The sequence below is a fragment of the Prauserella sp. PE36 genome (assembly GCF_003311655.1).
Classification (GTDB): Bacteria; Actinomycetota; Actinomycetes; order Mycobacteriales; family Pseudonocardiaceae; genus Prauserella_A; species Prauserella_A endophytica.
This window is the reverse complement of record NZ_QEQT01000037.1, coordinates 113174-169003: the sequence shown is the minus strand read 5'-3', so window position 1 is coordinate 169003 and position 55830 is coordinate 113174. Positions and strand designations below refer to the sequence as shown.

Here is a 55830-nt window from a genome sequence, read left to right as displayed (position 1 = left end):
GCGGGCGCCGCGCTGGTGTACGCCGTCTACCACCCGGCCATCCGCGCGTTCGAGGCAGCGGCGAGGACCCCTCGGGGCGAGGCGGAGGCGACGTTCTCGATCTTCGCGACCGCCCCGGCCCCCTACTTCTCCGGCTGGTTCGGGCCGCTGCTCGACCAGGTGGTCGGCACCGGCGTGCTGCTGGTGGTGGTGCTCGCCCTGATCGACGCGCGCAACAAGGCGGTGTCGCCGAAGATGGGCCCGCTACTGATCGGGTTCACGGTGGCCGCCATCGGCCTCTCCTTCGGCGCGAACGCGGGTTACGCGATCAATCCGGCCCGCGACTTCGGGCCGAGGCTGTTCACGTTCCTCGCGGGCTGGGGCGACACGGCGATGAACGGCTACCTGTGGGTGCCGATCGTCGGGCCGCTGATCGGTGCCGTGCTCGGCGCGCTGCTGTACGACTTCTTCATCGGCGACGTGCTCCACGCCCGGCAGGTCGCCGAGGAGCGGTTCGTCAGCTGAGCCCTCAGCCCGCCGCGGCCGTGGCGGCCCGGGAGAAGCGCATGCCCTCGTCGTCGAGGGGGCCGTGCCGCAGCAGCAGGACGTCTCTCGGGTAGTTCTGGTACAGCCGCCACGGCGCGGCGGGCCCCTGCTTCGGCATGGAGTCCACCCCACGCAGCACGTACCCGGCCTTGAGGTCGATCAGCGGCTCCAGCGGCGCACCGGCTCCGGGCGCCGTCGGCGTGCACTGCTGGTAGCCGTGCTCCCGCATGTGGTTGACCAGCCGGCACACGTACCCGGCGACGAGGTCGGCCTTGAGCGTCCAGGACGCGTTGGTGTAGCCGATCGTGAGCGCGAAGTTCGGCACCCCGCTGAGCATCATCCCCTTGTACGCCACGGTGTCCGCGAGCTCGACCGGCGCGCCGTCCACCGTGAGCGCGATGCCGCCGACGGGCAGCAGGTTGAGCCCGGTGGCGGTGACGATCACGTCGGCGGGCAGTTCCTCACCGGATCCGAGCCGGACGCCGTGCTCGGTGAAGGTCTCGATCGTGTCGGTGACCACCGAGGCGCTGCCCTCGCGCAGCACTTTGAACAGGTCACCGTTCGGCACGAAGCACATGCGCTGGTCCCACGGCTCGTAGCGGGGCCGGAAGTGCCGGTCGATGTCGTAGCCCTCCGGCAGGCTGCGCTTCAGCGCACCGAACACGATTCGCTTCACCAGCCCGGGCCGCCTGCGGCTGAGCTGGAACAGCGCCGCCATCACGAGGGTGTTCTTCCAGCGCACCACCGGATACGTCAGCCGGGGCGGGAGCACGCGCCGCAGGAGTTCGGCCAGCGGGTCGCGCTCAGGCATGGCGAGCACGTAGCTCGGCGAGCGCTGGAGCATGGTCACGTGCGCGGCCTCGCCCGCCATGGCGGGCACGAGCGTCACCGCCGTGGCGCCGCTGCCGATCACCACCACGCGCTTGCCCGCGTAGTCGAGGTCCTCGGGCCAGTGCTGGGGGTGCACGACCGGGCCGGCGAAGGCGTCCCGGCCGGGGAAGTCCGGTGTGTACCCCTCGTCGTAGCGGTAGTAACCGGAGCAGGTGAACAGGAACCCGCACGTCAGCCGCACGGTCTCGCCGGTGCCGGTGCGCTCGGCCTCGACCGTCCACCGTGCCCGGTCGCTGTCCCAGGCGGCGCTGACGACGCGATGTCCGAACCGGATGTGCTCGCCGATGCGATGCTCCGCCGCGGTCTCGCGGATGTAGGCGCGGATCGAAGGGCCGTCGGCGATGGCCTTGGCCTGCGTCCACGGCCGGAAGCGGTAGCCGAGCGTGAACATGTCCGAATCGGACCGGATGCCGGGATAGCGGAAGAGATCCCACGTGCCGCCGATGGCGTCCCTGGCCTCCAGCACGGCGAACGTCGTTCCAGGGCACTTCTGCTTCACCTGGCAGGCGGCCCCCACCCCGGAGAGCCCGGCACCGACGATGAGCACGTCGACGTGTTCGACCGGCATGGCCTTCCCCCCGTCCTTGGCGGCGTGACAACACCTTGCGACGACGCTACCAGCCGCAGGCGGCCGGATGCGCCCTCACGCGAAGCCGGCACCCGCCTGGCCGAGCACCTCGCCGGCCACCTCGGCGGCCGACGAACCCTCGGGCCGGTCCAGCCAGGACTCCATCGCCACACGCAGCGAGGCCAGGTAGCAGGCGGCCATGAGCCGGGCCCGCGTGCCGGGGCGTTCGCCGGGCGGCATTCGGCTCAGGAGCTCGGCGACGAGGTCGCGTTCGAACGAGGCGAACACGGCGATCTGCTGGGCCAGCAGCGAGTCGTGCGAGCGGATGAACCGGGCCCTCGCCACCCACTCCGGGCCGAAGCCGCCGGGCTCGGCGAGACGCTCGCGCGTGGCGGCGGTGAGCGCCGTCCACGGCGGCTCGGATCTCGGCCGGGCCCGCACCGCGCGGAGCAGCGCGGCCACCCGTTCGCGGTCGCCGTAGAGCAGCGCGTCCTCCTTGGAGGCGAAGTAGTTGGAGAAGGTGCGGCGCGAGACGGTGGCGGCGTCGGCGATCGCCTCGACGGTGAGCTTGTCGAGGCCCTCCTCCATCGCCAGCCGCACGGCGGCCTCGTGCAGCGCCCGCCGGGTGGCCACCTTCTTCCGTTCCCGTAGTCCCAGCTCAGCCGTCTCCATCGGGCGATCGTAACCCCTTGACAAATTCGTTTGTCAAGAGGTTCCCTTGGGCTGTGCAGGACATCGAGGTGATCGCCGACCCGGCCGCCGCCGTGGTGGCACTGGATCCCGTGCGCGCCCGGCTGCTCGCCGAGCTGCACGAGCCTGCCTCCGCCGCGACCCTCGCGACACGCGTGGGGCTGACGCGCCAGAAGGTCAACTACCACCTCCGCCAGCTGGAGACACACGGCCTGGTGGAGGTGGCCGGCACGCGGACGTGGGGCGGGCTCACCGAACGGCTGCTGGTGGCCACGGCCGCGGGCTACATCGTGGCGCCCGAGCCGCTCGGCAGGCGCGACCCGGCGCGGGAGGACAACCGGCTCTCGGCCGCCTACCTCATCTCGCTCGCCGCCCGGGTCGTCCGGGACGTGGGCACGCTGGCCCGCCGGGCCTCGGGGCAGAACAAACGGCTGCCGGTGTACGGGCTGGACACCGAGATCCGGTTCGCGACCCCCGCCGACCGCGCGGCCTTCGCCGACGAGCTCACCACGGCCATCACCCGGCTCGCCCAGAAATACCACGACGAGCAGGCGCCCGACGGCCGGTGGCAGCGGCTCATGCTCGCCCTGCATCCACGGCCCGTCGCCGCACCCGAGGAACCGGCATGACCGCCGACGAGCGCGACGCACACGTCAGCGAGTCCGAAGTGGAGATCGCCGCCGACCCGGCAGAGGTGTGGCGGGCGATCGCCACGGAGTCGGGCGTCGCGGCCTGGTTCTTCCCCGCCGACATCGAACCCGGCGAGGGCGGGACGGTACGGCTGCACCGGGGACCGTTCGCGCCCGATGCCTCAGCCGTGGTCACCGCGTGGGAGCCGCCGCACCGGCTCGCCTACGAGGAGCGCGGCCAGGCCCCCTCGCCCACGATCGCCACCGAGTTCCTCGTCGAGGCACGCGAGCGGGGCACGTGCGTGGTGCGCGTCGTCAGTGGCATCCACGCCGACGGCGAAGGATGGGACCACCTCGCCGAGGAGGCCGGTGCCGGCTGGCTGATGTCTCTGCGGCTGCTGCGCGCCTACGTCACCCACTTCGCGGGCCTGCCCTCCGCTCGCCTCGACCTCAGCGTGCCGGCCGGCGCGCCGAGCACGGCACGCGTGGAGGTCACCACGGAGCTCAAGGACTCGCTCGGCCTCACCGGCCTCGCCGAGGGCGACGAGTTCCGCACCCCCGAGGGCGCCCCGGCACTCACGGGCACGGTCGAGCACCTCGGCCCCTACTTCCTGCTGCTGCGCGGCACGGCACCGGCCCCGGCGCTGTTCGCGATCTCCAGCTTCCCCATGGACGGCGTGCGGCTCTCGGTGAACGTCACCGGCCGGGTCTACGGCCCCGGCGCCGACTCCGTCGCCCGGCGTGAACTGCCCCGCTGGCGGGACTGGCTCACGTTCCGCTGACCGTCGCAACCGGCAAAGGAGTGCACCATGCTGCTGAGGAGCAAGAACGCGATCATCTACGGCGGCGCCGGAGCGGTCGGCGGTGCCGTCGCCACGGCCTTCGCCCGCGAAGGCGCCACCGTCCACCTGGCCGGGCGCACCCGCAAGACGCTCGACGAGGTCGCCGAACGCATCCGCGCGAGCGGCGGCCGGGCCGAGACCGCCGTGCTCGACGCGCTGGACGAGGACGCGGTCGACGCACACGCTGACGCCGTCGCCGCGACGGCGGGCAGCATCGACGTGTCGCTCAACGTCATCGGGTACGAGGACGTGCACGGCACGCCGCTGGTGGAGATGTCACTGGAGGACTTCGACCGCCCCATCCGGAATGCCACCCGCTCGACGTTCCTCACCACCAGGGCCGCGGCGCGGCACATGATCCGGCAGCGCTCCGGCGTGATCCTCACCTTCGGCGGCGACGGGGGCCGTGAGCCCATCCGCGACTACTACATCGGCGGCTTCCAGGTCGCGCTCGGCTCGCTCGACATCCTGCGCCGCCAGCTGGCCGCGGAGCTCGGCGAGTACGGCATCCGCGTGCTGACCCTGCACACCGGCGGCATCACCGAGACGCTGCCGGAGGACTTCGAGGGCCGCGACGCGATCGTCGACATGATCGTGGGCAAGACGATGCTGAAGCGGGCCGCCACGTTCGCCGAGGTCGGCAACGTGGCCGCGTTCGCCGCCTCCGACCTCGCCTCGTCGATGACGTCGGCGTCGCTCAACATCACGTGCGGAGCCGTGTCCGACTGAGGTTTCCCTGCGCCCGCACGGGGTAGCCGTCGCGCATGCCGACGAGGGACGCGATCAGCGATCCATGGGGCGCGCGCACTCCGTACGGCCAGGGGGAACCGTGGCCCACGCGGGTGGACGCCGCGCTCGCGGACGGTGTCGTCCCTGAGTCGGTCGACCGTTGGGTGCGCTCGGCATCCCTGCTGCACTCCAACGGCGACGCGCTGGACATCGCGGTCAAGGACGGCCGGATCGCCGGCGTGCGCGGCCGGGAGGACGACCGCGTCAACCGGGGCAGGCTCGACCCGAAGGACCTCTACGCGTGGCAGGCGAACCACGCGGCCGACCGGCTCACGAGGCCGCTGGTGCGCGACGGCGACCGGCTCGTCGAGTCCGATTGGGACACCGCGATGGGCAGGATCGTCGAGCGCAGCAAGGAGTTGCTCGCCGCAAGCGGTCCCGGTTCGATCGGCTTCTACACGACGGGGCAGCTGTTCCTCGAGGAGTACTACACCCTCACCGCCATCGCCAGGGGCGGCATCGGCACCAACCACCTCGACGGCAACACGCGGCTGTGCACCGCGACGGCCGCTGAGGCGCTCAAGGAGTCCTTCGGCTGCGACGGCCAGCCGGGCTCCTACACCGACGTCGACCACGCGGACGTCCTCGCCCTGTACGGGCACAACGTCGCCGAGACGCAAGGGGTGCTGTGGCAGCGGATGCTCGACCGCATGGCGGGCGCCGACCCGCCCGCGATCCTGTGCGTCGACCCCCGGCGCACGCCGGTCGCCCGCGAGGCGACCCTGCACCTGGCTCCGCTGCCGGGCACCAACGTCGCCCTCATGAACGGGCTGCTGCACGAGCTCGTCGAACACGACTGGGTCGACCACGACTACGTGCGCGAGCACACCGTCGGCTACGCCGAGCTGGCCGAACGGGTGCGAGAGTACCCTCCGGAGCGGGTGGCCCGGATCTGCGGCGTCTCCGAGCGCGACCTCCGGGAGGCCGCGGCGCTGCTCGGCGGCGCCGAACGGCTGCTGTCCACCGTGCTGCAGGGTTTCTACCAGTCACACCAGGCCAGCGCCGCCGCCGTCCAGGTGAACAACGTGCACCTCGTGCGCGGCATGCTGGGCAGGCCCGGTGCGGGCGTGCTGCAGATGAACGGGCAGCCGACGGCCCAGAACACCCGGGAGTGCGGCGCGAACGGCGACCTCACCGGCTTCCGCAACTGGGCCAACGACGCGCACGTCCGCGACCTGGCCCGCATCTGGAACGTGCCGGAGGAGCGGATCCCGCACGACGGCCCGCCGACCCACCTGATGCAGCTGCTGCGCTACGCCGAGCAGGGCTCTGTCCGGCTGCTGTGGATCAGCGGCACCAACCCGGCGGTCTCGCTGCCCGAGCTGCGGCGCGTGCGGGAGATCCTGCGGCAGCGGCGGCTCTTCGTGGTGGTGCAGGACATCTTCCGCACCGAGACGGCCGAGTTCGCCGACGTCGTGCTGCCCGCGGCGACGTGGGGCGAGAAGACGGGCACGTTCACCAACGCCGACCGCACCGTGCACCTGTCCGAGCAGGCCGTGGACCCGCCCGGCGACGCGGTCGCCGACCTCGGCATCTTCCTCGACTACGCCCGCCGCATGGACTTCCGCGACAACGACGGCGCACCGTTCCCGCCGTGGCACGACGCCGAGTCCGCGTTCGCGGCGTGGCAGCGTGCGAGTGAGGGACGGCCGTGCGACTACTCCGCGCTCAGCTACGACAGGCTTCGCAAGCTCGGCGGCGTCCAATGGCCGTGCGACGAGGAGCACCCCGACGGCACGGAGCGGCTCTACGCGGACGGCCGGTTCTTCGCCGCCCCCGACTACTGCGAGGACTACGGCAAGGACCTCGTCACGGGCGCGCCGCTGGAGCGGACCGACTACGCGGCGCTCAACCCTGACGGCAAGGCGATGATCAAGGCCGCCGAGTACCTGCCGGCCCACGAGACACCGGACGCCGAGTTCCCGTTCTACCTCATCACCGGCCGCACACTCGTGCACTTCCACACCAGGACCAAGACCGGCCGCACCCCCGAGCTGCGGGACGCCGAACCCGAGGTGTGGGTGGAGATCTCGCCCGCCGACGCCGCCGCGCACGGCATCGCCGACGGCACGCCGACCGTGGTCAGCTCGCGCCGGGGCCGGATCCGCGCGCGGGCGCGCGTCGGCGGCGTCCGCGACGGCGTGCTGTTCGTGCCGTTCCACTACGGCTACTGGGACACCTCCGATGGCGAGCACGACCGGGCCGCCAACGAGCTCACCGTCACCGAATGGGACCCGGCCTCCAAGCAACCGCTGTTCAAGTCCGGCTCGGCGGCCGTGCGGCCGGATCCGGCGAGGGAGTGACCATGACGCTGCGGCCGGTGCTCCGGCAGCTGTTACCGGTCCGAGCTCGCGCTCGCCACCGCACTGCGGGTGCTCGCCGACCGGCACGCCGCCGAGCACCAGGCAGTGTCTGACAATCCTCTGCCGTGCGAGCGGGGATCAGCGTGGTGCCTCGCCACGCGGGGAAGGCCCTCGCAGGCGGACCGTACTCGGGCCTTCCGCCAACGCATGCCCCGGGCGCGGGTGCCCCGCACGAACCGACCGCCGCGCTGGCCCCGCGCAGCCGGCAACGGGATTGTCAGACGCGGCCTGGGCGCACCACGTCGCGCGCGACCTCGCGCGCGCTGGTCCGAGGAACCGTCACCGAACTGGCCGCCGCCGGACGGCGGCGCGACCCGCACCTACTCGATGCTCAAGGTGCTCTCCCCGCAGATCCTCACCAGCTGACGACGCCATGGACACCGGACCGGCCGGTTGGTTTGGTGAAGGGCATGAAGATTCGCATCGGCATCGGCCTCGGGCAGCAGACCGGACCGGCGGAGTTCGCGGCCGCCATCGACGACCTCGAACGGCGTGGCATCGACTCGGTGTGGCTGTCCGAGGTGGTGTCGTCCCACCAGGTCGACCCGTTCATCGGCATGGCCCACGCGCTCGCCAGGACCGAGCGGCTCAAGGTCGGCACCGGGGTGGCCGTGCTGCCCGGCAGGCATCCGGTTCGGGTCGCCAAGCAACTGGCCTCGCTGGCCGGGCTGGCCCCGGCCAGGGTGCTGCCGGTGTTCGGGCTGCGCCCCGCGAGAGCACACGAGGCGGCGGCGTTCCCCGTGCCGGAGGGGCGCAGGGCCGCCGTGTTCGACGAGACGCTGCGGGTGGTGCGACTGCTGCTGACCGAGGACGAGGTGACCTTCCACGGCGAGTTCTTCCGCCTCGACGGGCTCGGCATCGGCGCCCGGCCGGCGAAGCCCCTCGACCTGTGGCTCGGCGGTGCGGCGCCCGCAGCGCTGCGGCGGGTCGGCAGGCTCGCCGACGGCTGGCTCGCCAGCTTCCTCACGCCGGAGGACACCCGGCGAGGGCGCGAGGCCATCGAGACCGCGGCCGCGGAGGCGGGACGGGAGATCGAAGCCGACCACTACGGGATCACGCTCGCGGTCGCGACCGACGGCGTACCGGACTCCCTGCTGACGGCCGCGACGCGGCGCCGCCCGGACGCCGACCCGGCCGACCTGGTCGCCACCGGCTGGCCCCACGCACGCGGCCTCGTCGAGCGGTACCTCGACGCCGGGCTCACGAAGTTCGTCATCCGCCCCGGCTCCCCCGGCACCGACCTGGCGCGGTTCGTCGACGAGTTCACCACCGAGCTGCTGCCCCTGCAGAACTGACGCGTAACCGCTGCGAAATCCCTCCGCGCTGGGTGATCCACTATGGACGCCCAGCGCGATCATTCGTCACTGGAATGACCACTTGCGGTTCTTTTTTTGCCACGTAGGATCCGAATTACGTCAAGCAGTCGGCGGCCCCCTCCCCATCGATGCTGCTGCGGTGAGACGTCACATGGAACTCGAACAGCATGGAGCGTCGGCGCGCGGGCTGCGCCACTACGTCCAACTCGTCCGTGAAGCCATGGGGCTCAGCGGCGACTCCTCGTGTGTCCAGCTGGAGCCACCGGTCAACGCCTATCTCGCGCTCGAAGGCAGACTCAGCTCGTTCCCCGCGCTCGACGTGGCGCTCACCTGGGACGAGGAGAACGGCTGGGCGCTCGCCGTCGAGGCGCGATGCTGTGACGACCTTCTCGTTCTGTCCTATCTCGACTCCGGCGTGCTGCCCCCGCCACGCACCGTCGCGCGCTTCGCGGCCGGCATGCTCGAGGGCACGCTGAACCGGCACCCCGAGCCGCCCCGGTTCCGGTCCGCGGGCAGCGCAGACGACCTGCCGCGGCGGCTGGCCGCCTACGCCTAGGGACGAGCTGGTCACCGATGGACCTGCACCACCTCGACGACGAGCACCGCCCCACCTACACCACCGGCCAGGCCGCGGACATCCTCGGTGTGGAGCAGCCCTTTCTGCGCAGCCTCGACAACGCGGGCGTGCTGTCGCCCGAGCGTTCCCGGGGTGGCCACCGCCGTTACTCCCGGCACCAGCTCGGCCAGGCGGGCAGGCTCCGCGAGCTGTTCGACGAGGGCCACAACCTCGCGGCGGCGCACCGGATCCTGGACCTGGAGCGCGAGCTGGCCCGCGCTTACCGGGAGATCGGCGAGCTCCGAGGGCAGCTGTCACGCGCGCGTGACGGCCGCAGCTCAGCGGGTGCGGCCGAGCACCCTGGCGAGCAGACCCGTGACGACGAGCCAGAACACCGCCGCCAAACCGTAGTTGACGAGCACGGCGAGCCTCGGCTCGTCGATCGGGAACAGGCCGGGGAAGAACAGCGCCAGCGGTTCGGCGAGTGACCTGACGAAGGTGGCGAAGCCGTTGGCGGCGTTCGCTTCCAGCACCACGAGCAGGATGTGCAGAACCTCGATGAGCGCGAACACCGAACCGATGCCGGTGATTATCCGTCCCGCCGTGGTACCGCGAGGGTGAATCCCTGTCCTGGCCATGGTGGCGAATTCCCCGCCGCGGGGTGGGACAACCGGCTCCGGCGCGAGGTTCGTCGCTTCGCCGCGTGCGCCTGCGCCGTCCGGTCGTGCCGGCGTTGCACCCTTCAGCCGCGACGGGCGCGGGCGCGCCGCTTGCCCTCGTGCATCGCGGCGACCCTGGCGACCGGGATCGCCCTGCCCTCCTCGATCAGCTCCGCGCCGAGCCGCTGCGGTGGCGGCATCCGTTCGGTCCACGGGTCGCCGTCGCCGAGCAGCCCCGGCACCGTGTGCACGGTGAAATCCCGTGGCGTCACGTCGTCCAGTTCGGCCCAGTCGACCGGGAACGACACGGTGGCGCCGGGACGCAGCCTGGGGCTGTAGGCGGCGACCACCGTCGCACCCCCGGCGCGGGTCGAGTCGAGGAACACCTTGCCGCCCCGGTCCTCCCGGATGTAGGCGGTGGTCGCGAGCACGGGGTCGAGCCGCTCCGCCCGCGCGGCGAGCGCGCGGGTCGCGGCGGCGACGTCCTCGATGGCCTCCTCCGCCGTCACGGGCACGAACACGTGCACGCCCTTGGCGCCGCTGGTCTTCACGACGCCGGAGAGCCCGGCGTCGGTGAGTGCCTGCCGCACGAGGTGCGCGGCGCGGACGGCGAGGCCGAAGCCGCCCGTGTCCGCGTCGCCGGGCGGGTCGATGTCGAGCACGAGGTGCGTGGCGTGGTCCCAGCGCCGCGCCGTCACGAGCGTGGGGTGATACTCCACGGCCCGCTGGTTGGCGAACCACAGCAGCGTGCGGCGATCGTCGCACAGCGCGTAGGACACCTCCCGCTGTGACGACTCAGCCCACAGCGGCACCGTGCGCACCCACTCGGGGGTGTACTTCGGCACGTTCTTCTGCATGAACGGGCGCTGGCCGCGCAGCACGCGCATCACCGAGAGCGGACGGTCCCGCAGCCCGGGCAGGATCCGGTCGCGTACCGCGTCGAGGTAGTCGACGAGGTCGCGCTTGCTGGCCTCGGCGCTGTCGAACAGCGGCTGGTCGAGGTTGGTCAGCGCGACCCCGGCCCGCTCCTCGCCCTGCGCCATCGGTCCTCCCCGCGCCTCAGCCGAGCCGCCGGTCGACGAAGCACCAGCGCCAGCTCTCCCCCGGCTCGAAGCTGCGCATCACCGGGTGGCCCGTCGTCTCGAAATGCCGGGTGGCGTGCCGCGCGGGCGAGGAGTCGCAGCAGGCGACCTGGCCGCAGCCCAGGCACAACCGCAGGTGCACCCAGGAGCCGCCCTCGGCGACACACTCAAGGCACGAGTCGGGCGAGCTGGGCTCCACCTCGGCGAATTCCCGCTCGAGGTGCTCGCACGACCGCACGGTGGCCGGGGGCGTGGTCAGCTCCCGGCCGGTCTCGTCGGCATCACCGGACACGGAGTCGAGCATAGACTCCTCGATGTCCAGCCGGTCCAGAATCCGGCGCAGCACGGCGTCGTCGACCCTCCGGTCGGCGCGGGCGGCGAGGAACTCGGCGCGCTCGGCCTCCAGCATCTCCAGCCGCAGCCTGCGGTAGGCCTCGCTCGGAGTCTCCACCGTGCCGCCCCGCCTGCCGAGCTGCTCCCACGCGTCGTCCGAGCGGTAGCGGACGCGGTCGCGCAGGCGCCGCAGCACCTCCTCCGGATCCCCGGGTCGCCGGACCTCGTCGAGGCGGGCGACCCCGGCCCTGGTCATGTCGTCGAGCAGCGCCGCCTCCTGCAGGGCGTCCACGTTCGGGTCCGGGGCGGGCAGCCGCAGCCGCCGCACGAGCAGCGGCAGCGTGGTGCCCTGCAGCAGCAGGGTCCCCGCCACCACGACGAACGCGGCCAGCACCAGCACCGCGCGGTGCGGTGTGTCGGTCGGGAGCGCGAACGCCGCCGCGAGCGTGACCACGCCGCGCATGCCGGCCCACGCGATCACCGTCGAGTACCGCCACGGCCACGCGTGCGAGCCGGTGACCCTGCGCAGCAGGCCGATGGCGAACATCCAGACGAACCGGAGCGCGATGGTGGCCGTCAGCACCGCGGAGCAGATCAGCACGAGGGTCCCGGCGCTCAGCTCGCTGTCGCCCACCTCGGCGAGGATCCGGCGCAGCTGCAGGCCGATGAGCAGAAAGACCATGTTCTCCAGCAGGAACTGGATCGTCTGCCAGTTCAGCCTGCTCGCCAGCCGTGAGGGACCGGAGAGCATCGTCGGGGTGCGGTGGCCGACGATGAGGCCCGCGGTCACCACGGCCAACACGCCGGAGCCGTGGATGAGCTCGGCGGGCAGGTAGGCGAGGAAGGGCAGCACGAACGAGAACGCCGTGTCGATCACCGGGTCCTCCATGCGCGCCCGCAGCAGCGCGGCCCCGAAGCCGACCACGAGGCCGACCGCCAGGCCGCCGACCGCCGCCAGCAGGAAGTTCTCCGCCGTCTCGAGCACGGTCACCGCGCCGCCGATCGCCGCGATCGCGGTGCGCAGCGCCACCAGCGCCGCGGCGTCGTTGAACAGGCTCTCGCCCTCGAGCAGGCGGACGATCTTGCGGGGCATACCGACGCGGCGCGCGACCGCGGTCGCGGCCACGGCGTCGGGCGGGGCGACCACCGCGCCGAGTGCGATCCCGGCCGCGAGCGGCAGGCCGGGCACGATCAGCCACGCGAGCACTCCGACGCCGACCGCCGTGAACACCACGAGCCCCACCGAGAGCAGCGCGATCGGGCCGCGGTTGGCGCGGAAGTCGACGAGGGACGAGCGGATCGCCGTGGCGTAGAGCAACGGCGGCAGCAGACCGAGCAGCACGACTTCGGGATGCAGCTCGTACTCGGGCATTCCGGGCACGAAGGACGCACCCACGCCGACCACGATCAGGCACAGGGGCGCGGACCAGTTCAGCCTGCCGGCCACCGCGGTGACCACGAGCACGGCGACGACCAGTCCGGCCAGCTCAGCCGCGACCTCCATGTGCTCATCTAAGCGCGTGCGCCGCCGCCTGCCCCAAGGCCACCTTTGTTGCGTTCAACGCAACAAAGGTGGCCTTGGGGGCAGACGACGATCAGGTCTTCCACGGGGCAGGGCGGAACCGGCTTTCGCCCGGTTGCCAGACCCCGCCCGTAACTCCGGAACCGCCCGCGCGCTCAGCGGCGCGGCCGCAGGACTCGAGCGAGTGCCCGGAACGGCAACGTGACGACGTTGGCGATGGTGCTTCCGATCATCTGCAGAACTTCACTGATCCTTCGCATAGGGGCTCGGTTACCCGCTCGGGTGACGCCCCAACCAGCCCGTTCCCGTGCGGCTCAGGCGGCGACCACGCGCTCGCCGGCGGTCGCCGGGCGCGGTGAGGCCGCCATCGTCTCAGCGCGGCGGCTCCGGAGTCGGCAACGCCTGCTCGGCGATCGCGAGCACCGTGCGCAGGGCGGCGGACGGATTGTCGCGCCGCCACGCGAGCGCCGCCTGCAGCCGGACGCCCGGACCCGCGAGCGGGCGGTAGACGAGCCCGGTCTGCTGGATGTGCTGGCACGAGCTGAGCGTGAGGGTCACGCCCACGCCGGCCGCGACCAGCGCCAGGATCGTCCAGGAGTCGGGAGCCTCCTGCACCACGCGCGGGTTGAAACCGGCCTCGGCGCAGATCCGGACGGTCGCGTCCCGCACCGTCGAGCCCGCGTTGGCCGGGAAGCTCACGAACGGCTCCTCCGCGAGGTCCCCGATCGCGATCGCCTCCTGCCGGGCCAGCGGGTGGTCCGACGGCAGTGCGCACACCACCTCCTCCTCGTCGATCACCCGCGCCTCGACGCCCGGCAGCGTCACCGGAAGCCGTACGAACCCGAGGTCGAGCGAGCCGTCGGCGACCCGCGCGAGTGCGACGTTGGCGTAGGTCTGCCCCTTCATCACCAGCTCCAGGCCCGGCTGCGCCGCCCGCACGGCCCTGGTCAGCAGGGGCAGGCTCTCGTGGCTCGACGCGCCGGCGAAGCCGACGCTCACCCGCCCGTACTCGCCGCGGCCGGCCGCTTTCGCGGCCCTCGTGGCGATGTCGAGGTCGTCGAGCACGCGCCGCACCGGCTCCAGGAACGACTCCCCCGCGCTCGTCAGCCGTACCGACCGGGTGTTGCGCTCGAAGAGCTGCACGCCCAGTTCCTTCTCCAGCTGACGGATCTGCTGACTCAGCGGCGGCTGGGCCATGCGCAGCCGTTTGGCGGCGCGGCCGAAGTGCAGTTCCTCCGCCACTGCCACGAACGATGTCAGGTAGCGCAGCTCCACCGGCCACTCCCAGATTGAAACGCTGAACCTATCAGCGCGACCTTAATTCGGTATTGGACGGGAAACAATGGGGGCTGGCAAGGTGGGAGCCGTCCGCCACCGCCGCCCGAGCACTGGAGCCCGACGATGCCCCGGTCAGCACCGGCCCAGCCGGACAAGACGATGACCATGCGCGGGGCCATCGCGGCTCATGTGCACGACGGCGGCACCGTGTCGCTGGAGGGGTTCACGCACCTGATCCCGACCGCGGCCGGCCACGAGATCATCCGGCAGGGCCGTCGCGGGCTGACGATCGTGCGGATGACCGCCGACATCGTGGTGGACCAGCTGCTCGCCGCCGGCTGCGTGACCAAGCTCGTGTCGTCGTTCGTGGGCAACTCCTCGGCGGGCTCGCTGGGCGAGCTGCGCAGGCGCATCGAGAGCGCCGAGGGCGAGCCACTGGAGTTCGAGGAGTACAGCCACTACGGCATGATCTGCCGCTACCTCGCCGGTGCCCAGCGCCTGCCCTTCTACCCGCTGCGTTCCTACGCGGGCAGCGACCTGCCGTCGGTCAACCCGGCCATCCGCACGGTGACCTCGCCCTACGCCGACGAGCGCGTGCACGTGGTGCCGCCGGTGAACCCGGACGTGACGATCGTGCACGCGCAGCGCGCCGACCGGGCAGGCAACACCCAGATCTGGGGCCTCACGGGCATCCAGGCCGAGGCGGTGTTCGCAGCGCGCAGGGCCGTCGTGGTGGTGGAGGAGATCGTGGCCGACGAGGTGGTGCGCTCCGACCCCAACCGCACCGTGATCCCCGCGCACGCCGTGGACGCCGTCGTGGAGTGCCCCCGTGGCGCGCACCCCTCGTTCGCCCAGGGCTACTACGACCGGGACAACGCCTTCTACCGCTCGTGGTCCGCGATCAGCAGGGACCCGGACCGGCTCCAGGCGTGGCTCGCCGACTGGGTCCACGGCACCGCCGACCACGCCGAGTACGTCGCGAAGCTGGGCCCGGAGTTCTGGGCGAGGCTCGAGGTCGGCGAGGCGCTGAGCCTGCCGGTGAACTACGGGAGGCGGCTGTGAGCCCAGGGCACGTGGAGTGCACCTCGTCCGAGCTGCTGGCGGTCGTCGCGTCGCGCGAGCTGCGGGCGCGGCGGACCGTCTTCGCCGGCATCGGCCTGCCCACGCTGGCGGCCTCGCTCGCGCACCTGACCGTCGCGCCGGAGCTGGAGATCGTCTACGAGTCGGGCGTCTGCGGCGCGCATCCGTCGCAGCTGCCGGAGACCATCGCCGACGCCGTGCTGATCACGGGCGCGGAGGCGGTGCTGCCCATGCCCGTGCTCTTCGGCTACGTGCTGCAGGGCGGGCACATCGACGTCGGCTTCCTCGGCGCGGCCCAGATCGACCGCTTCGGCAACCTCAACTCGTCGGTCATCGGCGACTGGCACGCACCCAAGGTGCGGCTGCCAGGGCCGGGTGGTGCGATGGAGGTGATGGCCAGCGCTCGCGAGGTTTTCGTGGTGATGCGGCGGCACGACCGGAGGTCCTTTGTGGACGAGCTCGACTTCTGTACCTCCCCCGGCCCCCACCGGGCGCTCGCCGAGGGCGTCCGCCCACTCGGCGCCGGCGTCACCAGGGTGGTCACCGAGCTCGGCATCCTCGCCAGCAGCGGCCAGGGCGACGAGCTGCGGCTGGTGGCCGTGCACCCCGGGGTCACGGTGGAGCAGGCCCGCGAGGCCACTGGCTGGGATCTCGCCGTCGCCCCCGACCTCGGCACCGTCCAGCCGCCAACGGCGGCCGAGCTGCGGCTGCTGCGCGACGAGGTCGACCCCGGCCGGGTCTACCTACGCTGAGTGCTCGCCACACCAAGGAGATCGGAACATGCGCATCAGGATCATCGGCACCGGAGTGATGGGCCGGGGCATCGCCCAGTGGGCCGCGACCGCAGGGCACACGGTTGAGCTGGCCGACGCCCGGCAGGAGTCGGTGGGTGAGGCGATCACGTTCGTCCGCGGCATGCTCGACCGTGCCGTCAGCAAGGGCAGGACCAGCGCCGAGGAGGCCGAGGCCATCGCGGCGCGGCTGCTCCCAGTCGACTCCCCCGGCAAGCCAGGCGACGACGTCGACCTGGTGGTGGAGGCGATCAGGGAGGATCTCGACACCAAGGCCGCGCTGTTCACCGAGCTGGAGTCGGCGCTGCCCGCCCGCACCGTGTTCGCCACCAACACCTCGTCACTGCCGGTCACGCAGATCGCCGCGCGACTCGGCGACCCGTCGCGGCTGTGCGGGCTGCACTTCTTCAACCCGGTGCCGCTGATGAAGATCGTCGAGGTGATCCCCGGCGCGCGGACACGCCCGGACATCGTCGGCACGCTCACCGCCCTGGTCCGCGACACCGGGCACCGGGCCGTGGTCGTCGCCGACACCCCGGGCTTCCTCATCAACCACGCCGGCCGGGGCCTCGTCACCGAGGCGCTGGCACTGCTGGAGGAGCAGGTCGCCGAGCCGGCCGAGCTGGACCGCATCGCCAGGGACGTGCTCGGCCTGAAGATGGGCCCGTTCGAGCTGATGGACCTCACCGGCCTCGATGTCACGGCCACGGTGATCGACTCGATCTGGCACGGCTTCCGCTACTCCGACCGGCTGCGGCCGTCGTTCCTCACGCCGAACCGGGTCGCCGCGGGCCTGCACGGCCGCAAGACCGGGCGGGGCTGGTTCGACCACGCCGAGGGCGCGGCGCCACCGGAAGAGGCACCGGTCACCGGCGACCCGAAGCGTCCCGTGTGGACACCCGGCGCCGACGTGCGGGCCGCGCTGGCCGACGCGGGCGCCACCGTGGAGGACGGCGAAGCGCCGTCAGCCGACGCCGTGGTGCTGGTGCCGACGTGGGGCACGACGGTCGCGTCCCGCGTCGCCGAGGACGGATTGCCCGCGACGCGCACCGTCGGCGTCGACCCGATGTCGCTGGCGGCCTCGCGCCGGGTGCTCGCCGTCACCCCGGCGACCGACCCGGCGGTCGCGCGCGACGCGCGGGCGGCGCTAGCCCTCGGCGAGCACAGCGTGTCGGTCGTGCGCGACAGCGCGGGTTCCCCGGCCCAGCGGCTGGTGTCGTCGATCGTCTCCGTCGCCGCGTCGATCGCCGAGCGCGGCATCGCGAGCCCCTCCGACATCGACGTGGCCGTCACCACCGGGCTCGGCTACCCGGTCGGCCCGCTCGCGTGGGGCGATCGGATCGGTGCCGCCGAACTACTGACGCTGCAACGGAACCTGCACTCCACCACCGGCGATCCCCGCTACCGGCCCACCCGCTGGCTCACCGAGCGCGCTCAGCTTGGCCTGCCGCTGACCGAGCGGGGAACCTCGCCCTCCGATGTCATCGAGTCCGGAAAGGACACCCACTGATGCTCGCCCGCGACTTCGGGCTCACCGAGACCCAGCGCGACATCCGCGACCTCGCCGCCGGGTTCGTCGACGCCGAGATAGTCCCCCACGCCCGGGAGTGGGACCGCGCCGAGCGCGTCGATCCGGCCATCGTGAAACGCCTGGGAGAGCTGGGGTTCCTCGGGCTGATGGTCGACGAGCGCTACGGCGGCGTCGACGCCGACACGCTCTCCTACGTCCTGGTGACCGAGGAGCTCGGCCGCGGCGACTCGGCGGTGCGCGGCATCGTGTCGGTGTCGCTCGGCCTGGTCACCAAGACCATCGCCGGGTACGGCACCGAGGAGCAGCGGCAGGAGTGGCTACCGCGCCTGGTGAGCGGTGAGGCGCTCGGCTGCTTCGCGCTCACCGAACCGGGAACGGGCTCGGACGCCGGCTCGCTGCGCACGCGCGCCGTCCGCGACGGGAGCGACTGGGTGTTGCGCGGCAGCAAGATGTTCATCACCAACGGAACCCAGGCGAAGGTGGCGCTCACGTTCGCGCGAACGAGCGATTCGGGCGTCACGGCGTTCCTGGTGCCCACGGACTCCCCCGGCTTCACTGCCACCGAGATCAAGGGCAAGCTCGGCCTGCGCGGGCAGGCCACCGCGGAGCTGACGTTCGACGACGTGCGGGTGCCCGACGCGGCGCGGCTCGGCGAGGTCGACCGCGGCCTCGGCATCGCGCTCGGCGCGCTCTCGCGGGGCCGGATCTCCGTCGCGGCGGGCGCGGTGGGTGTCGCGCAGGCGGCGCTCGACGCCGCCACTCGCTACGCCGGGGAACGCGACCAGTTCGGCAAGCCGATCGCCTCGTTCCAGCTGGTGCAGGAGCTGCTCGCCGACGCGGCGGTGGACGTGCAGGCCTCGCGCCTGCTGACCCACCACGTCGCGCGCATGGCCGACGCGGGAGTAAAGCCGAAGGACTACGCGACCGACGCCTCCGCCGCGAAGTACCACGCGAGCGAGACGGCGGTACGGGTGAGCAACAGCTGCCTCCAGGTGTTCGGCGGCTACGGCTTCATCGACGAGTACCCGGCCGGCAAGTACCTCCGGGACGCCCGCGTGCTGACCCTCTACGAGGGCACGAGCCAGATCCAGAAGCTCATCATCGGCAGGGACCTGACAGGCATCAACGCGATGTCCTGACCCTCGGCCAACCGCGGTGAAGATGGGCCTCCACCGCGGCCCTCAGCCGAGGGCGTGCGGCGTCGACGGCCTCGCCTCCGCTCAGCATCCGGGGCCGCCGCTCCTGCGTCGCCGTCCCACCGGACCGCCTCCGCGCCGTCTCGGGCCATCCGACCACGCGCGGGCCGCGCACACCAGAGCAGGTGGCCGGACGTTGACCGGCAGGGACCGAGGGCGGACAGTGGGCGCCATGGCGCTGCAGTTGAGCGAGCAGTTCGCCCGGCAGCTCGGTGAGCTCCGGTTCGAGCCGACCCAGAAGCGCGTCCGGGCGATCGCCGGGGACGAGACGGTCGCCGACTCCCGCCGCGCCGTGCTGGTCTGGGAGCCGAAACGGGTCGTGGCCTCCTACGCGGTGCCGGAGGAGGACCTGCTCGCCACGGTCGTTCCCGCGGACCGGGCCGCGGCCGCCGAGCACCCGGTGCCGCTCGGCAAGGACAGCCCGCAGGTGCTGGACCCCCGCACCGCCTTCGCCGCGCACACCTGCGATGGCGATCCGGTGTCGCTGCGCGCGAACGCGCTTTTCCTCGATGCGGCCGGATTCCGGCCCGCCGACCCCGACCTCGCCGGCCACGTGGTGCTCGACTTCGGCGCCTTCGACCAGTGGCTCGAAGAGGACGAGCCGATCGTCGGCCATCCCCGCGACCCGTTCTCGCGCATCGACGTCCGGCGCAGCTCCAGCCGCGTGCGGATCGAGCTGGACGGCGTGCCGCTGGCCGAGAGCAGCTCAGCGCTGCTGCTCTTCGAAACCCACATCACTCCGCGGTTCTACCTCCCGAGGGCCGATGTGCGGATGGACCTGCTGAGCCCGTCGGACACCACGAGCGTGTGCGCCTACAAGGGTCTGGCCACGTACTTCTCAGCCGACACCGGGGGCCGGTCCCACCCCGACGTCGCCTGGACGTATGCGCGACCGCTGGCCGGCCTCACGGAGATCGCGGACCACGTGTGCTTCTTCGACGAGCGCGTCGACGTGGTCCTCGACGGCGCGCCCAGGCCGCGCCCGGTCACGCCCTGGTCGTGACCGCCCCGGCGGCGAACACGATCCGCGTCGATCACACTACGTGTATGATTGTGATCCAGGTCATAGCCTGATTGCAGTAATGAACCGCTCGCCTTTTCGGATCTACCCGGCAAGCGACGCACAGACCTGGGGTTTTGACGGAGAACTTCCCGCCGCCGCCACAGTCCGCTCCACGGCGACCATTGTCACCGTGCGTGACAACGCGTCCTGAAAACGGAAGGGCAAGGTGGCCCGTGGGAGCGCACACAGCCGGCGGAAGCCGCGTCGTAACGGTGGTCCCCGCGCACGACGAGGAAGCGAGCATCGCACTGACGCTCGGGTCGCTGCGGCGGCAGTCCGTGCCGCCGGACGCCGTGTACGTGGTGGCGGACAACTGCACCGACCGCACGGCCGACATCGCGATCGCGCACGGCGCGACGGTGTTCACCACCGAGGCCAATGTGGACAAGAAGGCCGGCGCCCTCAACCAGGCGCTCGACCGGCTGCTGCCCCAGCTCGACGATGACGACCTCGTGCTCGTCATGGACGCGGACTCGCTGCTCGGCGACGACTGGATCGCCACCGCGCTGCGGGCCCTGCACCGCGACCCGGCAATCGGCGCCGTCGGCGGCATCTTCTACGGCGAGGGCGGCTCGGGCATGCTCGCGCAGTTGCAGCGCAACGAGTACGTCCGCTACGCGCGCGACGTCCTGCGCCGGGGCCGAGGGGTCTGGGTGCTCACGGGGACCTCGACCATGCTGCGGGTCTCGGTGCTGCGCGAGATCGCCGAAGCGCGCGGGCGATCCCTGCCCGGCCGCCGGGGCGAGTTCTACGACCGCGCCGCACTGACCGAGGACATGGAGATCACCCTGGCCTGTTTGAGACTCGGCTACCGCTGCGTGTCACCGGGCCGGTGCTCGACGACGACGGAGCTCATGCCGACGTGGCGGGATCTGTGGCGGCAGCGCCTGCGCTGGCAGCGGGGCGCGCTCGACAACCTGCGCACCCACGGCGTCAACCGGACGACCCTGCCCTACCTGTTCCAGCAGCTGTGGGCGGTCTGCGGCTTCGCCGTCATCATCGGCTACCCGCTGCTGTTCGGCACGACCCTCGCGATGGGCCAGCCGATCGTGCTGCACCCGTTCTGGCTCGGCGTTGGCGCCCTGTGTGTGGCGGACCGCCTCATCACCGTCCGCAAGGCGGGCTGGCGGGGCATAGGAGTGACCCTGCTGTTCGTCCCAGAGATGATCTACGACTTCTTCCGGCTCGCGGTGTACGTCGCCGGCTGGCGGGACGCGGTGCTGCGCCGCACCCCCCGCTGGCACCACGTCACCCGGTCCGCCACCGCACTCACCGAGGGGAGGTGAAACACATGTACGGCAAAGGCATCTCCACCGCCGCGGGCACCGGCACCGCCGGCACGCTCGCCTACACCGGTCTCAGCACCGCGTGGCTCGTTCTCGCCGCCCTGATGCTGATCATGGCGGGCGTCGCGCTGGTCAAGCTCCTCCCCCGCAAGGGCCAGGCGGACCTGTAACCCTCCGCGCCCCCGCGCCCCCGCCCCCCGAACTGCAGTGAAGGCCACCATGCCTGCGTTGAACGCAGGCATGGTGGCCTTCACTGCGGTCAGGCTCCGCCGGTTCGCCTACCGTGATCGCGGGCATCCCAGTCGCACCTGCCGCCCTGATCACGAAGGATTGCCGCATGGAGTCCACCGACCACCTCCACTACCTGCTCGTGCTCGCCGCATGCGTGGCCGTCACACTGCCGCTGGAGTTCCTCGGCGCCGGGGTCTACCGCAGGCCGCGCAGGCTCGTCCGCGCGCTGCTTCCCGCGGCCGCGCTGTTCGCGGCGTGGGACCTCGCCGCGATCGCGGGCGGCGTGTGGAGCATCGACTCCCGCTACACCCTCGGCGTGTACGTCGCGCCGGGGATGCCGCTGGAGGAGGCGCTCTTCTTCCTCGTGATCCCGCTCTGCGGGCTGCTGACGTTCGAGGCCGTGCGCGCGGTGCTCGGCAGGCGGATCGGGGCGCGCGCGTGACCGGCGTCGGCTACACCCTGCCCGCGCTGCTGTCGGTACCCGCCGTGGTCGTGGCCGAACTGGCGTGGCTGCGCACGGGGCTGTTCCGCCGCCCCGCCTACTGGGTCACGCTCGCGATCGTGTTCGCGTTCCAGGTGCCCGTGGACGGGTGGCTGACCAAGCTCAGCGCGCCCATCGTCGTCTACAACCCCGCGCACCTCAGCGGGGTGCGGTTCCCCTTCGACATCCCCGTCGAGGACTTCCTGTTCGGTTTCGGCCTCGTCACGCTCACCCTGCTGTGCTGGGTACGGCCCGAACGCGAACGGTCCCGCGCATGACCCGCCACGACGTACCCGCCGCGTTCGACCGCGCGGCGACGGCGTACGACCGGCTCGTCGGGCTCAACCCCGGCTACCACGCGCACCTGCGCGCGGCCGCCCGCGGTCTCGCCGGTGCGGGCCCGCGCGTGCTCGACGCCGGCTGCGGCACGGGCGCCTCGACGGCCGCGGTGCTCGCCGCGGTGCCCGATGCCGACGTCGTCGCCGTCGACGGCTCCGCCGGGATGCTCGCCGTCGCCGCCGGAAAGACCTGGCCCCGGCCCGTCGAGTTCGTCCACGGCCGCGTCGAGGACCTCCCGGCCGCGGGCGTCACCGGGCCCTTCGACGGCGTCCTCGCCGCGTACCTGGTCCGCAACCTGCCCGATCCGGACCGCACGCTCACCGCGCTGCGGGACCTGCTGCGCCCGGGTGGCGTGCTCGTGGTGCACGACTACAGCCTCAGCGACCACCCGGTGCCGAGGTGGATCTGGAACGCCGTGTGCTGGTCGGTGATCATCCCGTCGGGCAGGCTCGTCGCCGGTGACGCGAGCCTGTACCGCTACCTGTGGCGCAGCGTCCGCGACTTCGACGACCCCGCGGGTGTCGTCGCGATGCTGCGGCACGCCGGGTTCCGCGACGTCCGCTGCGGCACCGTGCGCGGCTGGCAACGTGGCATCGTGCACACGTTCCGGGCGGTGGCATGAGCCGCGATCGCAGGCGGGTACGGCATCCCGCGCCACGCGGCCGGTCCGGCGCGACCGGGACCGGCCGCCGCGTCGTCGTGGCCGGTGGCGGCATCGCGGGCCTGGCGGCGGCGACCGCGCTCGCGGAGCGCGGTGTCGCGGTCGAACTGTTCGAGCGCGAGTCCTACCTCGGTGGCCGCGTCGGCGGGTGGACCACGACGCTTCCCGACGGGACGCGCACCGGCATGAGCCGGGGATTCCACGCCTTCTTCCGCCAGTACTACAACCTGCGGGCGCTGCTGCGCCGTGCCGACCCGGACCTCGGCGTGCTGACCCCCGTGCCGGACTACCCGCTGGTGGACGCGCACGGCCGCACCGATAGCTTCGAGGGCCTGCCCCGCACGCCGCCGTGGAACGCGCTCGCCTTCGCATTGCGCAGCCCCACCTTCACCGCGAGGGACCTGCTGCGCGTCGACCGGAGGACGGCGCTGGCGCTGCTGAACGTCCGCGTGCCGGGCACCTACGAGGAGCTCGACCACATCGACGCGCGGGAGTTCCTCGACCGGGTCCGGTTCCCGCCCGCGGCCCGTCACCTCGCCTTCGACGTGTTCTCCCGCAGCTTCTTCGCCGATCCCCGGCAGCTCTCGGCCGCCGAGCTGGCGGTGATGTTCCACCTGTACTTCCTCGGTTCCGCCGAGGGGCTGCTCTTCGACGTGGCGAACGAGCCCTTCCACCGCCTGTGGCAGCCGCTCGCCGAACAGCTCGGCCGCCACGGCGGGACCGTCCACACCGGAACGGCGGTCGAGGCGATCGAGCCGGGCACCCGGTTCCGGGTCCACACCGGCGCGCACGTGACCGAGGCCGACGCCGTGGTGCTCGCACTGGATGTGCGCGGCCTGCGGGAGGTGGTGGCCGCCTCCCCCGGTCTCGGCAGCCGCGACTGGCGCGACCGGATCGCGGGACTCGCGACCGCGCCGCCGTTCCTGGTCCGCCGCCTGTGGCTCGACCGGCCGGTCGAACCCGCCCGCCCCGCCTTCCTGGCCACCGGCGGCCTGCCGCCGCTGGACAACATCAGCGTGCTCGACCGGTTCGACAGCGACGCCGCGTCCTGGGCACGGCGCTCGGGCGGGTCCGTGGTCGAACTGCACGCCTACGCCGCAACGGGTTCGGCCGAGGAGACCGGGCGGGCTCTGCTCACGCGGCTGCACGAGCTCTATCCGGAGACCCGCACGGCGACGACCGTGGCGGACCGCTCCGAATGGCGGGCCGACTGCCCCCTGTTCCCGCCGGGCGGCTTCCCGCGCAGGCCCGGCATCGAGACCCCGGTGGAGGGTCTCGTCCTCGCGGGCGACGCCATCCGCGTTGACCTTCCCGTCGCGCTCATGGAGCGGGCGGCGACCACTGGACTGGCGGCGGCCAACCGGCTGCTGGCCGCATGGGGCGTCACCGGCCACGACCTGCTCAGCGTGCCCGTGCGGGGCCGCATCCCGCCCCTGCGGCTGCTGGCCGCCCACGCCACCCCGAGGGCGCCTCAGTCGCATTGACCGCCACCGACATGCCCTTGGGCGCCGGAGCGGGGCTGGGCCTCCACGAACCACTCCCTGCCGAACAGCACAGCGAAGATCGGCACGGGCAGCCGCAACAACCCCCGGAACAGCGGGCCCACCCGGCCGCCACCGCCGACCTGCGACTCGTGGGCCGCGAGCGCGGCGCGTTTCCGTGCCGCGAACGCGCGCACGTCGTAGCGGTGCGTGATCTCCGCGCGCGGGCTGTAGGCGCCGTGGAAGACATCGCGGTCGTAGCGCAGCGGCACCCGCAGCGCCGTCAGCACGTCGTAGGCCCTCGCCACCGGCTCGCGGGGCATCGTCGCCTCCAGCACGCGAACGCCGGTGAGCGCGGCGGCGTGCAGGCCGACGTGGTGGACGTGCACATGGTCCCGGTGCCCGTATCCGCCGCGCGGGTCGTAGCTCAGCAGCAGGTCGGCCCGCTCCTCCCGAAGCAGCGCGGCGAGCTTGGCCGCGGCCTCGCCGACGTCGGCGCGCACGAACCGCGTGCGGCCCGGCGGGTCGGCGAAGAGCAGCGGGCCGTGCCCGCTGTCGGCGTACCCGAGGTGCGCGACCCTCGCCGCACCCAGGATCCGAGCGCTCGCGCGCAGCTCGGCCGCGCGCACCCTCGCCTTGTCCTCATCGGCGCTGTCGGACGCCACGACGATCACCACGCGGTGCCCCTCGGCGGCGAGCCGGGCGAGCGTCCCACCGGTGAGCAGCACCTCGTCGTCGGCATGGGCGTGAAACGCCACGACGGTGCGCCCGCCGGGCGTGCTCACCGCGGGTAACCGACCTCGTACTCGTCGTTCTCGTTCTTGACCGTGATCTGCACACGCTTCGGCTCGCCCGCGATCACGGCGGTGCAGTCGAACTTGAGACCGACCTCCACCGGCTGGTCCGGCGGGCAGGTGACACGCTCGACGCCCTCGACACGGTAGCTCTGAGTGAGGATCTGCTGCACCGACATCTGCATGGCCTCCGCGTCGAACACCTTCGACACGGGCGCCAGGCTGGTCGTGGTGCTCGCCGCGGTGGCGGTGGCCTGTTCGCCCGACGAGGTCGCAGCGGAGGTCGCTGAGCTCTCGGAGGCCGGCGTGGCGGGCTCCTCCCCGCCGCTGTCGCACGCCCCGAGCAGCAGGGCGGCGCCCGCCATCATCACCAACAGGACAGCGCGAACCCGCACAGTCGGACACCCCGGAGAAGTTGATCGTTCACAGGTCAGAAGAACGTACCGCACCACGGCGCCGCATGCGCAGCGAACAGCTGATCCGCCACCGGCGCGGTGGCGGGCTGCGCGAACCACAGGCGTCCGGCCCTCGCGAGCGCCGACGGCCGCCAGCCGCCGAGGTAGGCCATCGCCAGCGCGTCCACACCGAGCCGCACGGCCGAGGGCTCGTCGGTGCGCACCGCCCCGTCCTGGCTCAGGAGGTAGCGGCCGGTGTTGTGCTCCAGCACCGGATCCATGACCTCGATCACCAGCGGCTCCCCGGCCCAGCGCCGGGCCGCCAGCGCGGCGGGAACGTCGAGCAGCCGCAGCCATGTCTCGTCGCCGCCGCCCGTCACCCGGCACGCGCGCGGGTCGGTGAACAGGAGGTCGACGGGCTCGTCGAGCGGCCGGTACACCAGCGAGATCTCGTCGACCAGGTCGACCGAGAGCAGGTAGCGCCAGATCCCCGCGAACGCCGCGGTGTCGTCGTAGTGCAGGTCCTCGACCGTGAGCACGCCGGGACCGCCCGCGGTGCGGCCCACGCGGTATACCACGAAGCCGTCGACGCCGTGCCTGCCGTGATGCACGGCGATCGTGACCGGGTCGTCGCCCCTTCTCAGCGCGCCGTCGAAGTAGTTCCACCAGTGGTCCGGCCTGGCCATCATGCCCGCGCGCCTGCTGATGCGCGCGTAGCTCTCCGCGAGCACCGTCCGCGCCGCGTCGACGTCGATCAGCTCGACCTCGCCGCCCGGTGGTACGTCTGGCCGCAGGACGGCCTGCCGCCGGTTGACCGTGGACGAGCGCCCGTGGGTGGCGACGCCGTAGCCGAAGCGGCCGTAGATCGGCCCCTCGGAGGCCCAGAGGTTCGCGGCGATCACCCCGCGCTCGGCGAAGTCCTCGAACTGGGCGCGCATCAGCTCGGTCAGCACGCCGCGCCGCGTGCGGTCGGCCCGCACGCCGACACCCGTGACCGCCGCGGAGCGCACCGGGGCCCCGCCGGGCACCGTCAGGTCCGAGTCGGTCGAGCGGGCGGTGCCGATGAGGGCGTCGTCGAAGACGCCGAGAGTGCGACCTGGCTGGTAGGCGTGCCGCGTGCGGTCCCATTCCTCGTCGGGAGCCGGCTTGATGTGCAGGGCGGCACGGAACAGCGTGTTGGCGGCGCGCAGCTCGTCCTCGCGCAGCACGCGCGTGCGGTGATCGGTCATGGGTCCGATGCTCGTCCACCGGCGCCCGCGGCCGCCACCGGATTAGCGCCAGCCCCGCCGCAGCCCCACCCGCAGTGAAGGCCACCTTCACTGCGTTGAACGGCACAGCGGCGCGCAGCGCCTCCGCTTGGGTGGTGGGGGGAGACGGGCGGGCGCAGGCATGGTGGCCTTCACTGCGGTTGGCGAGCCTAGTTCTTGGGTTCGAGGGCTCCGACCTCGTAGTGGCCGTCCTCGCTCTTGACCTTGATCGTCACGGCCTGCTGCTCGCCGCCGACGGTCACGTCGCACTGGAAGGTGCTGTCGACCTCGACGGGCTGGTCGGCCGGGCAGCTCACGCTCTCCACGCTCTCGACGCCGTAGCTGTCGGTGAGCACACGCTGGATGTCGTTCTGCATGGTCTGGTTGTCGAACACCTTCGACACGAGGATGCCCGGGATCCAGAACAGCACCACCGCCGCCGCGGCCACCACGACCACGAGCGCGCCGAGCCCGATCCACAGGCCCTTGCCGGTCTTCTTCTCCGGCGGCGTGCCGAACGGGGCCTGCTGGCCGTAGTCGAACTGCCCCGGCTGCTGCGGCTGCCCGTACGGGGGCTGCTGGCCGTAGGGCTGCTGCTGTTGCGGCTGGCCGTACTGCGCGGGGTCGTAGCCGGGCTGCTGCCCGTATTGCGGCTGCTGCGGCTGCCCGTAACCCGGCTGCTGCCCGTACTGGGGCTGCTGGCCGTAGCCCGGCTGCTGGCCGTAGCCCGGCTGCTGCCCGTACTGGGGCTGTTGCCCGTAACCGGGCTGCTGGCCGTACTGCGGCTGCTGGCCGTAGCCGCCCTGGCTTGGGAAGCCGCCGGACGGGGTGCCCGATGGCGGTTGCTGCCCCCACTGCTGAGGGTCGTTGCCTCCGTACGGGGTGCTCATCGTGTCGCCTCCGCCAGTCCGCCTTGAACGTTTCCTGCCACCACGTCGTGCGCGATCCAACCACAGAGCACCGTCGCGCACACGTGAAGGGCGCGCCGGAGAGACCGGACCGGGATCAGACCTCGCCCGCCGCGACGACCCCGCGGCGCAGCGAGCGCACCGCCTTGGCCGCGGCGGCCCCCACCTGATGGTCCCTGCCGAGCACGGTCCTCAGCTGGTCGAGCAGGTCGATGACCTGCCTCGACCAGCGCACGAAGTCTCCCGCGGACAGTTCCTGGCCGTTCACCTCGGCCGCGGTGAGCACCTTCTCCAGCGACTCGCCGCGGGCCCAGCGGTACACCGGCCAGGCGAACCCGGCGTCGGGCTCCCTGGTGCGGTCGAGCCGGTGCCGCCGCTCGTCCTCGACCAGGTCGGTCCAGATCCGCACGGTCTCCTGCCAGGCATTGGGCACCCCTCCGCCCGTCGGCAGCCTGGGCTCGGCGGCCGCGTCGCGGCGCGCCTCGTACACGAGAGCGGAGACCACTGCGGCGAGCTCGGGCGGGGTCAGGCCGTTCCACACGCCGTGCCGGAGGCACTCCGCGGCGAGCAGGTCCGACTCGCTGTAGAGCCTGCCGAGCAGGCGGCCGTGGTCGGTCACCTCGTCGCCGTTCTCGCCGAGGTAGCCGCGCTCGGCCAGCAGCGCGCGGATCCGGTCGAACGCCCTCGCGAGCGAATGGGTCGTGGCGGCCACCTTGCGTTCCAGCTGCGCGGTCTCGGCGGCGAGCCGCTGGTGCCGCTCCACCCAGCGCAGGCTCGCCTCGCGGTCGGCGAGTCCGTGCGCCGGGTGCGCGCGCAGGGCCCTGCGCAGGGCGGCCAGCTCGCCGTCCTCGTTGGCGCCGGAGCGGCGCCGCTCGCGCGGTGGCCGCGTGATGCCGGTGCTGCGCAGCGAGGAGGCGATGTCGCGGCGCGTCTTCGGCGAGCGCAGCTCCACGTGCTTGGGCAGCTTGACGCGGCCGAGCGACTCCACCGGAGCCGGGAAGTCCGACACCGAAAGCGTCCCCGACCACCGGTCCTCGGTGACCACGACGGGCCTCGGCTCGTGCAGCGGGTCGACGCCGGGATCCACCACCACGGCCAGCCCGGCGCGCCTGCCCTGGGGCACCGAGATCACGTCGCCCTTGCGCAGCTTCTCCAGCGACCGCGCGGTCTCGGCACGGCGGGTGGCCGAGTTCTGCCTGGCGAGCAGCTTCTCCCGCTCGGAGATCTTCTTGCGAAGCTCGACGTAGGACAGCATCTCGTCGAAGTCGCCGCTGACGGCCTCGGCGTAGCCATCGAGCGCCTCCTTGTTGCGCTCGATGCGGCGCGCCGTGCCGACCACGGCGCGATCGGCCTGGAACTGCGCGAAGGACTGCTCCAGCAGCTCGCGAGCCTCCTCGGCCCCGAACTGTCCGACGAGGTTGATCGCCATGTTGTAGCCGGGCCGGAACGACGAGCGCAGCGGGTAGGTGCGCGTCGAGGCGAGCCCGGCGACCTGACGCGGGTCGACCCCTGGCTGCCACAGCACGACGGCGTGCCCCTCGACGTCGATGCCCCGCCTGCCCGCCCGGCCGGTGAGCTGGGTGTACTCGCCGGGTGTGAGGTCGACGTGGGCCTCGCCGTTGTACTTGACCAGCCGCTCCAGCATCACCGTGCGCGCGGGCATGTTGATGCCCAGCGCTAGCGTCTCGGTGGCGAAGACGACCTTGACGAGGCCGCGGACGAACAGTTCCTCCACGGTCTCCTTGAACGCGGGCAGCAGCCCGGCGTGGTGGGCCGCGACGCCCTGTTCGAGGCCTTCGCGCCACTCCCAGTAGCCGAGCACGCCGAGGTCGGACTCGGGCAGCTCGGCGGTGCGCTCGTCGACGACCCGGCGGACCTCGGCAACCTCCTCGGGCGTGTTGAGCCGCACGCCGGAGTGCAGGCACTGGCCGACCGCCGCGTCGCACCCGGCGCGGGAGAAGATGAACACGATCGCGGGCAGCAGGCCGGCGCGGTCGAGCCGGTCGATCACGTCGACCCGCGACGGCGGGCGGTAGCGGGGGGCGCGCGGCGGCTGGCCTCGCCTGCCCCGCGGCCCGCGCAGCCCGGCCGGGGCGTGCATCCTGGCGACGTCCTCGACCCGGCGCAGCAGCTGCGGGTTGATCCTGGCCTCGCCGCCGCCGTGCTCCTCGCCGACGAACAGGTCCAGCAGGCGGTTGCCGACCAGCATGTGCTGCCAGAGCGGCACCGGGCGGTGCTCGTCGACCACCACCGTGGTGTCGCCGCGGACGGCGACGAGCCACTCGCCGAACTCCTCGGCGTTGCTCACGGTCGCGGACAGTCCCACCACCCGCACGTACTCGGGCAGGTGCAGGATCACCTCCTCCCACACGGCCCCGCGGAAGCGGTCGGCGAGGTAGTGGATCTCGTCCATCACCACGTAGCCGAGGTCGTTCACCGTGGAGGAACCCGCGTAGAGCATGTTGCGCAGGACCTCGGTGGTCATCACCACGACCTGGGCGTTGCCGTTGATCGCGGTGTCGCCGGTGAGCAGGCCGACCTGCTCGGAGCCGTAGCGCGCGGTGAGGTCGGCGTACTTCTGGTTCGACAGCGCCTTGATGGGCGTCGTGTAGAAGCACTTCCGGCCCTCGGCCAGCGCCAGGTGCACCGCGAACTCGCCGACGACGGTCTTGCCCGCGCCGGTCGGGGCGCAGACGAGCACGCCGTGACCGTCCTCGAGCGCCTCGCAGCCGCGGACCTGGAAGTCGTCGAACTCGAAGGACACCTGCGCGGCGAAGTCGGCCAGCCTGGGGTACTTGCCGCGCCGGCGGGCGGCCACGTAGGCCTCGGCCGGGCTGGGAGAAGTGGATGAGTCCACGGCGCCAGGGTTCCATATGGCCGTGGGGGCTCGCATGCGGTGGGCGATCTCGCCACATCTACCCTGGGTGCGTGACTCCGCAGGAGCTGAAGGCGACGTGTCTCGGGTTCACCGGCGCGCGCGAGGAGTTCCCGTTCGACGAGTCGAACAGCGTCTTCAAGGTGGCCGGAAAGATCTTCGCGATCAGCAGGCTGGACGCGACACCGCTGCGGGTGAGCCTCAAGTGCGAGCCGGAGCTGGCCGTGCAGCTACGCGCGACGCACCCGGCGATCACGCCCGGTTACCACCTCAACAAGCGGCACTGGAACACGGTGGTGCTGGACGGTTCGGTGCCGGACGAGCTGGTGCGCGACCTGATCGAGGACTCCTACGACCTGGTGGTCGCCGGGCTGCCGAGGGCGGAGCGGGAGCGGCTGAAGTGGTCGGCGCTCAGCCGAGAACAGCGAGTGCCCCGGGAACGCACGTGACCGATACCGGCACGCGGCCGAGCGGCTCGCCGTCGGCGTAGACGGGCCAGTCGTTGCCGGACAGCGTCACCTCGCGGGCCCGCAGCGTCGTGACGGCGGGATGCGTGACGTGCCTGCCCGTGCGCAGGCTCGGCAGCAGGCGCACCAGCTCGCGACGGTCGGCGTCGCCCACCACTGTGACGTCGAACAGCCCGTCGCCGGGGTCGGCGTCAGGGCAGATCGGCACCCCTCCGCCGTAGAAGCCGGTGTTGCCGATCGCGGCCAGCACGGCGGGCAGCTCGAGCTCGTCCCGGTCGGTGCGCACGACGAGGCGGCGGGTGCGGAACGCCGCGAGCTCGGCGACGATCGCGAGGTCGTAGCGGCGGGGACCGCTCGGCCACCGCATGCGGTTGGCCCGCTCGTTGACGGCCGCGTCGAACCCGGCGCACAACACGGTGCCGAACCAGTTCTCGCCCACCCTGCCGAGGTCGATGCGGTGGCTCCGCCGCTGGCGCAGCGCCGCGATCACGGCGTCCACGGCGGCGAGCGGATCGGCCGGCACGCCCAGTGCGCGCGCGAGGTCGTTGCCCGTTCCGGACGGCACGAGCCCGAGCGCGACACCGGTGCCGGCGCAGAACTGGACGGCCTGGTGCGCCGCGCCGTCACCGCCGAGCACGACGAGCGCGTCGAGGCCCTCGGCGTGCGAGCGGTCCATCAGCGCCCGCGACTGCTCGACGGTGTTGGCCGCGAGGAGGTCGAGCCGGTCGACGTGGTCCCGAAGGCGGGCGGCGACGGTGCCCGCGATGCGGGCCGCCGCGCCCTTCCCGGAGTCGGGATGCACGGCCAGCGCCGCATGCAGTCCCATCGCCCGCTACGTCCTTTCAGAAGCGGCGGAGCCGCTTGGGGTGGGCCGCGCCGCCACGCAGAGCCCGTCCGGCAACACTCGCTAGGTGACGTCGTCGGTGCTGGCGGCCTTCGTCGGCTTCGCGGGCTCGTCGTCGATGGTGCTCGGCGTGTAGTCGAACGGCGCCGCCTCGTCGTCGGCGAGCTTGTCCCAGCCCTCCTCGCCGCGCTGCCGTTCCAGCTTGCGGTCGTGCAGGCGGGTGAGCTGCAACGCGAACTCGAACAGCAGGGTCAGCGCACCGGCGAGCGCGATCATCGAGAACGGGTCGGCAGGCGTGACGAACGCGGCGAACACGAACAGCAGGAAGATGATCCCCCGCCGCCACTTCTTGAGCAGCTCGTACCGCGCGATGCCCACCCGGTTGAGCATCACGATCAGCAGTGGCAGCTCGAAGCTCACCCCGAAGATGAGCAGCAGCGACAGCACGAACGAGATGTAGCGGTCACCGGTGAACCAGGTGGCGAACTCGCCACCGCCGAAGTTGGTGAGCAGCTCCAGCGCGTGCGGCACCATCAGGTAGGCCAGCACCGCGCCGCCCGCGAACAGCACGCTCGCGAAGCCCACGAAGGTCAGCGCGTACTTGCGTTCCTTCGAGTAGAGCCCCGGCGCGATGAACGCCCACAGCTGGTAGAGCCACACGGGCGCGAACAGCACGGCACCCGCCGTGAGGCCGACCCGCAGCTGGATCATGAAGGCCTCGAACGGCACCGTCTGGAGCAGCTGGCACTCACCGCCCCTCGGGTACCGCTGCTCGGCGGGTATCGCACAGTACGGGCCCGTGACGATGTCACCGAGCGACGGGATGGGCCCGATCCTGTTGCCGAACCAGAGGAACCCGAGGATGCCGCCGGCGACGAGGGCCAGCAGCGCGTAGCCGAGGCGGCGGCGGAACTCGTAGATGTGCTCGATGAGCGTCATCGTGCCGTCGGGGTTGTGCCGACGGCTTCGGTTCCGCCGCTTGCTCTGGCGGCCTTCGCGCTTGTCGGAGGAGTCCGCCACGGAGAGCTTCCGTTCTCGTCAGTCGATCGGTCAGCCGGCGTTCTTCGGCGCCTGATCGGCGGTGGCGTTGGGCTGCTGCTGCTTCTTCAGCTCGTCGAGCTGCCGCTGCAGGTCAGCGAGCTGCTGGTCCTTGTCCTGGGCCGCTGCGGTGGCCGACGAGGAGGGCAGCTGCCTGGTCTCGGCCTCGGCGGTGGCGGTGGTGGTGTCCGATTCGCCGGACTCGCGCATGTCCTTGGTCTCGGCCTTGAAGATCTTCATGGACTTGCCGATCGACCTGGCCGCGTCCGGGAGCCGCTTGGCGCCGAACAGCAGAACCACCACAAGGACCAAAATGATCAAGTGCCACGGCTGCAGTGCACCCATCAGTGGCCTCCCTTAACTCGTTCAGGATCGATCGTACTGGCTTTTTCGTTGTGTGTGAGCGAAGAACCGCGTCGCCGCGCGAGCGCCACGCCGACGGCGGCCGCCCGCGCCCGTAGGAGGCCGGCCTGGTCCTGGGTGCTCGCCGCAACCATGCTCGCCGTCCGGCTGTAGCGGCGCAAGGCTCCCACCAGCCGGACGGCGACGATGCCGAGCACCAGGATTCCGAGCGCGACCAGGGCGCCGCTCAGCACGTAGAACACGCCGTCACCTTACTGGCCGTAGGTAACCGGGAGGTGACGCGCCCGGGCCAGCGCGTCGGCGGCCCGCTGTCGAACAGCTTGCGCCAGCGACTCCGGGCTCTCGACGTGGACGCCCTCTCCCCTGCCCAGCACGAGCCGCACCATCCAGGACTCGTCGCCGTAGCGCATCCGCACCCGCAGCCGCCCGCCGTCGAGCTCCGCGAGCTCCTCGCACGGGTAGTACTCGGCGATCCAGCGCACGTCCGGCTCCAGCACGAGCACGGCCTCGGGATAGTCCTCGTGCGGAGCGAACACGCCTGCGGAGACCTCGCGCGGCTCGGCCTCGGCGGGCGGGTCGGCAGGCTCGTCGAGCACCTCCAGCTCGTCCACGCGGTCCAGCCGGAACAGCCGCACGGCGCCGGCCCTGCGGCACCACGCCTCCAGATAGCTGTTGGCCTGCACGATGAGCAGCCGCATCGGGTCGACCGTGCGGTCGCTGACCTCGTCCTTGGACGCCGTGTAGTACCGCATCCGCAGCGCCCGGCCCTCCTGCAGCGCCTCGCGCACGACCTCGCGGGTGCGCGCGGTCGCCTCGCGCTCGCGCACGCCCATGCCCACCACGACGCCCGCGGGCTGAGCGTCGCCCGCGGCGGCCTCGATCTTGGCGATCGCCCTGCGCACGGCGTCGGTGTCGACCACGCCGGGGGTCTCGCCGAGCGCGCGCAGTGCGATCACCAGCGCGCTCGCCTCACCACCGGTGAGCCGCAGCGGCCTGCGCATGCCCGCGTCGAAGGTGACCGACACCGTGTCGCCGTCGAAGGAGAGGTCGATCAGGTCGCCGGGGCCGTACCCGGGAAGGCCGCACATCCACAGCAGTTCGAGGTCCTTGCGCAGCTGTTTGGCGCTGACGTCGAAGTCCTGGGCGGCCTGCTCGATCTTGATGCCCGGCCGCGCCAGCAGGTACGGCACGAGTGCGAGCAGCCTCGGCATCCGCTCGGTGGAGCCGCTCATGCGCCCGCCCCCAGCACCACGCGCTCCAGCCGGTCGCGCACCGCCTTGGCCAGCACGTCCGGCTCCAGCACGAGCACGTCGGGGCCGTGCCCGGCGATCCAGTCCGCCGCGCTCTCCGGGTAGTGCAGGTCGACCTCCACGACGTCGCCCTCGGCGTCGCCGACGGTCAGCGAGCCGACGATCCGCGCGTGCCGCCGGATGCCCGCGGCCCTGCCCCTGGCGAGCCACAGCCGCGCGCTCGTCGTCGGCGCGGGCTCCTGCCTGGTGGACGTGCCTGCCACGAACTCGAGGAGGTTGACGTCGGGAGGGCGGCTGACGACGCCGGGCTTGCCGACGGTGCGCACCTCGCCGGTGATGCGGGAGAGCCGGAAGCAGCGGGGCGCGTCGCGGTCGCGGTCATGGCCGACGACGTACCAGCGGGCCCGCCACGACACGACGCCCCACGGTTCGAGTGTGCGCACGCGGCGTTCCGGCGAGTCGGAGCGCCGGTAGTCGAAGCACACCACCTGGCCGCGCTGTACGGCCGCGAGCAGCGGGGCGAACGCGGGCTCGGTGTGCACGCGGGGCTCCACGACCGGCGCGGCGTGCTCGTCGACCTCCACCCCGGCGGCGCGCAGCTTCACCAGCGCGCCGTGTGCCTGCCCGGTCAGCTCCGGGGAGTCCCACAGCCGCGCGGCGAGCGCCACCGCCGTGGCCTCGTCCGGGGCCAGCTCGATCTCCCCCAGCTCGTAGTCCCTGCGCGCGATGCGGTAGCCCTCGATGGGGTCGAAGACGGAGTTGCGGCCCGTCTCCAGCGGGATGCCCAGCTCGCGCAGCTCGGTCTTGTCCCGCTCGAACATCCGCGAGAACGCCTCGTCGGTCGCCGCGTCGGCATATCCGGGCACGATCCCGCGAATCCGCTCGGCGGTCAGGAACTGCCGGGTGGACAGCAGAGCGAGCACCAGGTTGACCAGGCGCTCGGCGCGGGCGGTGGACACCTTGACAACCCTAGCTCGCGTCCCGCGCGCCGATCGTCAGGTCCGGCCTTGTGCCGGGCATGTCGCGCGAACGGATCTTTCACTCGCGCGCGGCGGCCACGACCACGTCCCGCAGCTCGTCGGTGAGCCCTCCGCCGCCGAGCCCCTCGGCGAAGATGACCAGCGAGCGCACCACGATCTCCTCCCTGGTCTCGGCGTCCAGCTCGCGCAGCGGCCCGTCGAGCAGCAGCATCGCGAGGCCGTGGGCCATCGACCACGCCCCGAACTCCGCCATGGGCCTGCGTTCCGGCGGCAGGTACCCGGCCGCGGCCAGTTCGTCGAGCGCGCCGACGAGCGTGCGGAACGGGCTGTACTCGGCCTGCTGGTCCGGCGGGGGCAGCACGTGTCCCTCGGAGCAGAAAGCGGTGCGGAACAGGCCGGGCTGCGCGAGCGCGAAGTTGAGGTAGCCGCGTGCGATCGCGGCGAGGTCGCCGAGCGCGGCGGCGATCCGGTCCGCCGACGGCGTGCGCTGCGCGAGCTCGGCGCGCATCGAGTCGTTCATGCGGACCATGGCCTCGTCCTTGGCCGCGTCCAGTAGCTGCTCGTGCCCGGCGAAGTGCCGGTAGGCCGCGGTCGGGGTGACGCCCACCGCGCGCGCGGCCGCCCTGATCGTCACCGCCCCGGGGCCGCCGTCGGCCGCGAGTCCGGCGGCGGCCTCGATGAGCGCGTTGCGGAGATCGCCGTGGTGGTAGCCGCTTCGAACGGGGGCTGAGGAACTCACAGCTCGATGTTGACACCCGTACACATCAGTGGCAAGTTAACGCCCACAAAGTTTACATCCGTCAACATTGATCACTCCCTCACTCGGAGCTCACCATGTTCGCTCGCATCGGACGGTTCGCCGCCGACCACGCACGTGCGGTACTGGCCGTGACCCTGCTCGTGCTCGTGGGAGCCGGAGCGCTGGGCTTCACGGCGTTCGGCAAGCTGCAGGCGGAGGGCTTCACCGACCCGTCGGCCGAGTCCACCAGGGCCGCCGATCTCATCGACGCCCGCCACGGCGGCTCCGCCGACCTCGTCTTCCTCGTCACGGCCGACACCGGAACCGTCGACGACCCCGCCGCCCGCCAGGCCGGCGCGGACCTGACCGCCCGGCTCGCCGGCGACCCAGCGCTCACCGGCGTCACGTCCTACTTCCAGGCCGGCGTACCCGCCCTGCGCTCGGACGACGGCACGCAGGCGCTGATCGCGGCCCACCTCGCCGACGAGGACGGCGAGAACACGGCGGTCGAGGAGATCGCCGGCTCCTACACCGGCGACACCGGGGCGATCACCGTCGACCTCGGCGGCCGCGCCGCCGTCGGCCAGGACGTCAACGAGCAGGTGAGCCGTGACCTCCTCGTGGCCGAATCCATCGCCGTGCCCGTGATCCTGATACTGCTCGTGCTCGTGTTCGGCAGCGTCGTGGCCGCGCTGCTGCCGCTGGCCATCGGCGGCATCGCGATCCTCGGCACCTTCGCCGAGCTGTCGCTGCTCGGCTCACTCACCGACGTGTCGGTCTTCGCCATCAACCTCACCACCGGTCTCGGCCTCGGCCTCGCGATCGACTACGCGCTGCTGATGGTCAGCCGGTTCCGCGAGCAGCTCGCCGCCGGATCGAGCACCCGCGACGCCGTGATCCGGACCGTCGAGACCGCGGGCCGGACCATCACCTTCGGCGCCGTCACCGTCGCCGTCGCCCTGTCCGCGCTGCTGCTGTTCCCGCAGTACTTCCTGCGCTCGTTCGCCTACGCCGGCATCGGCGTGGTGCTGATCGCCATGCTCGCGGCACTGTTCGTGCTGCCCGCGCTGCTGGCCGTGCTCGGCCAGCGCGTCAACGCGGGCAGGCTGCCGTGGCGGAAGTCGGCTCCCACCACCGTGTCCTCGTTCTGGGGCCGCGTCGCGCGGACCGCCGGGCGCAGGCCGTGGCTCGTGGGCGCACCCGCCGTGCTGGTGCTCGTGCTGGCCGCCGCTCCCCTGCTCCGCGTCGAGTTCGGCACGCCGGACGACCGCGTGCTGCCCACCACCGCGTCGAGCCGGATCGTCGGCGACGCGCTGCGCGAACAGTTTCCCGGCGACGACAGCCGCGCGGTCCAGGTCGTCACCACCGGTCCCGTCGGCGCGGCGGACGCCACCGCCTACACCCAGCGACTGGCCGCCGTACCGGGCGTCGCCGATGTCGTCCCCAGCGCTCAGGGCCAGCGCTACGCCGTGATCACCGAGGAGGAGTCCCGGTCCGAGTCCGCACAGCGCGTGGTCGAGGACGTGCGCGCCCTGCCCGCGCCACCGGGTGTGCAGGCGCTCGTCGGCGGTGACGCCGCCGTGCTGCTCGACTCGACCGGCTCGATCACCGACCGGCTCCCGCTCGCGCTCGGCCTGATCGCGCTCACCACGTTCGTGCTGCTGTTCCTGTTCACCGGCAGCGTCCTGCAACCGCTGCGCGCGCTCGCGTTCAACGTCCTCGGGCTGTCCGCGACGCTGGGCGTGATGGTGCTGATCTTCCAGGACGGCGCGCTGTCCGGACTGCTGGGCTTCACCCCGCTGCCGCTCGACACGAGCATGCTGATGCTGCTCTTCTGCATCGCGTTCGGGCTCTCGATGGACTACGAGGTGTTCGTGCTCAGCCGCATCAGGGAGGCCCACGACCGCGGGCTGGGCAACCGCGAGGCCGTGGTGGACGGGCTGTCCCGCACCGGCCGCATCGTCTCGATGGCCGCCGTGCTACTGGCGGTGAGCTTCTTCGCCTTCGGCACCAGCGGCGTCAGCTTCATCCAGATGTTCGGCCTCGGCAGCGGGCTGGCGATCCTCATCGACGCCACGATCATCCGCGGCCTGCTCGTCCCGGCCGGCATGCGCCTGCTCGGCGACAGGGCGTGGTGGGCGCCCGCGCCGCTGCGCAGGCTGCACGACCGCCTCGGCATCAGCGAGGCACCGGCGGCCCCACCCGAACGGCCGCGCGTCAACGCCTGATCGCCAGCAGGTGGGGGGTGGAGCCGGAAACCCCGGCCCACCCCTTCCCTACAGCGAGTTGATCAGCCGCTCCACGCGCTCGTCGACCGAGCGGAACGGGTCCTTGCACAGCACGGTCCGCTGCGCCTGGTCGTTGAGCTTCAGGTGCACCCAGTCGACCGTGAAGTCGCGGCCCGCCTGCTGCGCGGCGGCGATGAAGTCGCCCCGCAGCTTCGCCCGCGTGGTCTGCGGCGGCGTGTCCTTGGCGAGCTCGATCTCGCCGTCGTCGGTCACCCGCCGCACGAGGCCCTTGCGCTGCAACAGGTCGAACACGCCCCGGCCGCGCCGGATGTCGTGGTAGGCGAGGTCCAGCTGAGCCACCCTCGGGTCCGACAGGTCGAGGTTGTGCTTGGCGCGGTAGCGCTCAACCAGCCGGTGCTTGATCGCCCAGTCGATCTCCGTGTCGATCTTGGAGAAGTCCTGCTGCTCCACCGCGTCCAGCGCGCGGCCCCACAGCTCGACCACGCGCTGCGCGGTCGGGCCCGAACCGTTGGCCTCCACGTGCTGGGCCGCCCGCGCGTGATACTCGCGCTGGATCTCCAGCGCCGACGCCTCGCGCCCGCCCGCCAGCCGCACCTGCCGCCGGCCGCTCAGGTCGTGGCTGATCTCGCGGATAGCGCGGATCGGGTTGTCGAGCGTGAAGTCCCGGAACTGCACGCCCTGCTCGATCATCTCGAGCACCAGGTTCGCGGAGCCGACCTTCAGCAGCGTCGTCGGCTCGGCCATGTTGGAGTCGCCCACGATCACGTGCAGCCTGCGGTAGCGCTCCGCGTCGGCGTGCGGCTCGTCGCGCGTGTTGATGATCGGCCGGGACCGCGTGGTCGCGCTGGAGACGCCCTCCCAGATGTGCTCCGCGCGCTGCGACAGGCAGTACACGGCGCCCCTCGGCGTCTGCAGCACCTTGCCCGCCCCGCAGATGAGCTGACGGGTCACCAGGAACGGCAGCAGCACGTCGGCGATCCTGGAGAACTCGCCCGCGCGCGTCACCAGGTAGTTCTCGTGGCAGCCGTAGGAGTTGCCCGCCGAGTCGGTGTTGTTCTTGAACAGGAAGATGTCGCCGCCGATGCCCTCGTCGGCGAGCCGCCGCTCGGCGTCGACGAGCAGGTCCTCCAGGATCCGCTCGCCCGCCTTGTCGTGCGTGACCAGTTGGGTCAGGTCGTCGCACTCCGCGGTCGCGTACTCGGGGTGGGAGCCCACGTCGAGGTAGAGCCGGGAGCCGTTGGACAGGAAGACGTTCGAGGACCGGCCCCACGACACGACTCGCCGGAAGAGGTATCGCGCCACTTCGTCGGGGGAGAGCCTGCGCTGCCCGTGGAAGGTGCAGGTGACCCCGAACTCGGTTTCGATCCCAAAGATCCGCCGCTGCATCCTTCAAGGGTAGGCGCTAACCGCCGTGGGACGGTGAACGAATCGGCCGCCGAGACGGTGTCGGTACCTTGGAACACCGTGTTGGACGTACTCAAGTCGCGGCTGCGCCAGGTCAGCGCCACCGACCGCCGCCTCATGGCGCGCAGCGCCGCGCTGCCGCGCACGCCGGCGGACGGGTTGCTCACCAGGGTGTCCCGCTCGGCGAACAAGGGCCGCCTGTGGTGGGGCGTCGCGCTCGTCCTCACCGCGCGCAAAGGCGCGACCCGCCGCGGCGCCCTGCGCGGCGTCGCCGCGATCGCGGGCGCCAGCACCAGCGCCAACCTCATCGGCAAGCCCCTGTTCCCGCGCAGGCGCCCCGCTGCCGAGGCCGTGCCCGAGCACCGCCGCCTGCAGAAGCGCCCCACGTCGTCGTCCTTCCCCTCCGGGCACGCCGCGTCGGCGACGGCGTTCGTCACCGCCGTCGCGATGGAGTCGCCCGTCGCCGGGCTTGCGCTCGCGCCGCTCGGCGCCGCCGTGGCCTACTCCCGCGTCCACACCGGTGTGCACTGGCCCACCGACGTCGGTGTCGGCGCGCTCATCGGCGTCGCCTCCGCGATCGGCACGCAGCACTGGTGGCCCATCCACCCCGACACGCCCGGCCGCACGGCACACCGCGCCGACGCACCCGTGATGCGCGACGGCGAGGACATGCTCGCAGTGGTCAACCCCGGCTCCGGCAACGCCGACATGGACCCGACCGACGAGGTCCGGTTCGCGTGGCCGAAGGCGACCCTGCTCTACCCGGACCCCGGCGTCGACATCCGCACGCAGCTGACCAGCGAGATCGCGCGGAGAGGCGGAGCCGTACGGGCGCTCGGGGTCGCGGGCGGGGACGGCACCGTCGCGGCGGTGGCCTCTGTCGCCGCCGACACCGGGCTGCCGCTGGCGCTCATCCCGGCCGGCACGCTCAACCACTTCGCCCGGGACGTCGGCGTCCGCTCGATGCCCGACGCCGACGCCGCCACGGAGGCGGGCGCCGCGGTTGGCGTCGACCTCGGCGAGGTGGAGATCGACGGCGGCTCCGGCGCGCACCGGCGCTGGTTCGTCAACACCGCGAGCCTCGGCGGCTACCCCGAGATGGTGCGGCTGCGCGAGAAGATCCAGCAGCGGCACCCGAAATGGCCGTCAGCCGCGATCGCGACGATCCGCACCCTGCGCAGGGCCAGGCCCCTGCGGGTCCGGCTCAACGGCAAGCGCGCGCTCGTGTGGATGGTCTTCGTGGGCAACGGGACCTACGCGCCCAAGGGCTTCTGGCCTTCGCGCAGGCCCGCCCTCGACACCGGCCTGCTCGACGTGCGCTACCTGCGCGCCGACGTGCCCTATTCGCGCGCCCGGTTCGTGCTCGCCGCCGTGACCAACACGCTCAACGCGAGCCACGTGTACCGCCAGTACGACCTGCCGTCACTGGACGTCGAGATCCTCGACGGCAACCGGCGGGTAGCCACCGACGGCGAGGTCGGCCCGCTCGGCCGCGTGTTCCGGTTCCGGTCACGGCCGAGCGCGCTGACGATCTACCGGCTGTAGCGCCCCTACCCTGCCGAACCCTCGGAGCCGTCGGCGGGCGCCTCCGGCTTCTTGTCCTCCTCCGCCTCCTCGGCGGGTTCCGTCTTGCCCGGCAGCAACGCGTCGAGCGCCGCGCCGGTGAACCGGCGGAACTTGCGGCCGGGCCGCTCGCGGTCGAGCACGGCGACCTCGAGCTTGCTCGGCTCGCCCTCGCCGTTGCCATTGCCGGTGTTGGACCGGAACGCCTCCGACGCGACGCGCAGCGCGGCCTTCAGGTCCATTCCGTCCTCGAACGTGTCCTTGAGCTTCGAGCTGATCGCGTCGGTCTGGCCGCCCATCACGACGAACCTCGGCTCGTCGAAGATCGAGCCGTCGTAGGTCAGCCGGTACAGCTCGTCCTCGTCGGTGTCGGCGCCGACCTGCGCCACGCAGATCTCCACCTCGAACGGCTTGAGCTGCTCGGTGAAGATCGTGCTCAGCGTCTGCGCGTACACGTTCGCCAGTGCCCTCGCGCTCACGTCCCGCCGGTCGTACTGGTAGCCCTGCAGGTCCACGTGCCGGATCCCGCCGCGGCGCAGGCTCTCGAACTCGCTGTAGCGCCCCACGGCGGCGAATCCGATGCGGTCGTAGATCTCGGACACCTTGTGCAGCGTGGGCGAAGGGTTCTCCGCCACGAACAGCACACCGCCCCGGTACTTGAGCACGACGACGCTCCGTCCCCGGGCGATGCCCTTGCGCGCGAGCTCGGAACGCTCGCGCATCAACTGCTCGGGTGAGGCGTACAGCGGCATCGTCACTGCGTTGGCTCCGCTCTCTTCGTGGTCCTGCTGTGGTTCGTCGGTCTTGGCCGGGCGCTAGCTGCGGTACCGGCCGGGCCGCTCGGCGCGGGCCTCGACCACGGCCGTCGCGATGGCCGAGGTCTCCTGGCTCGGCACCGAGACCGCACCGTGCTCGGCGGTGATGGTGACGACCGACGGGTAGATCTTGCGCACGAGGTCCGGTCCGCCGGTCGCCGTGTCGTCGTCGGCGGCGTCGTAAAGGGCCTCGATGGCGGCCCGCACGGCGGTGTCGGCGTCGGCGTCCGGGTCGTACAGCTTCTTCAACGCCGACTTGGCGAACAGCGAGCCGGAGCCGATCGCGTGGTAACCGGCGTTCTCCTCGTACCGGCCGCCGGTGACGTCGTAGGACACGATCCGGCCCGCGCGCTTGGGGTCGGTGGACTCGATGTCGTAGCCGACGAACAGCGGCAGCACCGCCAGGCCCGCCATCGCGACGTCGAGGTTGCCCTTGACCATGTTGGCCAGCTTGTTGGTCTTGCCGTCCAGTGACAGCGAGACGCCCTCGATCTTCTCGTAGTGGGCGAGCTCGACCGTGTAGAGCCGTACCAGCTCCAGTGCGATGCCCGCGGTACCCGCGATGCCGACGGCCGAGTACTCGTCGGTGATGTGGACCTTCTCCAGGTCCCGCGTGGCGATCATGTTGCCGCTGGTGGCCCTGCGGTCGCCCGCGATCAGCACGCCGCCGCTGAAGGTCGAGGCCACGATCGTCGTGCCGTGCGGCGGCTCGAGCGCGCTGCCGGGCGCGAACGAACCCTCCGGCCGCTTGCTGGGCAGCAGCTCAGGAGCCTGAGCCCGGAGGAAGTCGGTGAAGGACGACGTCGTCGACGACAGGTAGGCGGAGGGCAGGGCGAAGCCCGAGTTGCGCGGAGTGTGTTCCATGCGTGCTCGTAGTTCCCATCGACGAAGGGGGCGGGGACTGAAATGTGATCAGCAAGCTTATGGGATGGCGCTCGGCCGACCGGCGCCGCCTACTGCCCGCCCTTTTGCACGTAGGCACGCACGAAGTCCTCGGCGTTCTCCTCCAGCACGTCGTCGATCTCGTCCAGGATCGTGTCGACGTCCTCGCCGAGCTTCTCGCGGCGTTCCTGACCGGCCGGGGCACCGCCGTCCACGTCGTCGTCGGAGTCTCCGCCGCCGTGCTTCTCAACCTTTTCCTGAGCCATACTCGCCTCCCGGTGTGGCCGTTGCCTCTTAGCCTACCCAGAGCCAACGGCATTCGGTGCGTTCGTTGACCGTCCGGTGATCTTCACCGCCGGCCGGGGACTCAGTCCGAAGCGGTCAGCGCCTCGACCAGTTCCTCGGCCGTGGCGGCCTCGTCGAGCAGCTTGCCGACGTGGGCCTTCGTGCCCCGCAGCGGCTCCAGCGTGGGGATCCTGACCAGCGACTCCTTGCCCACGTCGAAGATCACCGAGTCCCACGACGCGGCCGCGATGGAGGTCGCGTACTTCTCCAGCGTGCGGCCGCGGAAGTAAGCCCGCGTGTCGGACGGCGGCGTGGTGATCGCGGCCTGCACCTCGTCCTCGCTGACCAGGCGTTTCATCGAACCGCGCGTGACGAGCCGATTGTAGAGGCCCTTGTCGAGGCGCACGTCCGAGTACTGCAGGTCCACCAGATGCAGCCGCGGCGCCGCCCAGCCCAGCTGGTCGCGCTCGCGGTAGGCCTCCAGGAGGCGCAGCTTGGCGGGCCAGTCCAGCCGGTCGGCGCACTCGGCGGGGTCGCGGGCCAGCGCGTCGAGCACCTCGCCCCAGACGCGCAGGACCTCCTTCGACTGCTCGTCGGCGCCCTCGCGCTCCAGGTGCTCCGCCGCCATCTCGTGGTAGGCGAACTGCAGGTCCAGGCCGGTGTACTTGCGGCCGTTGGCCAGTTCGACCTTGGTCTTGAGCGTCGGGTCGTGGCTGATCTGGTGCACCGCGCGCACCGGCTCGTCGAGCTTGAGGTCGTCGAACCGGATGCCGGCCTCGATCATGTCGATCACCAGCGCCGCGGTGCCGAGCTTGAGGAACGTCGAGTACTCGGCCAGGTTGGCGTCGCCGATGATGACGTGCAGCCTGCGGTACTTGTCCGCGTCGGCGTGCGGCTCGTCGCGGGTGTTGATGATGCCGCGCTTGAGCGTGGTCTCGAGGCCGACCTCGACCTCGATGTAGTCGGCGCGCTGCGAGAGCTGGAAACCGGCCTCCTCGCCCTGCGGCCCGATCCCGACCCGCCCGGAGCCGGTCACCACCTGCCGGGACACGAAGAACGGCGTCAGGCCCGCGATCACGGCCGTGAACGGCGTCGAGCGCGCCATCAGGTAGTTCTCGTGCGTGCCGTAGCTCGCGCCCTTGCCGTCGACGTTGTTCTTGTAGAGCTGCAGCTGCGGCTGGCCGGGCACGGTCGCGGCGCGCATCGCCGCCTCCTCCATCACCCGCTCCCCCGCCTTGTCCCAGATCACGGCGTCGCGGGCGTTGGTCACCTCGGGTGCCGAGTACTCCGGGTGGGCGTGGTCGACGTACAGCCGCGCGCCGTTGGTGAGGATGACGTTGGCGGCGCCGAGGTCCTCGACCTCGGGGTCGTGGCCCTGCTGCCCCGGCCCCGCCAGGTCGAAGCCGCGCGCGTCGCGCAGCGGCGACTCCACCTCGTAGTCCCAGCGGGCGCGACGCGCCCTCGGGATGTCCGCGGCCGCCGCGTAGGCCAGTACGACTTGGGTGGAGGTCAGCACCGGGTTCGCGGTCGCGTCACCCGGCACCGCGATCCCGTACTCCACCTCGGTTCCCATGATCCGGCGCATGCGTCCAGCCTACGGTGCTCCGTGCGACGATCCCCCGGTGGGCGGTGACGAGCTGGTTGCGATCTACGACGCACTGGGAAGCCCTGCGGGCAGCGCGACGAGGGCCGAAATGCGGGCGCGCGGGCTCTGGCACGCGGCCGGTGTCGTGCTCGTGCGTTCGCTCAACGGTGAGCACGTGTACGTACACCAGCGCTCGCCCGGCAAGGACGTCTTCCCGTCGTACCACGACTGCTGGGCGGGCGGCGTGGTCGCGCACGGCGAGACCCCGGCGGAGTGCGCCACCCGGGAGCTGGCCGAGGAGCTCGGCATCTCGGGCGTGTCGCCGATCCCTTTGTTCACGCACGTGTTCGATCAGCCACCGATCCGGTGCCACAACTTCGCCTTCGAGGTCCGCTGGGACGGCCCGATCGTCCACCAGCCGGAGGAGATCGTCGGCGGCCGGTGGGTGCCGCTGGAGGAGCTGCGGAAATGGGCGGAGGACCCCGACGGCCCGCTCATCCCCGACGGCAGGCTCGGCGTGCTCGAGTGGTTCCGGCGGCAGGGCGCGTCTCTCGACCCTCTGCCCAGCGAGCGGGCAACGGGGTTGGGAAACGCACCCTAAGGCTGAGCGAGCTTGGCGGCGGCGACCGGCGCGAGCCGCTGCACCGCTGCCGCCGCCCTGGCCCGGTCGGCGGCGGTGACCTGGACGCCCGAGAGCACGTTGCCGCTCGCCAGCAGCACCGTGCAGGTGCCCTCGGCACACCACGCCGCGTGTGCGTCGACGGCGGGCTCCAGCGGTACCTCCAGCTCGTCGCCCGGGCAGCGCACCCGCGACGTCAGGATCTCGGCGGCGGGCCGCTCGGCATAGGCGGTGACGAGCTGGTCGATCGTCGAGCCGGTCGGGTATTCCCAGCGGGCGTCCCTGCGCTCGGTGCCGACGAGCCCGAGCGGGATCTCGGCCAGACAGCCCTCCGCGACGGTCAGCGCCGCGACGGGCCGCACCCCCTCAGCGGCCACGTCCTGATCGGGCAGCACGGCACCGTCCACCGCGGCGGCCAGCACGACGGGGTCGGCGCCCGGCTCCGGCGGCGGCGCGGACGGCGGTGGCGGTGAGGCCGTGACCGTGGCCGACTCCGTGGTCGTCTCGGGCTCGTCGTAGTAGGTGTCCAGGTCGTTCGGCCGGTCGGCGCAGCCGGCCAGGCCCGTCAGGCCCGCAGCCGCGAACGCCGTCACGGTGACCGCTACCCGTGCTCGTCGCACCCTGTCCTCGTCCCCTCAGACCGACCCCCGAACAGGGCCCTGACAGTAGTCATCGCCACGGCAGCGCTGATCGGTGGGCCCAGTACTCGGCGGGGTCCTCCCGCAGCTCCGCGAGGGCGGCGAGCTCGTCGTCGCCGAGGCCCAGCCGCGCGCCGGCGAGGTTGGCGTCGAGCTGGGCCACGCTGGCCGGCCCCACCAGCACGACGTCGGCCCAGGACTGGGCGAACGCCGCCGCGAGCGCCACGGCGTCGGCTGGCACGTCGCGCGCCGCCGCGATCGCCGCCAGCGCGGGCGGCGGCGAGACGGCCAGCCTGCCGTTGGCCAGTGTCTCCTTGAGCTGCACCAGCACGCCGTCGGCGTGGGCGTCGGCGAGCGCGAGGCCCGCGGAGGTCTCCAGCACGTTCCAGGTGGACTGCACGGCCGTGAACACCGGACGCCCCGCGACGCGCAGCTCCAGTGCCCGCCTGATCGTCTCCGCCTGCGCGGGGCCCGAGGTCGAGAAGCCCACGCGCACTCCGGAGTCGGCCAGCTCGGCCAATGCGCCGAGCAGCGGCTCGTCGGCGAAGAGCGGGCTGTCCGCGGTCAGCGAGTGGACCTGGTAAAGCGAGACCCGCCCGTCCAGCAGCTCCCTGGTCTGCGCCCACTGCTCGGTGAACCGGGCCAGCGAGTGCTCCTTCTCCTCGTGCACGGCCGCGTCGAGCCGCCAGCCGCCGACGTAGGCGTAGCCCCACTTGCTCGACACCACCACGTCGTCGTGCCCGCGCTCGGCGAGCCAGCCGGAGAGGAACTCCTCGGCGCGGCCGTACGAGCGCGCGACGTCCACGCGGCGGACGCCGGCGGCGTAGGCGCGGTCGAGCACGGCGGCGGTGCCCGCGCGCATCGCGGCGACGTCGCGCTCCCCGGGCAGCTCCTCCGTCCTGCCGAGGTTGATGTACGCGGGCCTGCCCAGCGCGGCGAGCCCCACGGCGATCCGTGCGTCGTTCTTCACGGGTGTCACCGTAGTTCGGCGGGTTGCGGCACGAACGACCCCTCATGGCCGCGCCGTATAGGTCGTTATACGCTTAGCGGTCGGCCTGGCGGCGGCGCATCAACTCGAGGAACTGGTCAGCCGAGAGCACCTCGCGGTGCAGCTTCTCCAGCCGCGCCGCGGGCGCGCGCACGTAGCCTTTGCCGAACACGGGGGCGATCTGCCGCAGGCTCGCCCCCGCCTCCCTGGCGGCGAGCAGCGCCCAGTCGGAGGCGTTGGCACATGCCGTCGACGCCTGCCGCAACTCCCCCAGCACCGCGATCAACTCGTCCGCGTCGACCTCGCCCGCGCGCACGGCCGCGGCGGCCTCCTCCAGCCAGCCGAGCATGTCCGCCGCCGTGACCGGCGCGCGGAGCCGGCCCTCCCGAAGCTCGTCCATGCCGCCAGCGTATAGGCCGTTATACGAAACGTGGGGCACCGAAACGCCCCCAAGGCCACCTTTGTTGCGTTGAACGCAACAAAGGTGGCCTTGGGGGACAGTGGCCGGTGGCCTTAGAGGTACTGGCCGGTGTTGGTCGCGGTGTCGATCACCCGGCCGGACTCCTGGTTCTTGCCGGTGACGAGCGTGCGGATGTAGACGATCCGCTCGCCCTTCTTGCCGGAGATCCTGGCCCAGTCGTCCGGGTTCGTGGTGTTCGGGAGGTCCTCGTTCTCCGCGAACTCGTCGACGATCGCGTCCAGCAGGTGCTGCACGCGCAGGCCGGGCTGCTGGGTCTCCAGCACCGACTTGATCGCCGACTTCTTCGCCCGGTCCACGATGTTCTGGATCATGGCGCCGGAGTTGAAGTCGCGGAAGTAGAGCACTTCCTTGTCCCCGTTGGCGTAGGTGACCTCCAAGAACCGGTTCTCGTCGGTCTCCTCGTACATCCGCTCGACGGTGTGCTGGATCATCGCGTCGATCGTGGCCTGCCGGTCGCCGCCGAACTCCAGGAGGTCGTCGGCGTGGATCGGCAGCTCCGCCGTGAGGTACTTCGAGAAGATGTCCTTCGCGCCCTCCGCGTCCGGCCGCTCGATCTTGATCTTCACGTCGAGCCTGCCGGGACGCAGGATCGCCGGGTCGATCATGTCCTCACGGTTGGACGCGCCGATCACGATGACGTTCTCGAGTCCCTCGACACCGTCGATCTCCGACAGCAGCTGCGGAACGATGGTGGTCTCCACGTCGGAGGACACCCCGCTGCCACGGGTGCGGAAGATCGACTCCATCTCGTCGAAGAACACGATGACGGGGGTGCCGTCGGAGGCCTTCTCCCTGGCCCGCTGGAAGATCATGCGGATGTGCCGCTCGGTCTCCCCGACGAACTTGTTGAGCAGCTCGGGGCCCTTGATGTTGAGGAAGTAGGACTTGGCGTCGTCCGCGTCGCCGCCGCCGCGCGCCTCGGCCACCTTCTTCGCCAGCGAGTTGGCCACCGCCTTGGCGATGAGCGTCTTCCCGCAGCCGGGAGGACCGTAGAGCAGCACACCCTTGGGCGGCCGCAGCTGGTAATCCAGGTAGAGGTCCGAGTGCAGGAACGGCAGCTCCACCGCGTCGCGGATCTGCTCGATCTGCCGGAAGAGCCCGCCGATGTCCTCGTAGCGGACGTCGGGGACCTCCTCGAGCACCAGGTCCTCGACCTCGGCCTTCGGCACGCGCTCGTACGCGTAGCCGGCCTTGGAGTCCACGAGCAGCGAGTCACCGGGCTTGAGCGTCTGCTCGGCCAGCGGGTCCGCCAGCCAGACCACTCGTTCCTCGTCCGCGTGCCCGACGACGAGCGCCCGCGAACTGCCGCCCTCGGTCTCCGGCAGCAGCACCTCGCGCAGGGCGCAGACCTCGCCCGTTCGCTCGAAGCTGCCACCCTCCACCACGGTGAGCGCCTCGTTGAGGCGGACGCTCTGCCCGCGCTGCAGCGAATCGATCTCCACCGCGGGCGACACGGACACCCGCATCCGCCTGCCCGCCGTGTAGACGTCCACCGTGTTGTCCTCGAAGGCCTCCACGAAGACGCCGTACCCGCTCGGTGGCTGGGCGAGCCGGTCGACCTCCTCCCGCAGGGCCAGGAGCTGACTCCGCGCCTCACGCAGCGTCTCAACCAGCTTGTTGTTCCGCTCCGTGAGCTGGCTGACCCGCTCGGTCGCCTCGGCGAGCCGTTGCTCGAGGACGCGGTTCTGCCTCGGCGAGTCCGTGAGCTTCCGGCGAAGCAGCGCTACTTCCTCCTCCAGGAAGCGGATCTGCCGCAGCTGCTCGCTGGTCGGGTTGCCCGCGGCTCCAGCTCCGTGTGTTTCTGAAGGGTCGGCCTCCTCATGCCGACCTCCGGGAAGGTCGTGTTGCATTTCGGCACCTCCTCGGAATGCATTTCTTCCCACGGTACCGGCGATCACCGACATGAAAAGCCCTAACCGCATCACAGGATCGGCGCGTCGCGCGGATGCGAGGGGCTACCCACTGCCGTGCGAACTGACTCCGATCCGGTGGGGCGGCCCGATTTCCGCCGCCTGGCCGCACCCGGTCGCACTCCGTGAGATGACCATGAAACGGACAAATCAGGCCGTCCTGCCGGACTCGGATGGAACCAAGCGTGCCGTGGCTACGATCTAACCCACATCCACGGCGTGGACCAGGGATTTCCGCAGCAAGTGACCACTAAGGGGGCCACATGACCTATCCGCCGCAACCGCCAGGGGGACCGGGGCAACCCGGGCCGTACGGACAGCAGGGTCCGTGGGGACAGCAGCCGCCGCAGGGCGGACAATTCCCACCCAGTGGACCCATGCCACAGCAGGGCGGGTACAGCGGCCCTGGGGGAACACAACAATTTGGCCAACCCGGCCCGTACGGCCAGCAGCCGCCCGGCTTCCCCGGCGGCCCCGGCGGCGAGCCGCCCAAGAAGAAGACCGGCCTGATCGTCGGCCTCTCCATCGCCGCGGTCGCCGTGATCGGCGGCGTCGTCGCGCTGATCCTCATCCTCTCCGGAGGTGACGACGAGCAGAACGCCGACGGCGGCGACAACAACAGCGGCAACCAGCAGTCCACCGCCCCGCAGGTCCCCGGCGCGGGCGGCGACTCCAGCGACTCCGGCGAGTCGTCGGAGTCCTCGGACGATGGCGACTCCGGTTCCTCCGGCGACGACACGGCCGCGGTCCAGGAGCTCGCCGACCAGGCCCTCGAGGCCCTGAACAACAAGGACGGCGCGCTCGCCAAGGAGATCTCCTGCAACCCCGGCGCGGTCAGCACGGACGACTTCGACCAGCTGCCCGACGGCGTCGAGTACTCGCTGAACGGGGACCCGGAGATCACCGGTGACTCGGCCGACATCCCGGTGACCATCTCCTACCGGGGGCAGAGCCAGGACGAGACCCTGCCCGCCTCCAAGGAGGACGGCACCTGGTGCATGGCGGGCTGACCCGCTCGCACCGGACGTGACGGAACGGGGCGTGCCCGGCGGAAGCGGTTCCGCCGGGCACGCCCCGTTCAGGTCTCAGCCCCGGCTCGGCCGCCTCCTGCGCATCGGCGGCGTCACGCCCTCGGCGAGCCTGCGCGTGGTGAGCAGGAACGCCGTGTGCGCCACCATGCGATGCTCGGGCCGCACGGCGAGCCCCACCACGTGCCACGGGCGCATGAGCGTCTCCCACGACTCCGGCTCGGTCCAGCACTGCTGCTCGCGCAGCGCCTCCGTGACCGCCGACAGCTGCGTCGTCGTCGCCACGTACACCACCAGCACCCCGCCCGGCACCAGCGAGCCGGCCACGGCGGGCAGCACCTCCCACGGCGAGAGCATGTCGAGCACCACCCGGTCGACCTCGCCGGTGTGCCCGGCGACGTCGCCGAGCCGCAGCTCCCAGTTGGGCGGGCGCTCGCCGAAGAACTTCTCGACGTTGCGCACCGCGTGCTCGGCGTGGTCCTCGCGCACCTCGTACGACGTCACGCTGCCCTGCGGGCCCACCGCCCGCAGCAGCGAGCACGTCAGCGCCCCGGAGCCCGCACCCGCCTCCAGCACCCGCGCGCCGGGGAAGATGTCGCCCCACATCACGATCTGCGCCGCGTCCTTGGGGTAGATCACCTGCGCACCGCGCGGCATCGACAGCACGTAGTCGGGCAGCAGCGGCCGCAGCGCGAGGTAGGTCGTCCCGCCGGCCGACGTGATCACCGACCCCTCCGGCTTGCCGATCACGTCGTCGTGCGCCAGCGCGCCGCGATGGGTGTGGTACTCGCCCCCCTCGGCCAGTACGAGCGTGTAGTGCCGGCCCTTCGGGTCGGTCAACTGCACCCGGTCACCGGCGCGAAACGGCCCTGCTGACACCGAACCTCCAGTTCAGACGTGGTCACCCTGCTCATCGAGACAGCGGTTGATCGTCGCAGGAGACGCCGGTGCCGGGTTCAGCGGGTCGGCTTCCGGTGCCCGGACAGCGCCGCGCGCACGTCGTCGCGGTGCAGCACACCGGCGGGCTTGCCGTCGTCGTCGACGACGAGGAACTGCCACGTCGCCACCTCGCGGACCCGTTCGGCGATGTCGTCGCCCGGCTCGGACAGCAGGAGCACGGTCTCCGCCCTGATGGGCTCGGCAGCGAGCTCCGCGGGCGCCTGCGGGGACTCGGCTGCGAGCCGTTCCGCCGCCGCCTCGTCGAGCAGCCCCGCCGCGACGCCGTCGGCCCGCACCAGCACCACGCCCCGGCCCGCCGAGGCCGACAGCGCGGCCGACACCGGGCTCTCCGCCGGCAGCTGCAGCACCGGGCGCATCAGGTCGCCGACCTCGAGACCGTCTGGCCAGCCGCGCCTGCCCTCGGCCGCGAACTCGCTGGACGCCCCGAGCGCAACGAACCACGCCGTGACGACACAGACGCCGAGCCGCAGCCAGCGGTCGTCGCTGCCGACTGCGAGCCCCCACAGCGCCCACACCAGCAGCCCGACCGACACCAGGCCGCCACCGAACACCGCGGCCCTGGTTCCCTTCGCGCGGGCACCGGTGAGCGCCCAGACGCCTGCCCGCAACAGCCTGCCGCCGTCGAGGGGCAGCCCGGGAAGGAGGTTGAACAGCCCGACGGCCAGGTTCGCGACGGCGCACTGGGCCACGAGCAGCCAGATCGGGCCGCCCGGCGGCACCGCGAGCAGCAGCAGCCCGCACAGCGCCGCAAGCAGGATCGACACGACCGGGCCGGCGGCGGCGACGAGGCTCTCCTGGCCGGGCCGTCTCGGCGTGCGGGCGACCTCGGAAAGGCCACCGAGCAGGAACAGCCGCAGCCTGCGCACGGGGATGCCGAGCCGGAGTGCCACGACGCAGTGGCCGAGCTCGTGCGCCAGCACCGAGAGGCCGAGCAGCACGGCGAACGCGGCCGCCAGCACCCAGGACGTCAGCGTGCTCGCGTCCGGCAGCAGCCTGCCGACCAGCGGCGTGTAGAGCACGACGATGATCAGCGAGCCGATCCACCAGGACGGCGCGAGCAGCACGGGCACGCCGTCGACGCGGAAGAGCAGCAGGCCGCCCTCCGACGGGGACGCCGAGGGCGCGCGCCGGGGACCGCCCCTGCGGTACTGGCTCGTCGCGTCCACCAGGCGAGGGTAGAACGTCGGGTGTGGGGTGTTCGTTACCCGTGCCCCGCGAGTGGCGTGTGTCCCGCGTCCGATTCGGCCCACGCCCGCTCGCGCTACCGGGAGTTGTCGTACCGTGCCGCTACGCTCCGGGCATGGCAGAGGGCACCACCACGACGGCCACCGTCACCCCGACCGAGGACCCGCCGCGTTCCGGCGCGGTTCGCCGTCCCGCGCTGTCCCCATCCAGAGCGAGCGACTTCAAGCAGTGTCCCCTGCTCTACCGCTTCCGCGCCGTCGACCGGCTGCCGGAGGTGCCGACGAAGGCACAGGTGCGGGGCACGCTCGTGCACTCCGTGCTGGAGCGGCTGTTCGCGCTGCCGCAGGGCGAGCGGGTGCCGGAGCGGGCCGTCGCGATGCTGGAGCCCACGTGGCGGGAGCTGCTCACGGAATGTCCGGAATGGACTGAGCTTTTCTCCGATGAGGACGGTGACGCCGAGCAGGCCATGAGCGCCTGGCTCGGTGGTGCGGCGAAACTTCTCGACGGCTACTTCGGACTCGAGGACCCCAACCGGCTGGACCCGGAGGCGTGCGAGCTGCACGTCGAGACCGAGCTGAGCTCCGGCGTCGTGCTGCGCGGCTACATCGACCGGCTCGACGTCGCGCCCACCGGCGAGATCCGGGTCGTCGACTACAAGACCGGCGCCGCGCCCCGCGAGATCGGCGAGGCGAAGGCCATGTTCCAGATGAAGTTCTACGCGGTCGTGCTCTGGCGGCTGCGCGGCGTCGTCCCGCGCCAGCTCAAGCTCATGTACCTCAGCGACGGGCAGGCACTGGCGTACACGCCCGACGAGGCCGAGCTGGTCCGCTTCGAACGCACGCTGGAGGCGATCTGGCAGGCGATCCTGCGGGCGGGCAGGACCGGTGACTTCCGGCCGAACCCCGGCAAACTGTGCGGCTGGTGTTCCCACCAGGCGCTGTGCCCTTCGTTCGGCGGCACTCCCCCGGAATATCCTGGCTGGCCTGAGCCCGATCCCGGCGAGGAGTCCGTCCTCGACCGCGCCGACTGAGGAGCCTCGCGTGTCCGAAGCGTTCTACCTGCCCCGCGGAGAAGGGCGGTACCTGCCCACCGAGCACACGGCGGGCCCGTGGTCGCCCGACTCGCAGCACTTCGGGCCGCCGTCGGCGCTGCTGGTGCGCGAGCTGGAGAGCATCCCCGCCGCACGGGAGATGCTGCTGGGCCGAGTGACCGTGGAGATCCTCGGGCCCGCCCCGCTCACGGAGCTCACGGTGCGGGCGGGGCTGGAACGGCCCGGCCGTTCGGTCGAGTTGCTGTCGGCCGAGCTCGCGGCGGGCGGCCGGGTCGTGGCGAAGGCGTCCGGCTGGCGGTTCGCGACCTCGGACACCACCGAGGTCGCCGAGGGCTCGGCCGCGCCACTCGCCCCGGTCGAGGACTGCCCGCCCGCCGACTGGCCTGCGACGTGGAACGACGGCTACCTCAAGGCGATGGAGTGGCGCGAGATCAGCGGCCGGGTCACCGACCCGGGTCCGGCCGCGGTGTGGGCGCGGCAGCGCGTGCCGCTCGTCGACGGCGAGAAACCGAGCCCACTCCAGCGGCTGTTCACGGTCGCCGACTCCGGGAACGGCACGTCCAACCGGCTCGACATGCGCGAGTGGCTGTTCATCAACGCGGAGCTGACCGTCCACGTGCACCGCGAGCCCGTCGGCGAGTGGATCGGGCTCGACGCCGACACGGTTCTCGGCCCGCAGGGCCTCGGCACGGCGACCAGCAGGCTGCACGACACGACCGGGCAGGTCGGGACCGGTGCGCAGGCGCTGCTGGTGCGTGCTCGCCCCGACGGGCGGCCGGCCGCGGGGCAGAGCCGGTCCTGATCCACTAACCTGCTCCCAAACCACGAGATCCAGGAGCTGGCGCACAGTGCAGATCACCTCGGTGGTCAACCAGAAAGGCGGGGTCGGCAAGACCGCGCTCAGTGTCGGCGCCGCCGCCGCGCTCGCCGAGCGCGGTCGCAGGGTGCTGCTGATCGACCTCGACCCGCAGGGCCACGCGACCACGGAGCTCCTGGGGCTGCCCGAGGCGCCCGCCGAGGCGCCGAGCCTCGCGAAGGCGCTCACCAAGACGTGGCGGGGCGCGATCGAGGAGCTGGTGGTCCCCCATCCGCGCAGCAACATCGGCGCGGGCGGCGCCTTCGACGTGATCCCCACGTCGCCGGGGATGTTCGACCTGGTGCGCAGGCTCGACCAGTTCCGCGTGCCCGGCTGGCAGCTGGCCAGGGTGATCCAGTTCGCCAACTACGACCACGTGATCATCGACTGCCCGCCCGCGCTGGACGTGCTCACCAACAACGCGCTCGCCGCCACGCACGGCATCCTCGTCCCGGTGCAGCCCGACCGCACGAGCATCAGGGCACTGCGGCTGATGCAGGAGCAGATCCGCTACGTCGAGTCCGCGGTGGACCGGCAGCCGGTGGCCTACTACGGGCTCGTTCCCGGGCTGTACCGGCGGCCGATCTCCGCGTACGCGGCGGCGGCGCTGAGCGAGCTGCACACGTTCGGCATCCCGATCCTGCCCCACGTGCCGCTCGGCGTGGTGATGAACGAGGCCGCGGCGCGGGGCGTGCCGGTGACGACGTTCGCGCCCGAGACCATCCAGGCGGTGGCTTTCCGGCAGATCGCCACCGTGCTCGACACCATGACCGCCCCCGCCGCTCCCGCGCCGCCGGTGGCCGAGCAGGATTTCGTGTTCGAGGACTTCATCGCCGAGCTGTCCGACACCAGGGCCGCCAACGACAACGGCGCCCGCCGCAAGCTCTACGACCTGCTGCCCAAACGCCAGCGGCCGCGCTGACCGCCGTCAGGGTCCGGAGCCCGGACCCTGACGGCGGTTGCTCAGAGCCGGCAGGCGCGGATGTCCGACGCCAGGATGGCGCGGGCGCCAACGGCGGCCAGCTCGTCCATGATCGAGTTGACCTGCTTGCGCGGCACCATGGCCCGCACGGCCACCCAGTCGGCGTGCGCGAGCGGCGCGACGGTCGGGGACTCGAGGCCGGGCGTGATGGCCATGGCCCGCTCGAGCAGCGTGCGCGGGCAGTCGTAGTCGAGCATCATGTACTGCTGCGCGAACACCACGCCCTGCAGGCGTGCGGCCAGCTGCCCGATCGGCTTCGAGTCGGC

Annotated in this window: 57 protein-coding genes (2 of these 57 only partly in view); 27 read left to right on the top strand and 30 right to left on the bottom strand. The window is 72.0% G+C overall.

What is annotated here, in order from left to right; genetic code table 11:
* On the top strand, positions 1 to 504 hold the 3' portion of the coding sequence (locus DI005_RS06070; protein ID WP_113641474.1) for an MIP/aquaporin family protein. 372 nt of this gene lie to the left of the window's left edge; only the last 504 of its 876 coding nucleotides appear in the window; its start codon lies beyond the left edge, outside the window; its stop codon occupies positions 502 to 504.
* 4 nt (positions 505 to 508) lie between these two features.
* On the opposite strand, the gene DI005_RS06065 is transcribed toward DI005_RS06070, so the two are convergent.
* Entirely contained in the window at positions 509 to 1984 is a 1476-nt protein-coding gene (locus tag DI005_RS06065; RefSeq protein WP_113641473.1) for an NAD(P)/FAD-dependent oxidoreductase, read from the bottom strand.
* A 75-nt stretch (positions 1985 to 2059) separates the two neighbouring features.
* The gene (locus DI005_RS06060) at positions 2060 to 2656 is read right to left on the bottom strand and encodes a TetR/AcrR family transcriptional regulator (RefSeq protein ID WP_113641472.1); all 597 of its coding nucleotides are present in this window, start codon (positions 2654 to 2656) and stop codon (positions 2060 to 2062) included.
* A 53-nt stretch (positions 2657 to 2709) separates the two neighbouring features.
* On the opposite strand from DI005_RS06060, the gene DI005_RS06055 reads away from it, so the two are divergent.
* The 7 genes from DI005_RS06055 to DI005_RS39645 all read left to right on the top strand — a co-directional run bounded on the left by DI005_RS06055 (position 2710) and on the right by DI005_RS39645 (position 9657).
* A complete protein-coding gene (locus DI005_RS06055; protein WP_112269174.1) occupies positions 2710 to 3303 on the top strand; it encodes a helix-turn-helix domain-containing protein in 594 nt (197 codons plus the stop codon).
* A complete protein-coding gene (locus DI005_RS06050; protein WP_113641471.1) occupies positions 3300 to 4085 on the top strand; it encodes an SRPBCC domain-containing protein in 786 nt (261 codons plus the stop codon). Before DI005_RS06055 ends, DI005_RS06050 begins: the two co-directional genes overlap by 4 nt.
* A 27-nt stretch (positions 4086 to 4112) precedes the next feature.
* Positions 4113 to 4874, top strand: a complete 762-nt coding sequence (locus DI005_RS06045) for an SDR family NAD(P)-dependent oxidoreductase (RefSeq protein ID WP_112269170.1) — start codon at positions 4113 to 4115, stop codon at positions 4872 to 4874.
* A 35-nt stretch (positions 4875 to 4909) separates the two neighbouring features.
* Positions 4910 to 7237: a molybdopterin oxidoreductase family protein gene (locus DI005_RS06040; RefSeq protein ID WP_113641470.1), complete on the top strand. Its 2328-nt coding sequence runs from the start codon at positions 4910 to 4912 to the stop codon at positions 7235 to 7237.
* Between the two features lie 470 nt (positions 7238 to 7707).
* Complete coding sequence (locus DI005_RS06035; protein WP_113641489.1) at positions 7708 to 8592, top strand: TIGR03854 family LLM class F420-dependent oxidoreductase; 885 nt, start codon at positions 7708 to 7710, stop codon at positions 8590 to 8592.
* A gap of 172 nt (positions 8593 to 8764) precedes the next feature.
* Entirely contained in the window at positions 8765 to 9169 is a 405-nt protein-coding gene (locus DI005_RS06030) for a DUF6292 family protein (RefSeq protein ID WP_112269164.1), read from the top strand.
* Between the two features lie 17 nt (positions 9170 to 9186).
* Positions 9187 to 9657, top strand: coding sequence for a MerR family transcriptional regulator (locus DI005_RS39645; protein WP_369973558.1), 471 nt, complete (start codon positions 9187 to 9189; stop codon positions 9655 to 9657).
* Between the two features lie 254 nt (positions 9658 to 9911).
* Here the strand turns inward: DI005_RS39645 and DI005_RS06015 are convergent, their stop codons facing one another.
* The 4 genes from DI005_RS06015 to DI005_RS06005 all read right to left on the bottom strand — a co-directional run bounded on the left by DI005_RS06015 (position 9912) and on the right by DI005_RS06005 (position 14040).
* Positions 9912 to 10871: a DNA polymerase domain-containing protein gene (locus tag DI005_RS06015; protein WP_113641469.1), complete on the bottom strand. Its 960-nt coding sequence runs from the start codon at positions 10869 to 10871 to the stop codon at positions 9912 to 9914.
* Positions 10872 to 10887: 16 nt separating this feature from the next.
* Entirely contained in the window at positions 10888 to 12747 is a 1860-nt protein-coding gene (locus DI005_RS06010) for a Na+/H+ antiporter (protein ID WP_112269158.1), read from the bottom strand.
* A 173-nt stretch (positions 12748 to 12920) separates the two neighbouring features.
* On the bottom strand, positions 12921 to 13025 hold the full coding sequence (locus DI005_RS39640; RefSeq protein ID WP_369973557.1) for an LPFR motif small protein: 105 nt from the start codon (positions 13023 to 13025) through the stop codon (positions 12921 to 12923).
* 112 nt (positions 13026 to 13137) lie between these two features.
* Entirely contained in the window at positions 13138 to 14040 is a 903-nt protein-coding gene (locus DI005_RS06005; RefSeq protein WP_112269156.1) for a LysR family transcriptional regulator, read from the bottom strand.
* Between the two features lie 126 nt (positions 14041 to 14166).
* On the opposite strand from DI005_RS06005, the gene DI005_RS06000 reads away from it, so the two are divergent.
* The 11 genes from DI005_RS06000 (at position 14167) to DI005_RS05955 (ending at position 24186) form a co-directional block, all read left to right on the top strand.
* Positions 14167 to 15105 carry a CoA transferase subunit A gene (locus DI005_RS06000; protein WP_113641468.1) on the top strand — a complete coding sequence of 313 codons (939 nt, stop codon included), beginning with the start codon at positions 14167 to 14169 and terminating at the stop codon, positions 15103 to 15105.
* The gene (locus tag DI005_RS05995; protein ID WP_112269152.1) at positions 15102 to 15875 is read left to right on the top strand and encodes a CoA-transferase subunit beta; all 774 of its coding nucleotides are present in this window, start codon (positions 15102 to 15104) and stop codon (positions 15873 to 15875) included. The genes DI005_RS06000 and DI005_RS05995 overlap by 4 nt, the downstream gene beginning before the upstream one ends.
* A gap of 28 nt (positions 15876 to 15903) precedes the next feature.
* Complete coding sequence (locus DI005_RS05990) at positions 15904 to 17424, top strand: 3-hydroxyacyl-CoA dehydrogenase (RefSeq protein ID WP_113641467.1); 1521 nt, start codon at positions 15904 to 15906, stop codon at positions 17422 to 17424.
* Positions 17424 to 18584: an acyl-CoA dehydrogenase family protein gene (locus DI005_RS05985; protein ID WP_113641466.1), complete on the top strand. Its 1161-nt coding sequence runs from the start codon at positions 17424 to 17426 to the stop codon at positions 18582 to 18584. Before DI005_RS05990 ends, DI005_RS05985 begins: the two co-directional genes overlap by 1 nt.
* 229 nt (positions 18585 to 18813) lie before the next feature.
* Positions 18814 to 19644, top strand: coding sequence for a DUF427 domain-containing protein (locus DI005_RS05980; RefSeq protein WP_113641488.1), 831 nt, complete (start codon positions 18814 to 18816; stop codon positions 19642 to 19644).
* 233 nt (positions 19645 to 19877) lie between these two features.
* Complete coding sequence (locus tag DI005_RS05975; RefSeq protein WP_113641465.1) at positions 19878 to 20990, top strand: glycosyltransferase; 1113 nt, start codon at positions 19878 to 19880, stop codon at positions 20988 to 20990.
* 5 nt (positions 20991 to 20995) lie between these two features.
* A complete protein-coding gene (locus tag DI005_RS38150; protein WP_158303067.1) occupies positions 20996 to 21160 on the top strand; it encodes a hypothetical protein in 165 nt (54 codons plus the stop codon).
* A gap of 167 nt (positions 21161 to 21327) precedes the next feature.
* Positions 21328 to 21663 (top strand): lycopene cyclase domain-containing protein, encoded by a 336-nt coding sequence (locus DI005_RS05970; RefSeq protein WP_112269144.1) that lies wholly within the window; start codon positions 21328 to 21330, stop codon positions 21661 to 21663.
* Positions 21660 to 21980 (top strand): lycopene cyclase domain-containing protein, encoded by a 321-nt coding sequence (locus tag DI005_RS05965; RefSeq protein ID WP_112269142.1) that lies wholly within the window; start codon positions 21660 to 21662, stop codon positions 21978 to 21980. Before DI005_RS05970 ends, DI005_RS05965 begins: the two co-directional genes overlap by 4 nt.
* Positions 21977 to 22663 carry a class I SAM-dependent methyltransferase gene (locus DI005_RS05960; RefSeq protein WP_113641464.1) on the top strand — a complete coding sequence of 229 codons (687 nt, stop codon included), beginning with the start codon at positions 21977 to 21979 and terminating at the stop codon, positions 22661 to 22663. The genes DI005_RS05965 and DI005_RS05960 overlap by 4 nt, the downstream gene beginning before the upstream one ends.
* Entirely contained in the window at positions 22660 to 24186 is a 1527-nt protein-coding gene (locus DI005_RS05955) for an FAD-dependent oxidoreductase (protein WP_113641463.1), read from the top strand. The genes DI005_RS05960 and DI005_RS05955 overlap by 4 nt, the downstream gene beginning before the upstream one ends.
* Here DI005_RS05955 and DI005_RS05950 read toward each other — a convergent pair.
* The 5 genes from DI005_RS05950 to DI005_RS05930 all read right to left on the bottom strand — a co-directional run bounded on the left by DI005_RS05950 (position 24174) and on the right by DI005_RS05930 (position 30420).
* The gene (locus DI005_RS05950) at positions 24174 to 24968 is read right to left on the bottom strand and encodes a PIG-L deacetylase family protein (RefSeq protein WP_112269135.1); all 795 of its coding nucleotides are present in this window, start codon (positions 24966 to 24968) and stop codon (positions 24174 to 24176) included. The genes DI005_RS05955 and DI005_RS05950 overlap by 13 nt on opposite strands.
* Positions 24965 to 25372: a DUF4333 domain-containing protein gene (locus DI005_RS05945; protein ID WP_137094001.1), complete on the bottom strand. Its 408-nt coding sequence runs from the start codon at positions 25370 to 25372 to the stop codon at positions 24965 to 24967. The genes DI005_RS05950 and DI005_RS05945 overlap by 4 nt, the downstream gene beginning before the upstream one ends.
* A 35-nt stretch (positions 25373 to 25407) precedes the next feature.
* Positions 25408 to 26601 carry a GNAT family N-acetyltransferase gene (locus tag DI005_RS05940; protein ID WP_112269131.1) on the bottom strand — a complete coding sequence of 398 codons (1194 nt, stop codon included), beginning with the start codon at positions 26599 to 26601 and terminating at the stop codon, positions 25408 to 25410.
* Between the two features lie 188 nt (positions 26602 to 26789).
* Positions 26790 to 27509 (bottom strand): DUF4333 domain-containing protein, encoded by a 720-nt coding sequence (locus DI005_RS05935; RefSeq protein WP_113641462.1) that lies wholly within the window; start codon positions 27507 to 27509, stop codon positions 26790 to 26792.
* Between the two features lie 115 nt (positions 27510 to 27624).
* Positions 27625 to 30420, bottom strand: a complete 2796-nt coding sequence (locus DI005_RS05930; RefSeq protein WP_369973556.1) for a DEAD/DEAH box helicase — start codon at positions 30418 to 30420, stop codon at positions 27625 to 27627.
* Between the two features lie 35 nt (positions 30421 to 30455).
* Between DI005_RS05930 and DI005_RS05925 the strand changes: the two genes are divergently transcribed.
* Positions 30456 to 30851 carry an MmcQ/YjbR family DNA-binding protein gene (locus DI005_RS05925; protein WP_113641460.1) on the top strand — a complete coding sequence of 132 codons (396 nt, stop codon included), beginning with the start codon at positions 30456 to 30458 and terminating at the stop codon, positions 30849 to 30851.
* Here the strand turns inward: DI005_RS05925 and DI005_RS05920 are convergent.
* From DI005_RS05920 to DI005_RS05890, 7 genes are all read right to left on the bottom strand, one after another.
* The gene (locus DI005_RS05920) at positions 30814 to 31695 is read right to left on the bottom strand and encodes a diacylglycerol kinase family protein (RefSeq protein ID WP_113641459.1); all 882 of its coding nucleotides are present in this window, start codon (positions 31693 to 31695) and stop codon (positions 30814 to 30816) included. The genes DI005_RS05925 and DI005_RS05920 overlap by 38 nt on opposite strands.
* Before the next feature lie 81 nt (positions 31696 to 31776).
* A complete protein-coding gene (gene tatC / locus DI005_RS05915) occupies positions 31777 to 32733 on the bottom strand; it encodes a twin-arginine translocase subunit TatC (protein ID WP_112269121.1) in 957 nt (318 codons plus the stop codon).
* 30 nt (positions 32734 to 32763) lie between these two features.
* Positions 32764 to 33096, bottom strand: a complete 333-nt coding sequence (gene tatA, locus DI005_RS05910) for a Sec-independent protein translocase subunit TatA (RefSeq protein WP_113641458.1) — start codon at positions 33094 to 33096, stop codon at positions 32764 to 32766.
* Positions 33096 to 33356: a bacteriophage holin gene (locus DI005_RS05905; RefSeq protein WP_112269116.1), complete on the bottom strand. Its 261-nt coding sequence runs from the start codon at positions 33354 to 33356 to the stop codon at positions 33096 to 33098. Before DI005_RS05905 ends, tatA begins: the two co-directional genes overlap by 1 nt.
* A 9-nt stretch (positions 33357 to 33365) precedes the next feature.
* A complete protein-coding gene (locus tag DI005_RS05900; protein ID WP_112269114.1) occupies positions 33366 to 34346 on the bottom strand; it encodes a YafY family protein in 981 nt (326 codons plus the stop codon).
* Positions 34343 to 35323, bottom strand: coding sequence for a YafY family protein (locus DI005_RS05895; RefSeq protein ID WP_113641457.1), 981 nt, complete (start codon positions 35321 to 35323; stop codon positions 34343 to 34345). Before DI005_RS05895 ends, DI005_RS05900 begins: the two co-directional genes overlap by 4 nt.
* 79 nt (positions 35324 to 35402) lie before the next feature.
* On the bottom strand, positions 35403 to 36083 hold the full coding sequence (locus DI005_RS05890; protein ID WP_112269110.1) for a TetR-like C-terminal domain-containing protein: 681 nt from the start codon (positions 36081 to 36083) through the stop codon (positions 35403 to 35405).
* 95 nt (positions 36084 to 36178) lie between these two features.
* On the opposite strand from DI005_RS05890, the gene DI005_RS05885 reads away from it, so the two are divergent.
* Positions 36179 to 38311 carry an efflux RND transporter permease subunit gene (locus DI005_RS05885; protein WP_113641456.1) on the top strand — a complete coding sequence of 711 codons (2133 nt, stop codon included), beginning with the start codon at positions 36179 to 36181 and terminating at the stop codon, positions 38309 to 38311.
* Positions 38312 to 38359: 48 nt separating this feature from the next.
* Here the strand turns inward: DI005_RS05885 and pafA are convergent, their stop codons facing one another.
* On the bottom strand, positions 38360 to 39718 hold the full coding sequence (pafA, locus tag DI005_RS05880; RefSeq protein WP_112269108.1) for a Pup--protein ligase: 1359 nt from the start codon (positions 39716 to 39718) through the stop codon (positions 38360 to 38362).
* Positions 39719 to 39853: 135 nt separating this feature from the next.
* Here pafA and DI005_RS05875 point away from each other — a divergent pair, with 135 nt between their 5' ends.
* Entirely contained in the window at positions 39854 to 41281 is a 1428-nt protein-coding gene (locus DI005_RS05875; protein WP_113641487.1) for a bifunctional phosphatase PAP2/diacylglycerol kinase family protein, read from the top strand.
* Between the two features lie 5 nt (positions 41282 to 41286).
* On the opposite strand, the gene prcA is transcribed toward DI005_RS05875, so the two are convergent.
* The 4 genes from prcA to dop form a co-directional block, all read right to left on the bottom strand.
* Positions 41287 to 42057, bottom strand: a complete 771-nt coding sequence (gene prcA / locus DI005_RS05870; RefSeq protein WP_112269106.1) for a proteasome subunit alpha — start codon at positions 42055 to 42057, stop codon at positions 41287 to 41289.
* Positions 42058 to 42114: 57 nt separating this feature from the next.
* Complete coding sequence (gene prcB / locus DI005_RS05865) at positions 42115 to 42978, bottom strand: proteasome subunit beta (protein ID WP_113641455.1); 864 nt, start codon at positions 42976 to 42978, stop codon at positions 42115 to 42117.
* Between the two features lie 89 nt (positions 42979 to 43067).
* Positions 43068 to 43262, bottom strand: a complete 195-nt coding sequence (locus DI005_RS05860) for a ubiquitin-like protein Pup (protein ID WP_110335685.1) — start codon at positions 43260 to 43262, stop codon at positions 43068 to 43070.
* A 101-nt stretch (positions 43263 to 43363) separates the two neighbouring features.
* Entirely contained in the window at positions 43364 to 44866 is a 1503-nt protein-coding gene (gene dop, locus DI005_RS05855) for a depupylase/deamidase Dop (protein WP_112269102.1), read from the bottom strand.
* Between dop and DI005_RS05850 the strand changes: the two genes are divergently transcribed.
* The gene (locus tag DI005_RS05850; protein WP_113641454.1) at positions 44865 to 45467 is read left to right on the top strand and encodes an NUDIX domain-containing protein; all 603 of its coding nucleotides are present in this window, start codon (positions 44865 to 44867) and stop codon (positions 45465 to 45467) included. The two genes, dop and DI005_RS05850, sit on opposite strands and share 2 nt — an antisense overlap.
* Here DI005_RS05850 and DI005_RS05845 read toward each other — a convergent pair.
* The 4 genes from DI005_RS05845 to arc form a co-directional block, all read right to left on the bottom strand.
* Positions 45464 to 46105, bottom strand: coding sequence for a hypothetical protein (locus tag DI005_RS05845; RefSeq protein WP_137095320.1), 642 nt, complete (start codon positions 46103 to 46105; stop codon positions 45464 to 45466). The genes DI005_RS05850 and DI005_RS05845 overlap by 4 nt on opposite strands.
* Positions 46106 to 46154: 49 nt before the next feature.
* A complete protein-coding gene (locus DI005_RS05840) occupies positions 46155 to 47093 on the bottom strand; it encodes an aldo/keto reductase (RefSeq protein WP_113641453.1) in 939 nt (312 codons plus the stop codon).
* Between the two features lie 73 nt (positions 47094 to 47166).
* A complete protein-coding gene (locus tag DI005_RS05835) occupies positions 47167 to 47511 on the bottom strand; it encodes a hypothetical protein (protein ID WP_113641452.1) in 345 nt (114 codons plus the stop codon).
* A gap of 113 nt (positions 47512 to 47624) precedes the next feature.
* Positions 47625 to 49442 carry a proteasome ATPase gene (gene arc, locus DI005_RS05830; protein ID WP_113641451.1) on the bottom strand — a complete coding sequence of 606 codons (1818 nt, stop codon included), beginning with the start codon at positions 49440 to 49442 and terminating at the stop codon, positions 47625 to 47627.
* Positions 49443 to 49879: 437 nt separating this feature from the next.
* Between arc and DI005_RS05825 the strand changes: the two genes are divergently transcribed.
* Positions 49880 to 50512: a hypothetical protein gene (locus tag DI005_RS05825; protein WP_112269090.1), complete on the top strand. Its 633-nt coding sequence runs from the start codon at positions 49880 to 49882 to the stop codon at positions 50510 to 50512.
* 75 nt (positions 50513 to 50587) lie between these two features.
* On the opposite strand, the gene DI005_RS05820 is transcribed toward DI005_RS05825, so the two are convergent.
* Entirely contained in the window at positions 50588 to 51409 is an 822-nt protein-coding gene (locus DI005_RS05820) for a tRNA (adenine-N1)-methyltransferase (protein WP_113641450.1), read from the bottom strand.
* 77 nt (positions 51410 to 51486) lie between these two features.
* The gene (locus tag DI005_RS05815) at positions 51487 to 52584 is read right to left on the bottom strand and encodes a site-2 protease family protein (RefSeq protein ID WP_170200557.1); all 1098 of its coding nucleotides are present in this window, start codon (positions 52582 to 52584) and stop codon (positions 51487 to 51489) included.
* Positions 52585 to 52790: 206 nt separating this feature from the next.
* Between DI005_RS05815 and DI005_RS05810 the strand changes: the two genes are divergently transcribed.
* Genes DI005_RS05810 through DI005_RS05800 form a run of 3 tightly spaced genes read left to right on the top strand, consistent with a single transcriptional unit; the run spans position 52791 to position 55504 of the window.
* Positions 52791 to 53705, top strand: a complete 915-nt coding sequence (locus tag DI005_RS05810; RefSeq protein ID WP_112269084.1) for a RecB family exonuclease — start codon at positions 52791 to 52793, stop codon at positions 53703 to 53705.
* Between the two features lie 10 nt (positions 53706 to 53715).
* Positions 53716 to 54528, top strand: a complete 813-nt coding sequence (locus DI005_RS05805; RefSeq protein WP_113641448.1) for a thioesterase family protein — start codon at positions 53716 to 53718, stop codon at positions 54526 to 54528.
* A 46-nt stretch (positions 54529 to 54574) separates the two neighbouring features.
* Entirely contained in the window at positions 54575 to 55504 is a 930-nt protein-coding gene (locus DI005_RS05800; protein WP_112269080.1) for a ParA family protein, read from the top strand.
* A gap of 41 nt (positions 55505 to 55545) precedes the next feature.
* Here the strand turns inward: DI005_RS05800 and hisG are convergent, their stop codons facing one another.
* Positions 55546 to 55830: the 3' portion of an ATP phosphoribosyltransferase gene (gene hisG / locus DI005_RS05795; protein WP_112269078.1), read on the bottom strand. 561 nt of this gene lie beyond the right edge of the window; only the last 285 of its 846 coding nucleotides appear in the window; its start codon lies beyond the right edge, outside the window — the gene reads right to left on this strand; its stop codon occupies positions 55546 to 55548.

Excerpts from the sequence above, each read along its gene's own strand:
- arc (WP_113641451.1), bottom strand. The coding sequence starts at position 49,442 with ATGCAACACGACCTTCCCGGAGGTCGGCATGAGGAGGCCGACCCTTCA.
- DI005_RS05860 (WP_110335685.1), bottom strand. The coding sequence starts at position 43,262 with ATGGCTCAGGAAAAGGTTGAGAAGCACGGCGGCGGAGACTCCGACGAC.
- DI005_RS05980 (WP_113641488.1), top strand. The coding sequence starts at position 18,814 with ATGGCGCTGCAGTTGAGCGAGCAGTTCGCCCGGCAGCTCGGTGAGCTC.
- DI005_RS05970 (WP_112269144.1), top strand. The coding sequence starts at position 21,328 with ATGGAGTCCACCGACCACCTCCACTACCTGCTCGTGCTCGCCGCATGC.
- prcB (WP_113641455.1), bottom strand. The coding sequence starts at position 42,978 with ATGGAACACACTCCGCGCAACTCGGGCTTCGCCCTGCCCTCCGCCTAC.
- DI005_RS06015 (WP_113641469.1), bottom strand. The coding sequence starts at position 10,871 with ATGGCGCAGGGCGAGGAGCGGGCCGGGGTCGCGCTGACCAACCTCGAC.
- DI005_RS05960 (WP_113641464.1), top strand. The coding sequence starts at position 21,977 with ATGACCCGCCACGACGTACCCGCCGCGTTCGACCGCGCGGCGACGGCG.
- DI005_RS05955 (WP_113641463.1), top strand. The coding sequence starts at position 22,660 with ATGAGCCGCGATCGCAGGCGGGTACGGCATCCCGCGCCACGCGGCCGG.
- DI005_RS39645 (WP_369973558.1), top strand. The coding sequence starts at position 9,187 with ATGGACCTGCACCACCTCGACGACGAGCACCGCCCCACCTACACCACC.
- pafA (WP_112269108.1), bottom strand. The coding sequence starts at position 39,718 with ATGCAGCGGCGGATCTTTGGGATCGAAACCGAGTTCGGGGTCACCTGC.
- DI005_RS05850 (WP_113641454.1), top strand. The coding sequence starts at position 44,865 with ATGCGTCCAGCCTACGGTGCTCCGTGCGACGATCCCCCGGTGGGCGGT.
- DI005_RS06030 (WP_112269164.1), top strand. The coding sequence starts at position 8,765 with ATGGAACTCGAACAGCATGGAGCGTCGGCGCGCGGGCTGCGCCACTAC.
- DI005_RS06040 (WP_113641470.1), top strand. The coding sequence starts at position 4,910 with ATGCCGACGAGGGACGCGATCAGCGATCCATGGGGCGCGCGCACTCCG.
- DI005_RS05825 (WP_112269090.1), top strand. The coding sequence starts at position 49,880 with ATGCCACAGCAGGGCGGGTACAGCGGCCCTGGGGGAACACAACAATTT.
- DI005_RS05810 (WP_112269084.1), top strand. The coding sequence starts at position 52,791 with ATGGCAGAGGGCACCACCACGACGGCCACCGTCACCCCGACCGAGGAC.
- DI005_RS06050 (WP_113641471.1), top strand. The coding sequence starts at position 3,300 with ATGACCGCCGACGAGCGCGACGCACACGTCAGCGAGTCCGAAGTGGAG.
- DI005_RS38150 (WP_158303067.1), top strand. The coding sequence starts at position 20,996 with ATGTACGGCAAAGGCATCTCCACCGCCGCGGGCACCGGCACCGCCGGC.
- DI005_RS06000 (WP_113641468.1), top strand. The coding sequence starts at position 14,167 with ATGCCCCGGTCAGCACCGGCCCAGCCGGACAAGACGATGACCATGCGC.
- dop (WP_112269102.1), bottom strand. The coding sequence starts at position 44,866 with ATGCGCCGGATCATGGGAACCGAGGTGGAGTACGGGATCGCGGTGCCG.
- DI005_RS05940 (WP_112269131.1), bottom strand. The coding sequence starts at position 26,601 with ATGACCGATCACCGCACGCGCGTGCTGCGCGAGGACGAGCTGCGCGCC.
- DI005_RS05920 (WP_113641459.1), bottom strand. The coding sequence starts at position 31,695 with ATGGGACTGCATGCGGCGCTGGCCGTGCATCCCGACTCCGGGAAGGGC.
- tatA (WP_113641458.1), bottom strand. The coding sequence starts at position 33,096 with ATGGGTGCACTGCAGCCGTGGCACTTGATCATTTTGGTCCTTGTGGTG.
- DI005_RS05900 (WP_112269114.1), bottom strand. The coding sequence starts at position 34,346 with ATGAGCGGCTCCACCGAGCGGATGCCGAGGCTGCTCGCACTCGTGCCG.
- DI005_RS06010 (WP_112269158.1), bottom strand. The coding sequence starts at position 12,747 with ATGGAGGTCGCGGCTGAGCTGGCCGGACTGGTCGTCGCCGTGCTCGTG.
- DI005_RS05990 (WP_113641467.1), top strand. The coding sequence starts at position 15,904 with ATGCGCATCAGGATCATCGGCACCGGAGTGATGGGCCGGGGCATCGCC.
- DI005_RS06060 (WP_113641472.1), bottom strand. The coding sequence starts at position 2,656 with ATGGAGACGGCTGAGCTGGGACTACGGGAACGGAAGAAGGTGGCCACC.
- DI005_RS06045 (WP_112269170.1), top strand. The coding sequence starts at position 4,113 with ATGCTGCTGAGGAGCAAGAACGCGATCATCTACGGCGGCGCCGGAGCG.
- DI005_RS05985 (WP_113641466.1), top strand. The coding sequence starts at position 17,424 with ATGCTCGCCCGCGACTTCGGGCTCACCGAGACCCAGCGCGACATCCGC.
- DI005_RS06035 (WP_113641489.1), top strand. The coding sequence starts at position 7,708 with ATGAAGATTCGCATCGGCATCGGCCTCGGGCAGCAGACCGGACCGGCG.
- DI005_RS05875 (WP_113641487.1), top strand. The coding sequence starts at position 39,854 with ATGGCGCGCAGCGCCGCGCTGCCGCGCACGCCGGCGGACGGGTTGCTC.
- DI005_RS39640 (WP_369973557.1), bottom strand. The coding sequence starts at position 13,025 with ATGCGAAGGATCAGTGAAGTTCTGCAGATGATCGGAAGCACCATCGCC.
- DI005_RS05935 (WP_113641462.1), bottom strand. The coding sequence starts at position 27,509 with ATGAGCACCCCGTACGGAGGCAACGACCCTCAGCAGTGGGGGCAGCAA.
- DI005_RS05930 (WP_369973556.1), bottom strand. The coding sequence starts at position 30,420 with ATGCGAGCCCCCACGGCCATATGGAACCCTGGCGCCGTGGACTCATCC.
- DI005_RS06065 (WP_113641473.1), bottom strand. The coding sequence starts at position 1,984 with ATGCCGGTCGAACACGTCGACGTGCTCATCGTCGGTGCCGGGCTCTCC.
- DI005_RS05835 (WP_113641452.1), bottom strand. The coding sequence starts at position 47,511 with ATGGACGAGCTTCGGGAGGGCCGGCTCCGCGCGCCGGTCACGGCGGCG.
- DI005_RS05885 (WP_113641456.1), top strand. The coding sequence starts at position 36,179 with ATGTTCGCTCGCATCGGACGGTTCGCCGCCGACCACGCACGTGCGGTA.